The following is a 57,671-nucleotide window of genomic DNA, read 5'->3' as shown; positions in this document are numbered from 1 at the left end:
CCTGGTTCATAGTTCAAAAGGGCTCCTTGTCCGAATGGATCCATACAAAAACAGGGGGATATGATGATAAGTGATGCAGAAGGGGAATTTTTAGTAGCACTGGCCAGAAGATCACTGGAAACCTACATAAAGGAGGGGACAATAATAAAGGTCCCCGATAATGTTAATCCTAAATTGAACGAGGAAATGGGGGCATTTGTAACCCTGACACGTGACGGGGATTTACGGGGATGCATTGGTTACCCTGAACCAGTAAAACCCCTGGCCCAGGCAGTGATAGAAGTGGCCATAAGCGCAGCCACCGGAGACCCCCGTTTTCCCCCGGTCACCGCCGCAGAACTGGAAAGTATTCAGGTGGAAGTTAGTGTACTCACCAGACCGGAATTAATTGAAGTTCAAAAACCCGCAGATTACCGGGATAAGATTGAAGTGGGACATGATGGCCTAATCGTGGAGAGAGGTATTTACCGTGGCCTTCTATTACCCCAGGTACCCCTGGAATGGAACTGGGATATTGAAGACTTTCTGGCCAACACCTGTATGAAAGCAGGGCTAAGTCCTGATTGCTGGTTACAGGAAAGAGTGAAAATATACAGTTTCCATTCCCAGATATTTTCGGAGAGTTAATTGTAAATTTCACCCCCTGGATTTATTTTTTTTTAACATTATTAAAAACAGAAAGTATATCTGTAAGGCCTAGTCATTATTTAACAAGGAATACTTTTTTTAGGAAGATAATCCCAGTACTATAAGTGAATAGTTGTAAGTTATTCCCCACTGATTATTTTTAAGAAAATTTCAGTGAATAATGATTATGTGAATGATAATTATCCATATTCTGAGTTCAAATACTTTAAAAATGATTCAGACTCATAAAATAATTCAAATTCTTTAAAGAATTAATTCAGTATAATAGATGTAATATAAATTGAAAAAAATGTGATTTTAATGTTTTTACCCAACATACCCACCCCGGATGAAGTGCTTGACAAGGGATTCAGCCGGGCTAAGAAAGCCGCGGCCAAGGTTCGCACCTCCAAGATTCACCGGCAGCATAAATCAAAGAGAATAGAGGAAGTAAGAATTCAAACTGCCTGCCAGGTCATCAGAGACACCTTTGAAGAGATACTGGAGAAAACACCCCATGTAGAGGAACTCCCCATGTTCTACCAGGATTACATTGATGTGGCAGTGGGAGTTGATGATCTTAAAAGATGTCTGGGAGCGTTGAACTGGGCCAACGGAGTTTTAGAAAAATTACAAAACCAGTATACTCATAAAGTAAGAAGATCACCCCCTGAAAATGCAGCACAGGTTAGAAAAGCAGCTTTCGGTAGGATCGCCTCAGTGGTTAACCGTATCGGAGATGAACTTGACTTTTTAAACTACGCCAAGCAGAAACTGCGTAACATACCCACCGTGGACACCGAGGCCACCACCGCAGTTATTGCTGGTTTCCCCAATGTGGGTAAGTCCACCCTCATGCGCAGAATAACCAATGCTGAACCCGAAGTTGCAGACTACCCCTTCACTACCAAGGGAATCCAGATCGGACACTTTGAAAGGCGCTGGCAGAACTATCAGATCATTGACACTCCCGGGCTTCTGGACCGCCCGGTGGAGGATATGAACCAGATTGAACTCAATGCCATGGTTGCCCTGGAACACCTGGCAGATCTTATCTTATTTGTATTCGACCCGTCCCAAACTTCGGGATTCCCTGTGGAAAACCAGGTAAACCTTTACTGGGAGATAAGGAAGATATTCAGAAACACTCCGGTTCTCCCGCTTTTCAATAAAATGGATCTGGCCGATGATGAAGAAAAGATTAAGTACATTGAACAACACATTACTACCGAGGATAAACCCCTGATGGTCGCTGCATCTGAAGGCAAAGGAATAGCAGAGATAATCACAAAATTAGAGGAATTTAACCGGGAAGAAATGAGAAATAGGGGAGACTAATCTTCTTTGGAACTTTTTTTCTCTAAATGGGTTAAATCCTTAATAGTGGAATAATCTCCCTGGATTTGGATAATTATTGAAGTTATGTGAGGGATTTCTATGGACGAGAAAAAAACAAGACTGGAATCCAAAGGCCAAGAAAAAGGAGTTAAAGCCAAAGCTGCCGAGGTTAAAGACACTGTTTCAGAAAAAGGAGAAGAAGTTAAAGCTAAAGCTGCTGAGGTTAAAGATACTGTTTCTGATAAGGGGGAAGAAGTTAAAATCAAAGCTACTGAAGCTAAGGATACGGTTTCTGATAAAAGCAAAGAAATCAAAGAAAATGCCACGGTTAAAACTGAAGAATTACGTACCACTGCCGAAAAAGTGGTTAATGATGTACTGAAAACCATTCGTGAGAAACAGGAAGATCTGGGCAAAACCATCAATGACTACACTGCACCCAACACTCCCTATGTGGATCTCGTGGACACTCCCACTGAATTCATTCTCGTAGCTGACCTTCCGGGAGTGGAGAAGGAAGATTTATCCGTGGATGTGACCCAGGAATCAGTGACCATCACTGCTACCTTCCCTGCAGCAATGGAGGGGGAAGATGTAGACTACATAAAAAGGGAAAGGGGTCATGGAGAAGTCACCCGTACCCTGAAATTACCGGAAGAGATCAAAATCAAAGAGGCCCGTGCCAATTTTGAAGAATCAGCCCTTACCATAAAACTTCCCAAAATACTTCCTGAAACCCAAAAATTAGAAATCAACTAAAATCTGGGAATAATCCCAGGTTCATCTATTTTTTTTGAAATTCTTTAAATGTAAGCTTAATCATTATTTTTAGACTCATTTTTCTTTTTAAATGCAGTAAATTCTAAATTCACAAAAAATTAGCTCTTATTTTTATGGAAATCCTGATTAATATATATAAATATAATTATCTAAAAAAAGGGTGGGTATTGATTTAAGGAAAAATTAGAAATGAGGAATTAATACCTAACCTTCCCAATGTGCCGGGTGCTTCCGGGATCTTCCTGGTTGAAATGGGCCATGTAATAAACAAACCATTCCAGAGGCACTACTAATACAAATGGCGCCAGTAATGGGTTTATATCTGCGTAATCCTGCATTCGGTATATTATATTATTCGCCCCAATTTTCTGGGAGAACTCTATTGATTTGCGGGTGAATTCATCACCAGGATAGTTCGCTTCAAGAAATACCACTGGAACATCCTTTTCCACTCGTTCAATAAGTCCGTGGCGGAATTCACCAGAATACAGTGGACAGGCATGCTTTATAGCCCCTTCCATAAACATGGTCATGGCCAGTTTATAGGCCAGTCCATAGTTGGGACCACTGCCCATGCAGTAGAATATATCGTAATCAGCGTATTTCTGGGCCAGAACCTTGTTTTCATCTTCAGTTCTTTTTAACAGGTCCTGGGTAATTGAGGGAATCTTTGCCAGGTCCGTCAGTACTTCCTGGGATTTAGAGGAGGTTTCCATTCCCAGGAGGATCTGATAAAGGCACATGAGTTGGGTCATGTAGGTCTTGGTTCCCAGTATGGCAGTTTCCCGGCCGCCCCTGGTTAAAATAACATCAGTTGATTCCTGGGCCATGGTACTTTTTTCTTCATTGATAATGGACACCGTGTGCATCCCTTCCTTTTTTGCTCTTCGAAGGGCGGCCAGTGTATCCGCTGTTTCTCCAGATTGGGATGTTAAAATTACTCCTGCATTTTTTTCCTGGAGATTTTTATGATAGAAAAACTCATAACCGGTAAAAACTTCCAGGTTCCTGTTTGAAACCATGTTCATAGCATCTTTAGCTGAAAAACATGTTGAAAGGGAGCTTCCACAGCCTACCAGATAAATTTTATCAAATGCATCGAATTTCTCACTCATTTCTTTCATGTGAGATTTTTCTGTCTTCATGGTGTCTTTCAAAGAGCGAGGTTGCTCCATCATCTCTTCATACATTTTATAATGCATTTTAGTCCCTCAATATGTAATAATCATAGTTGAATAGTGTAAATAGGGCACCAGAATATGGTGACGGAATAATTGACTTTTATTACTACTAAATTTGATCTATTTTAATAAATACTTTCTCATGGTATCTAAACTTCTCCATTAAGTGATTGTCTCTTTAAGGTATAAAAGGGCTTATTTTAATAGGAGTTTGAGTTTAAATTGATTACCTTTATTCATAAAATTTAGGATAGCTTTTATACATCAGAAGGTTATGGTTTATAATTTTTACTTTTCTGGGAAATGAATAATTTGGCCAGGCACACTGCCATTTCTGCCAGTTCTTCAACTTCCATTCCCACCATTACGATCATGGGTTCTTTTCCCCAGGCACCCTGGTGGTAGATGATATCTGGAACAGAGCCGTTTAGATTCTCTACAGCTATCTTGACGCCCCAGGAAATACTGCTACCTTCTTTTTTGGCCACTTCTTCTGGTTCATTGCTACGATCATAACTGGAAATCCTTAAACCCAGTTTACGGCATATTTCCACCAAATCAGGGTGATATTTAATGTTAAGGGCACTGCGCCTTTCAGGATCATAGTGCATGACTCCCAAAACAAGTCGGGCCATATGGGATGAAGCACCAAAATCCGGACCTGCCACCGCACGGGGCAGGCCATGGACACTGGTTATACGTCCGGGGATCCCGGCCACATCATCTATGGTTTGGGCATCCCTTTTGGCCATTACCAGGTTACTCCGGACTTCGGGGATTAACTGTGCAAATTCTGGTGACTTCTCTAAAATATGCACGGCCCTTTCCAGCTTCTCTATTATCATGAATATGAGTTTAAAATCAATGGAATATAAGTTTTGGTGTGGGGAGTTGTCACTGAAATTCTTAGTAAATTTGGTTCTATATCTCCCCTTTGCTGTTACATGAATATAACACCACAGCACATAATCTATCGATTGATATAATCAACACTAAAAAATCATTTTAAAGAGATTTAAACTAATTTATAGGCTTAATATTTCTTTAACTCCCCTTTAACATTAATAATTAACATTTTTACTTTTCTAGTCTCTGAATATTGTCTCAAATCTGGCCGGGGAAGGGGAATATTGTTATGGGGCAACAGCAGACTCAGATCTTAAGGCACATCACCCGGTGGCTTAGAGAAGGGGTGGGTGTCCCAAATGGAGGATCATGACTAGGACTCCCCATCACAAATTCCAATTCTAAGGCTTTTAAATCCAAAAAAGCCCCATTTAAGGGTTTCTTTGCCAAAAATAAATGAAAAGATTTATATGCACAAAAGGCCGATCTTATTGTGTCAGGAACCTCTATCTGTGTTCAACTGACACGCAGTACATTGAGGGGGCATAATACTGAAGCAACAATGGTTGCTAGCTGTGCTACTATTACTTGTAGCATCAATGCTAGCCCCTGGTATTAACTATGCCACCCCAAACCAGTCAATTTCAGAAAATTTCACGAACACAACCAATGTCAGTGAAATAGTAGAAAACACCACAAACTCAACCACTATTCAAAATACAACCACTGCGGTGGTTAATGATACATTTATTAGTCAACAAGAAAACCAGACATCAGACACATCCAACAACACCCAAAATAGTTCATCCGATAACAGTAATCAAACAGACACCATTCAGAATAACTCTGCGGCAGCATCAGATGGAACCTATACAAATGTCCACGGAATATGGTTAAATGTGGATGACGTAAACAACGTCAATGTCAACGAATTATTAACAGCCGGAATAACGGATGTATTCGTTAAAGCAAACCGCATATCAAATCCCACATATCAAAGCGTCCTGACGACCATAATAAACAAACTACAAGGTACAGAAATACGGATCCATGCCTGGATAACCTGTTTTGTAGATGCAAACGGGGATTGGGTTGATCCTAAAGACAGTAAAACCACCGATGCACTGGTAAATACAATAACAGATATCACAACTAACTACAACATAGCGGGAATCCACCTGGACTATGTCCGCTATCCCGGAACAGCCTACCAATACTCCGGAGGCACTGAAGCCATAACCGGCTTCGTCCAGAGAGTATACACCACTGTAAAATCCATAAAGGCAAAAGTTGCAGTCTCAGCAGCACTAATGCCTGAAGGAGCAGCCAACGCATATTACTATGGGCAGGATTATGAACAGTTATCAAATTACCTGGACTTCCTGGTCCCCATGGTCTATGAGGGAAACTACAAAGAAGACAATGATTGGATAACTTCCGCCACGGCTTACATCGTAAACCACTCCACCAAACCGGTAGTTGTTGGTTTACAGACTTACAAGAGTGACAGCAACTTAGTAGCTCTATCTGTTGAAGAAATTAACCAAGATATAAAATCTGCACTATCTGGAGGAGCATCAGGATTTGCGCTTTTCAGATATGGTTGGTTAGACAAGGATTTCTTTGATCAGATTAATCCGGGTACAACCTTTACTGTTGATCAGATAAAGGCTAGTGCAAGTGTTGTGAGAAGTTATGTGGAATCTAATGGAAGGCTGCCGGATAGTGTTTTAGTTGGTTCAACTAAAGTGACTATTCATCAGTTTTTGGAGCTTTTGGTAACTGCAACCATACAAATCAATAATGGAGTTACTGATTCCATACCATTGGGGACTTTCAGCGCACCTACTAATCCTATTGAAAACATTAGGGCTGGTAATATTCTCATGGTAGAATATCTCAAGATAGCCCATGATGTTAAAAACTACATGGATAGTAGTGGTAAAACGCCGGACTTCGCATATCAAACCAGTTTAGGAACCTATCTTAGGTTTGAAAACATGGTGTATATGTACAGCATGATCCTTGACTACTACAATACCAGTGGAAACAAGGCTCACTTCGCAATAATGAAACCATGGAACTCCATTGGTACTTCACCAAATACTGGATCAAATACATATACCATTGCGGAAATCGTTGATGCAGCAGGAAGAGTTAAAAGCTTTGTGGAAACTTATCATGTTCTCCCCAATTATGTACAAATAGGATCATTACAAGTTTCCATGCCTCAGTTCCTGTATTTACTCAGCACATGCACATCTCAACTAAATAGTGGCATCACCAGCCTGATATCTTTACCCAGTGTTTCGGTAGCATCAAGTCCTCTAGAACAAATGACCAGTGGAAACTTGGATAAAACTGAGTATGTTGACCTGGCTAACCGTGTAAAATCCTTCATGGATTCCAATGGTATAGCACCCAATTACGGTTCAACATCCCTGGGAAAGTTACGATTCGAATCACTGCTCTACCTTTACAGTAGAGTGGTTGCATTCTACGGACAAAACCAGTACCTACCCAACTATGCCACCATGAAATCATGGAGTAGCGTAGTGGCTACGGAACCCTCTGTACCAGCAGAACTTAAACAGTACCTGCAGGCAACTACCAAATGCGAGGTTAACGATCCCCGTATAATTGCCCTGGCCCAGAGCATAACCTCTGGTGCAACATCCAGCTATCAAAAGGCCACACTCATCTTTAACTGGGTGAGAGACAACATAAACTATTCATATTACTACGACTCCCAGAAAGGAGCGGTGGGAACCCTCACTTCTGGAAGTGCAAATTGCTGTGATCATTCACATCTAGTCGTGGCCCTTTCAAGAGCAGCTGGATTACCGGCAAGATACGTGCATGGATACTGTTATTTCACCAGTAGTGGTAATTGGTATGGTCATGTATTCACTCAAATATATGTGAACGGACAATGGTACAATGCGGATGCTACTAGCTCCAGAAATACGCTAGGAGTAATCAACAACTGGAATACCAACACGTGGACTTATAAAGGCACCTATGCTTCGCTGCCATTTTAAACACATTCTTTTTTTTCTTTTTTTATTCCCCTTAGCGGTAGCTAGGTAAGTTAGATATAAAAATCCTGGCATCCTAAAAATAAAAATCCTAACATTCCTAAAAAAATAAAAAACCTAAATATCCTAAAATATAATCCTGTCAGATCCCTAAAAATTAAAATAGGGGATTTTGTAGTGTGGAGGCCATAATCTTATTATCCCCCTATCCGCATCAGCAAATTCCATTTTCAAAACCTAACCATCTAATTCAGGCGAAAAAAGTAATTAACAGTGTTTAAAACTACCTGGGGGAAAATCAGACTCTTTAATTTTCTTGATGATCTTACAGGAACTATCCAGGGTGGAGCGGTGGTAACCCTTCACCTTAACCACTTCCGCGGCAATACCTCTTTTTTTGAGTTCTTCCCTTAGATGTTCCAGGTCAAAGTTCTGGTCCGGGCCGATGGCAATGATATCTGGTTTAATTTTGAGGACCGTACTGAACATGTCGGTTTCACTACCCAGAACTGCTTCATCAACCATCTTCAGCATCTGAACCACTTCCAGGCGCTGTTTTTCCGGGACAATAGGCACCCTTTTCCGGGCACGAACCGTGGACTCCCGGGCAATCACCACCACCAGGCGAGCACCTTCACCTCCCAGTTTCTTTGCTTCTTCCAGGTAAAATCCATGACCTGGATGTATTAAGTCAAATGTTCCAGTAGCCATTACAGTTTTAATAGTTACACCTCTTGTAAAAATTATTTTAATATGTTATTTGTTAAATTAACTTCTCAAATAGAGTAAATTCGCCCATAGTTAATCTGTCTTTAGTCAATTTATTGATCTTTTTTTCAAGATAAAAATCTATCACTTAAAAAATTTTCCAGCACACAAACAGGGGGGAAGGTAACCACCATAAAAATATCAGTCCATGGTTGGGTTTAATAAACGTTAGTTTTATAAATAAAGAATTAGTGAATTGAATCCTTAAGATAAAAAAAATAATCTCCGGAGTAATAGATAAAATAAGTCCAGGGAACATTTATTGTAAAAATCGCATCTTTGGTAATTATCATGAGTTCAAAAATTGCTAGAGGAAGCCTGATCATGCTGATTGGGTACTTCATCTTCCGTGTTGGGGGCTACCTTTATCGCTTTGCCACTGCATACCTTTTAGGGCCTGCAGGTTTCGGGATACTTAATTTAGCCCTCCCCACACAGAGTATACTAATACAAATAGCGTCGGGGGGAATGCCACCCGCCATTGCCAAACACGTTTCCGAGTATTCTGCCAAAGGCAATGAAGAAATGGTGAAACAGGTAATTCACACTTCCCTAAAAATCGTGATTGTTCTGGGATTGTTCTTCAGTTTGGTGATCTTTTTAATGGCTGATCCACTGGCCAATCTCTATTTCCATAAACCAGAAGCTGCTCTTCCCCTGAAGCTGGTGGCCCTGATCACCCCCTTCAGTGTGATCGTGGGTGTTTTCCGTGGTGCCTTCCAGGGTATTTTCCAGATGGGGAACATTGTCATCACCAAGGCTTTTGAGCAGATATTCATGATCAGCAGTGCCATCATCCTGATTCTGGTGGGATTCTATGTGGCCGGAGCGGTTATCGGTACTGCTATCGGGTTCCTTTTTTCCGCCCTAGCAGGATACTACCTGTACCGCAGGGGACTGGGGAAACGTCTAAAAAATGTGAAACTGTCCTTTACCCTGAAACAGGAATTATCCCTGGCTAAGGTGCTTATTATTTTTGCCTTCCCTGTTCTGATAACCGGGCTGGCGGAAACTGCTTTATTCGATGCCATTGGAAACTTCATTGTCGGGGCCTATCTGGCCAGTGAACAGCTGGGTTTTTACGGCGCAGCCACTCCAGTGGCCCGTTTACCCCTAATAATTTCCATGGCAGTGGCCACTGCCGTGTTACCTGCCACAGCCGAAGCTATGGGATTGGAAAACCGCCACGTACTTAAAAGCTATGTAAACCAGTCCTATCGCTACGTCAGTCTGTTGGTGGTTCCCATGTGTGTGGGGACCTTTATCTTCGCCACCCCCATAATGAAATTACTTTACGTTAATTCTGCTTACATGAATGGGGCCATGGCTTTACAGATATTATCGGTGGGAATGTTATTTTTCACTATCTACACGGTTTCTTCCAGTATAGCTCAGGGATTGGGAAAACCCTACCTCCCCATGGTTATTTTAGTGGCAGGAGTTATATTGGACGTGGCTTTGAGTATGTATTTAGTGCCTATTTACGGAATAACCGGTGCTGCTGCGGCCACAGCAATCACGGCCCTGTTCATAATGATTACCATAGTCTGGAAAACCCTTCAGGTGGCGGATGTAAAACTGGAATATAAAGATCTGGGTAGAATAGTCCTGGCCGCAGGAATAATGGGGGCAGTCTTACTGTTAATACCTCAAAACCTCTTAATCAGTCCGGCAATTTCCGGTGCAGTGCCTTCGAGTTACATTACTTTCTTTTCCAAGTATTTGGCCTTTGCTTTGGTCATGGTACTGGCGGCTCTGGTTTACGTGGTGGCTCTAATACTGGTGGGAGGACTCAAAAAAAGTGATATAAACGCTCTTCGAAAATTAAGTAGCAGAACCGGACCACTAAAAGGTAAATTAGATAGAATTATTTCCTATATAGAAAGGTTCGCCCATTAAACTGGGTTATCCCATTGAACTGGGTTATCATAAAATCAGGAGCGGGTTGATTAAAAATAATCCCCTCACCTATTTTTCTAACTTTTTTTTATTTTGGATAAAACTTATTTTACTCACCTTATATCTTATTAAATTAGCAAATACATTTTTCCACGGTCTTTAATCCTCTAATTTCCCTTTAATACATAAATATCCCAAATTATTTCCCTGATCATTGACAAAATATTATTTATGATCGTGGTGAGGGGCATTGGAACCGGCCCTTACGTGGGTGTGGGGCAGGTTAGAAAGATAGAAAGGGATGAGGACCTCCTGAAACTCGTGGGGGGAGAAATAGTAGTGATATCCCGAGCATCACGGGACATGCTATCCTATCTTCACCGGGCGGGAGGAGTGGTCACGGATTATGGTGGCCTAACCAGCCATGTGGCCATTGTTCTCCGGGAGATGAAGGTACCCTGTGTGGTGGGAACCGGTAACGGAACGGAAAAACTCCAGGAAAACACCATAGTAACGGTAGACGGCAACACCGGCAATATATACCAGGGGTTCATGGAGAGAGAGGGGAAAAAGGATACTTCACAGATTTATCTCCCGGCCACTAACATCAAAGTCAACTTAAATGTCCCGGAAATCGCCTGGAAGGTGGCGCCCCTGGCTGATGGTGTGGGATCCATACGCATTGAAAACAGTATCATCCGCACGGGAAAACACCCCCAAATACTCCTTGAAGAGGGAAAATTAGTCCAAGTTATTGCTGATGCCGTCCGTTTGATAGCTGATGCATTCTGCCTCAAACCAGTATGGTTCCGCACCTTTGACATACCCACTGACGAGTTGAAACGCCTGGAAGGGGGCACCCGGGAACCTGCGGAAAAAAATCCTTTAATGGGCCTGAGGGGTATTCACAAGGACCTGAAAAATCCTGAAATCCTGAAGGCAGAATTTAAAGCCATAATGGAACTCATTGAGGAGGGGTATGATAATCTGGGAGTTAAAATACCCCTGGTGCGTGATGTTTCTGAATACCAGGAGGCTAAAAAAGTCATGAAGGAAGTGGGACTCAAACCCCACCGTGATCTGCCAGTGGGGGCATCAATCGAAACCCCCTCGGCAGTGTTCACCCTGGAAGAGTTTATAAAGGATGGAATGGACTTTGCAACCCTGGGGATGAGTGATATGGCCATGTGTTCTCTGGCGGTTGACCGCAGGGGGGTCAGGGTGGCCAAACACTTCAACTTAACCCACCCTTCAGTTTTGACCATGATAAAAACAGTTATCGAAACCTGCAATCAACAGGGGATTGAAAGCTGTATCTGTGGATATGCGGGTTCAGATCCAGACATTGTAAGTTGGCTGGTGAAGACCGGTATCACTTCCATATCCACCAATCCGGATCAGATTCTTAAAATCCGAAAAGTGGTGGATATCGCTGAAAGGACTTTAATACAAAGGGAACTGGCCTAGGGGATCAGACACCAAAAAGACTTAAAAATTCATTTTCATAATCCTATTTTTTGATAATCAAGTGCCTTTTCAAAATTCAGGGTGCCTTTGTAGAGTGCTGAACCAATTACCACTCCGTAGCAGTCAGTCTGGCTTAAAAGGGCCACATCTTCCAGGGTACTCACACCGCCAGAGTAAACCACGGGAATATTAACTGATTCCAGTAGTTCCAGGAGAGGTTCAACTTTAAACCCTCCCAGAAGCCCTTCGTGGTCCACGTTGGTGAATAGTATTCCTCCTGCACCCTTTTCTTCCATGGTTTTTCCCAGTTCTGGGGCAGTCTGGTTGGTTTTTTCCGTCCATCCCCGTACCACTACCTGGGAGTCCTTGCTATCCAGAGCCACCATGATCCTTTGACTTCCAAATTCCTGGGACAGGGTTTCCACAGCTTCCGGCTCCTGAATGGCCAGGGTTCCAAGGATCACCCGGTCCACGCCCATGTTCAGTAAATGGGTGGCATCTTCAATGCTACGGATTCCTCCACCCATCTGAACCGGTATGGAAACCTTTTTGAGGATATCCTCCACCACTGGAATATTTCCCCCTTCTTCCAGAGCCCCACCGAGGTCAATAACATGCAATACACTGGCGCCCCGGTCTTCCCATCCTTTAGCAACTTTTGCAGGATTTTCCAGCACAATCTGTTCTGTTCCTGGTTTTCCCTGAACCAACTGCACGCATTTACCATTTTTAATATCCACTGCCGGCATAATAAACATGAAAATCACCTTTTTAGTTAGTTATTAATTGTAATCATCCCTCCTCTTTACAGGGTATATACGTTAATGGGATAAATACCGATGTAAACATATAGTGATGGAAGAATAATTATTTATCCTTAAAATTAATTATCCTTAATAATAAACTCTCTTACAAATATTCAAAAGCCTTTAGATAATATTAAAAAAAATTTTCATGTTAGCCCGGGATGATTTCCAACCAGTAATGGGGAGTAAGATGCTATGATTAGGGTGGCCTTAAAAATTGCTTATCTTGGAACGGATTTTTATGGATTCCAGAGACAACCAAACCTGCGCACAGTGGAAGGCGAACTTCTAAGTGCCCTGGAAGAATCAGGAGCCATAAAAAATTTCGGACAATCTAATTACTCCCTTGCCGGGCGCACAGACCGCGGGGTTCATGCCCTGGGGAATGTGGTCTCTTTTAACACGGAAAAGGACCCTATAATAAACCAAATAAATGATATCCTCCCTCAGGACATACGTATTTTAGGATCCAGTTGGGTTCCTCCTGAATTCAAGGCACGATACGCCTATAAACGCCACTACCGCTATGTCCTGTGCCGGGAAGTGAAAGATACTTGGGCTGTGGGAAAAATGCAGGAAGCAGCCCATTTAATGGAAGGAACCCATAATTATGGTAATTTCTCCAGGAGAAGCGAACGAAACCCCCTGCGAACCGTGGACAGCGTTCAGATAACACCCCATGGCCAGGTTTACCTGGTGGATGTGGTGGGTGAGAGTTTCCTGTGGAACATGGTCCGCAAGATGGTGGCTGTCCTCCTGAGTGTGGGAAAAGGAGAACTGGAAGTGGAAGATGTTCAAAGGTTCCTTGATCCCAGTCAACCGGCAGCAATAACACCCCTGGCCCCGGAAAGCCTTATATTAATGGATGTTTCCTACCGGGGGATGGAGTTTAAAGAGGATAACTATGCCCGGTCCCGCTTTATTCAAACCCTGAATAACGAATGTTTTAATCATCAAAAGATGGTTGCCGCCACAAAAGAGATGATACTCGCTTTAGGTAGAGAATGAAAAGTTTCATACATTAATTATAATTTTTTTAAAACCTCAACTAAATTTAACACGCCCCTCCCTAATCTGAGTGAAGGGCAAGGGAAACAATAAATAGTAACAAAAGATATAAACTATATCCATTGGGAGTGAATTTTCCAGACTAATGAATGGAAAGGAGGAAATCTTCTGGTTCACCGATACCCTCATAATTTTAAACAAAAACTTATTTTAGACGCCAATGGCCAGCCCATCAACCCGAAAAGTCAGAGAGGGATCATTGTAGGCCTTGATCCCGGAATGACCGTTGGTGTGGCTATTCTTGATCTGAGGGGACATATATTAGGCGTGGACAGTTTTAAGGAAGTTTCCCGTGCAGAAATAACCAAACACATCATTAGTTTTGGTAGAACAGTTTTAATTGCTACTGATGTTCATCAACCACCTAAAATGGTTAAAAAGATGGCCACAGCTCTTAATTCGAGGATATACGCGCCGTACCGGGATCTGGCGGTTAATGCCAAAAACGAGATGGTGGATGACTATGTTTATGGGGATAGATCACGCCGATCCCGGGACACAGCACCGGTTTTGGCACCTCAAAATGCTCATGAAAGGGATGCACTGGCTGCGGCAATCCAGGGATACAAAAATTACCAGAAAAAACTGGAACAAATAGAAAAAAAGGCAATAGAACTGGAATTACCCTTAGAACTGGTTGATAATGTGAAGGTAATGGTTATAAATGAAGTTCCCATTACCAAAGCCATCAATGCCACCCTGGAAAAATTAAAACCCGGTGAACTGGAGCCCGGAAAAAAATCGACAATATTGGGGATGGAAAATAAAGGGGAGTTTCCAGGAAATTCCAAGGATTCTGGAATAGACCATATTCCTAACCTGGTTATGGAGTTACGAAACAAGATAAAATTTCAAAAAAAACAGATAATGAATTTAAAAAAGAAAAATAACCGGTTAAGTGAGGATATCCACAAGTACCAGCAAGAACTATCCCAGCTGGAAAATAAAATTGAAAGATTACAGTACCAGTACTCCCAGAATATAATGCAACAACGGGAAATCACCACTAAAAACTCTATTATCAAGGGGATCCAGGAGAAATACAACAGGGAAAAAGTGTTGAGAGAGGAATTAGAGGTTCAACTGGGGTCCATAAAGCGTATAAGGGCCATGGAACTTTCCCGGGAAGCAACACCGGTTAAAATCATAAAATCATTCTCCAGGGATTCCATAAGGGAAGCCACCACTTCTTGGAACATCAAAAAGGACGATGTGGTACTTTTAAAAAGTTCAGAAGGGGGAGGTTCTCAAACTGCATCATTACTGGTTGATATAGGGGTAAAGGCAGTTTTAACCACCGATAAAATGTCACATCAGGCCCGGGAGGAATTTGAAAAGAATATGGTTCCCCTAATAGAACGTGATGCAGTGGACCTGGAAATGGCCGAAGATTTTGCCGTGATCCGCTCCCGGGATCTGGAAAGGGAAATTTCCAAGTGGAAAAAGAACCAGGAAGAAGAAAAGAAAAGAGAAGACCGGAATAAACTTTTAAAGATAATGGATGACTACCGTGCCCAGAGAAAACGATCAACCAACAATCTTTAGTAATTTGGCACGATATAAAACTTTTTTTGGAGGGAAATCAAGAATTCAAGAATCATTATTTTATCATTATAATTTTTTTATCTCATTTATTCCTGTTTTTTTCCCGATATTTTTTATAGAATATAACCTGTAAAAACCACAGGACACGCAATTGGCAATGTCAGGGGTTCGTTAAGTTTTGGTAATTCCTGATATTTTTCATGAAATTCGGTGGAATCTTTATTAATGAATTAAATCTCATCTATATTCATTAAACTGATAAAACTGGATAAACTTAATTGAACTGGATAAATATGTTAATTGCCTGATGATTGGTGGATTTAGATGAAGATAGCATTTATAATAGGCACACGGCCTGAAATTATTAAAATGTCCCCTCTAATTGACGAAGTGGATAAAAGGGACTTAGATTATATTCTCATACACACGGGTCAACACTACGACTATGAGATGTCCCAGCAGTTTTTCCTGGACCTGGAACTCCGGGAACCAGATTACAACATTGGAGTTGGTTCAGAATCCCATGGAAAACAGACTGCAGTAATGATGGAGGGCATTGAAGAAGTTTTGGTTAATGAAAAACCGGATATAGTCCTGGTTCAGGGTGATACCAATGCAGTTTTAGCCGGAGCCATGGTGGCAGCCAAATTACACATACCAGTGGGGCATGTTGAAGCAGGTTTACGTTCCTATGATAAAACCATGCCTGAAGAGATAAATCGTATGGTAGCCGATGTCTGCACCAGCCTTTTCTTTGTACCCACCGAAGAAACTGCCCTGAATCTCTTATTCGAGGGAATAAACCGGAAAGACATATTCATCACCGGCAACACTGTGGTGGATGCCTGTTACCGAAACCTCAAAATCGCGGCAAAAAACTCCCGGATCATGTCCCAGCTGGAACTGGAAGGAGACCTCCTTTCCTTAACCTTACACCGTGCGGAGAACGTTGATGACCGGCAAAGGTTGGAGAACATAGTGGAAGCTCTACTCAAGATTCAGGGTCTTACCATTGTTTTCCCCGTACACCCCCGTACAGTGAAAACCTTAAAAAACTTTGGAATGTACTCCTTACTGGAAAAGGCCCCCCACATTAAGATGATCAAGCCTATTGGTTATCTGGACTTCCTGATCCTGGAATCCAATTCCAAATTACTGATGACTGATTCCGGTGGAATTCAAGAGGAAGCCATCACCCTGGATGTGCCCTGTCTCACTCTCAGGTACAACACCGAACGTCCCGAAACTGTGGAAGCCGGGGGTAACATTCTGGTGGGTTCCCATACAGAAAAGATACTGGCAAGTGTGTCTAAAATATTGGAAGATCAAGACCTGTATCGGGGCATGAAAGAAGCACCCAACCCCTATGGAGACGGTACAGCCTCAAAACAGATTGTTGATGCCATCCTAAACGCCTATGCTCAGGGCAAACTGGAAATTAAACCCCCGGAACAAGTTGCCAGCACGCGGGTTAAAGAGTTACTCCAAGTAACGGAAAAGATAACTGTGACCGAGTTTGAAGAACAAAACCCCAATAATGTAATAAATATGGTGTTTGATAAAGATAAACCAGTATTCCCTTCTTCAAACCTCCAGTTAAATGGTAAAACATTGGTGGTCACCCATTTTTCGTCGGATGAGTTTTAATTATCTTTTCCACTTTTTTTAACTATTTCAGGGAAAACAATACATATAATTACCCCGAATATATAAGAAGATCACCATTACCCTAAATAATATAAGAAGATCATCAATGATCTGTAAGGATATTAGAATTTGCATGAATTTTTCAGGGTAAAGTAGTTTTCCATTAATTAAATAAATTTAATTGATTTATTGGGGCTTTTAAGCGAGTCATGAAAGCTCGAAGAATTATAAAACCATTATATCCTTATTAAAGGTTTAAACTGGTCCTGATTCGTTAATTAGTTACTACCTGTGGAAACCATAACGATGGAAGTGAAATACCTAAAATTCCATTAAAAAAAGTAGAGACTGGTAATAACTGGCCAGTAAAATACAACTTATCACTTAATCTAACAAATAAAAAAACCATTTACAGGGGATTAATCAATGATTGAAGAAAAATCACCCATAGCAATATTCGGTTTAGGTCACATGGGACTACCCACCGCCGCATTACTGGCGAAGAGTGGCCTTAAAGTAGTGGGAATCGATATTAACAACAAAACCGTCGAAATGGTTAATTCCGGCCAATCTCCAATTATGGAACCCGGTCTGGAGGAGATGGTAAAGGAAACAGTGGAAAATAACTGTTTGTCTGCCACTACGGACTCTCTGAGTGCAATGAAAGAGGTTCGCACCATAATGATCATCGTTCCCACCCCCGTGGATGAACATAAAGAATCTGACCTCTCGGCAGTCATATCTGCATCCCAATCAATTATGGAAGGTTTAAAGGAAGGAGATCTGGTTATAATTGAAAGCACAGTACCTCCAGGTACTTGTGAGAATATAGTTATTCCTATACTGGAAAAAAGTGGCCTTAAAGCCGGGAAAGATTTTAAAGTAGCTTACACTCCAGAAAGGGCCCTCCCCAACAATACCATATTTGAAATGACCCATAATGCCCGGGTAATAGGGGGCATAGACTCTGAGAGTACCAGAAGGGCAGCTTCACTCTACCAAAGAATCACTGAGGGAGAAATCATAATGGTACAGGACCTGGTGACGGCTGAAATGGTTAAACTTATGGAAAATACCTACCGGGATACCAATATAGCCCTGGCCAATGAATTAGCCTTAATTTGTGATACTTTAGGTGTGGATGTTATTGAAGCCATCCGGGCCGCCAACCACCACCCCCGGGTGAACATACACACCCCGGGACCCGGTGTGGGAGGACACTGCCTATCCATAGATCCCTACTTCCTGGTGGAAATCGCCCGGCAAAGGGGGAGGGAGACACCTCTCATAAAGACTTCCCGGCAGGTTAATGAGGAAATGCCCAGTGAAGTTGTCAGAATCGCCCAGGAAGCCCTTGAAGATGTGGGTAAAACTATTCAGGGATCTAAAATCGGAGTTTTGGGTGTTGCTTACAAGGGAAATGTTGCCGATGCCCGGGAAACGCCGGCCAAACCTTTAATTGAGCAATTATTAAACCGGGGCGCGGAAGTGGTTGTTAACGACCCCTATGTATCTCCCGAAATAATCAAACCATGGGGGGTGCAACCGGTGGATATGGACACGGCCCTGGATACCGATTGTGTGGTCCTGGTAACTGACCATGATCTTTACCGGGATATTAAACCCGAAATGATTAAAAACCGTTTAATAATATGCACCCGGCCCATTCTGGATAAAGAAACCTTCCAGAAGAATGGTGTGATATTTAAAGGAGTGGGAAGATCTTGAACCTCTTAGTATTCGAGTATGCCAGTGCAATGGGGATTAAGGACCCTGCTTTAACTGCAGAAGGCAAGGCAATGCTTCGCGGTCTTACCTGTGACCTGGAATGTATTCCTGCCAGTTATCTGATCTCTAAACACATCGATGCCATTGAAGGCAGCCAATGCCAACCAATAATAATAGGAGAAACTGTTGAGGATTGGATATCGGCTAATGTCTCAAATTTTGATTACTGCCTGCCGGTAGCACCTGAAGAAGATTTTATCCTGTGTGGATTAACCCGGCTAATTGAAAAAAACGGTGTTAGAGTTATAGGGTCAGATTCTGATGCGGTCCGTATTTGTTCGGATAAATATCTTACCTATAACTTCCTTAAAGACAAGGTTCCCACCATACCCACCTATAGAATCCCCTGGGATGAGGTTGAACTTCATGCCCGGAATATTTCCCAGAACAAAGTGGTTAAACCCGCCGACGGAGTTTCCTGTTCAGCAGTGCAAGTAGTGGATTCAGAAACGTCATTTAAGGATGCTGCAACACGGGTAAGGGCAGTAAGCAGTCTCCCTTATTTCCTGATGCAGGATTATGTGGAAGGAACCAGTGCCAGTGTGAGTCTTATCAGCAATGGCAAAGAAGCCCTACCACTCAGCTTAAACCAGCAGAACATCAGTCACCAGGATGGCATAATCGATTATAATGGGGGAAAAGTTCCCCTATCTCACCCTATGGAGAATGAAGCTATAGCTGTTGCTAAAACTACAGTGGAATCGATAAATGGTTTGAAGGGATATGTAGGTGTAGACCTGATCCTGGGTGAAGAGGAAGTGCATCTGGTGGAAGTTAACTCCCGACTAACCACCCCCTATGTTGCCCTGCGCAACATGCTGAACTTCAATCTGGGAGAAGCCATAGTAAATGCCGTAGTCCACGGGGAAATTCCCAGCAAATTCGTACTGGAAAGAGAGATAGAAATTCAGAAAAAAGATAACCGTCTCCATCTAAAGGTGATTAATTGAAGATTGCGGGATTTGATATTGGAGGAGCCAATACTGACTTAGCGGTGGTTGACTTTGATGAAAAGGGCAATATCACCGGTATTGAAACGGATTTTCGCTATCTGCCCATGTGGTCCCGGAAGGATGAACTTTCTCTAACCCTCCTGGAGCTTTTAGGCGATGATATAGGTGATATTGATGCAGTTGGTGTTTCTATGACTGCTGAACTTGCGGATAGCTATCAGAACAAGAGTGAAGGAGTCCGGGACATCAGTAGAATGGTAATGGACACCTTTAACCTTCCAGTTGCCTTTGTGAGTTTGCAGGGTATGGTGAATTATGAAACAGTTTTGAAGGAGCCTTTAGAACTGGCCGCAGCTAACTGGATTGCTACTGCTCCACTGGCGGCATACATGGTGCCAGATTGCATTTTTATCGACACCGGGAGTACAACTACGGACATAATTCCCATTAAAAATGGAACTGAATGTGCTAAGGGGAGAACCGATCTCCAGAGGCTGGCCACCGGGGAATTGGTATATACCGGAACCCTCCGTACCAATGTGGCCACCATTGTGGATAAAGTTCAATTAAAGGATGAATGGGTGCGCACTGCCTCAGAACTATTCGCCGTGACCGCTGATGTGCATCTGGTTCTGGGAAACATCACCCCGGAGGATTACACCTCGGAAACCCCCGATGGGAGTGGTAACTCCCGGGAAGATTCACTGTTAAGGTTATCCCGGGTGGTTTGTGGAGATCTGGATCTTTTGAGTGAGGATGACGTGATCCAGATGGCCAGGTACATCCACCAGAAACAGGTGGAACAGGTGGCGGAAGCACTGGAACAGGTCCACCAAAGAGAAAACCTGGAAATGGTAATTACCACTGGTCTGGGAATGAATGTTATTGGACGCCAAGCTGCGGAACTATTAGGATTACCCGTGCGTACCATGGAGGATATCCTCACCACCGAAGATTGTGTGGTGGCCCCTGCAGTGGGAACCGCCCTTCTCATGCACCAATTTACCGAATCGGGTAAATAATATCCCTATAAGAAGTAAATAGTGTCATTACAGATAATTATTATCAACTGTATTCCATTGGTAATGGATTTGAAATTGCAATTTATGAGGATTATGATTCTATGAAGAAGAGTTCACTACTTGTGGTTGTAATATTGGTATTAGCCGCGGGTTATTTCTTCCTTAATTCTGGCCAACACTCCATCCTGGGGACTGATGAACAGGGATATGTTACTAAAGATGTTTATTCTCATTACGGTAACTCTACGGTGAAAATTGCGGTGATCACTGGTATGCACCCCCGGGAAAACCTTTCCACTAACTTGGTGCCCCAGGTGATTAAGGTCTTCGCCCTGCTAAACAATGTGGAAATAGTAGATTATCACGTGACCGTAACTGACCAACCACAGGATTTCTATGAGGGTCGAAGTAATGGACAGGATCTGGTTGAGCGTTATGCCCTTCCCGATATCAAAAAATCAGATTACCGGCTGGTGGTCATTGGCCATGATCATGAACGGGGTTATGGTGAGGGATATTACATAGCCACCCCTACCCATGATGATAAATCAGTGTCCCTGGCCGAAGCAGTGCACCAGTTACTTCCTGAATTCAACTACTACCCGGGATCAACCAACACCCGGGAGAAAAGCACTTCCATATCCCAGATAGATCGGCCCTTAACCAATGCCGGATATCCGGTGTTTGTCTTAGAAATTCCGGAATGGAACACCCAACTGGAAGCAGGCATAATGACCTATAAACTGTTCAGTACAAGTTCCAAAGTTCTCCAGGCCACAAATTAATATTATCCTAGATTCAAAAATTAAAAATCTCCAAGAGAAAGATTTATATTTTAGAATTCCATATTTTAGAAAATCTTTTAAAAAAAGAAGGGGGGATTTATGGTGGAGTTAGAATTATTTGCAGGTAGATTATTATATTACACTACTATATCCTCATAAAAATGGATTCAATCAATATTAGAATCTCTATCAAACAGTGTGACAGTAATCAATACCAAACATTCTTTAAACCCAGCAAATAAGCAATTATATTAGTTCCTAAATGTAAAAAGACGCTTATCACAAGTATTATGATGATTAAACTTAAGGGAATTATTACTACTAAAGATGCGAATACCAGGGCGCCTACCACAAAATCTAACTGATCCATCAGTGGTACTGGCCTTCCCCGTTCCACTTTAAATCTTCTCTTAATAAAACTACCACAAGCGTCCCCTATAACGGCGCCACTGCCCAATACAAGGCCTAATAATATGCCCTGTACTGCGTTGATGGTTATAGTTCCTTGAACAAGATTAGCTATACCTGGATCTCCTATTATCAGCAGATCATGCACTATATTACCGGAAATAGCACCCTGGACAAGACCTACTGCCATCCCAATTAAAATACCAATAATGGTTCCCTTCCAGGTGACACCATCTCCCAGTATCCTGCGGCCGTCATTCATGGATCGGCCCAGATCCAGAGGTGTTCCTCCCCCAAAGGTAAGGGCGCTGGCGTTGGCTAGATAAGCCGGCAACATAAAATATATAGCATAAGCCGATAAAATCAAAACACTGAAAATACTCGGGTCCATAGTTTACCTCCGATTTAAAACAAGATAATAGTTATGTGCTCAACCATAAATACTATGCTGGTTGGCAAAACCCGATGTTTGTTAGGATAATAGTTAACTATAACCTGAAAATTAATACTAAATAGGTGAGATAATGGTCATAAAGAAAACGAAAAGCCTGTGTCCTGAATGTCTTCGAGTGGTGGATGCAGAAGTCTTTGAAGACCAGGAAAAAATAATGATAAAGAAAACGTGCCCGGAGCACGGTGAATTTGAGAATACTTACTGGCAAGGTTCAGAAGCTTACAGTTTTGCCGCTAACTATGATCACCCGGGAGAAGGAATTTCAAACCCTCGAACCACCATAGAAGGTGAATGCCCTCAAAACTGCGGTCTCTGCGCTGAACATGAAAGTCAAACCATACTAGGCCTTATTGATGTTACTAATCGTTGTAATCTTCGTTGTCCAATTTGTTTTGCTAATGCAGCTGTTTCTAAATCTTTATATGAACCTAGTTATGAAGAAATCAGGCAGATGTTGCGGAATCTCCGTGCCAACCAACCAGTTTCCACTCCAGCCATACAGTATGCTGGTGGAGAGCCCACGGTACGAAAGGATTTAGTGGAACTAGTCAAACTGGCCAAAGAAGAAGGATTCAGCCACACTCAAATAGCCACCAATGGAATCAAACTGGCTAAAGATCCTGAACTGGCTCAAAAACTTAAGGACGCATCCCTAAACACAGTTTATCTCCAGTTTGACGGAGTAACTGAAGAACCATACATTTCTGCCCGGGGGCGTAACCTGTTACCCACCAAATTGGAAGCCATTGAAAACTGCCGTAAAGCAGATCTGGGAATTGTCCTGGTGCCCACCCTGGTTAAGGGAATCAACGATGACCAGGTAGGGGACATAATACAATTCGCCATTGACAACCTGGATATCATCCGCGGAGTGAATTTCCAGCCAGTATCATTTGCCGGCCGAACACCGGCCGATGAAGTGGAAAAACAGAGAATAACCATACCAAAATTCCAGAAACTGGTGGAAGAACAGACTGAGGGTAAAATAGGCTGTAATGATTTCTACCCAGCATCTTCGGTCATACCAGTCACCGACTTTGTGGAAGCCATTGAAGGTGAAGAACAGATAGCCATTACCTGTCACCCCCACTGTGGTGCGGCCACCTATATTTTCATTGATGGGGATGAAGTCATACCCATAACCAGATTTGTGGATGTGGATCGCTTTTTCGATCTTCTCTCCCGCAGCAGTGATGATATAAAAGACGGAGGCATTATTGGCAAAGCCAAGGTTTTAAGCCGAGCGACCATGGAACTTCCCAAAACCATTGACCGGGATAAAAAGCCAGAATCACTGGATTTAACGGGAATATTAACCAAAGTTTTCAAAGAAAGATCATACAGTGCTCTGGGAGATTTCCACCATAAAACCCTACTCATATCATGTATGCACTTCATGGATCCATGGAACTTTGACCAAGACAGGGTTAAAAGGTGTGTGATCCATTATGCAGTCCCTGATGGACGTATAATCCCATTCTGTTCCATGAATGCAATTTATCGCTCAGAGATTGAGAAGAAATTTGCCAAACCACTGAAACAATAACCAAATTAAAACAATCAAAAGCCAAATTCGACAAACAACGGTTAATATATACCCAAAAATTGAATAAAATAAAGTGGTAGCAGAATTGATAATCGAAACTCCCTCCCGGCTGCACTTAACCCTTATTGATCTAAACGGCTCACTGGGCCGGATCGATGGTGGTGTAGGCCTTACACTGGAAAAACCTGGACTAGTTCTGGAAATGAAGGAGAATAGTGGTGAAATCTCCGTAGAATTTAAAAACCCTGAAAACTTATCCGCTAAAGTTAGGGCTGATGATGAGGATAAAATAAAAACTTCAGCCCGGCGGATGATGGATTATTTCCATCTGGAGGGAGGATATGATTTCACGGTACATGAAACCTATCTATCTCATTCGGGATTGGGTTCTGGCACCCAAATATCCCTGGCCGTAGGTAAACTCATCTCTGATTCAGCGGGACAGCAACTGGATGCACCCCAGATCGCCAGTATTGTGGGTAGAGGAGGTACCTCCGGTATAGGTGTGGCATCATTTGCTAAAGGTGGATTCATAGTTGATGCCGGCCACCACCAACGGGAAAAACCAGGCTTTTTACCTTCATCGGCCTCCACCGCATCACCTCCACCCATTGTGGCCAGGTATGATTTTCCTCAGGACTGGAAGGTAGTTCTGGTCATCCCCCATGTGGAAAAAAATGTTTCCGGGCCAACAGAGGTTAACATATTCCAGGAGCACTGCCCGGTACCCTTAGAAGAGGTGCAACAACTTTCACATATTCTTTTGATGAAGATGATGCCCGCAGTGTTAGAAAAAGATCTGGATAGATTTGGGGAGTCCATTAACAGCATACAGAGTATTGGGTTTAAGAAGGTGGAGAATCAACTGCAAAACCCGGTAATTGGGGAAATAATGCAGCTACTCCGAGATGCCGGTGCACCGGGAGTGGGTATGAGCTCCTTTGGACCCACTATTTATGCCATTACTGACAGTCCGCGAGATATAGTGGGTGTTGCTCGGGAGGCCCTAGCGGAGGTGGGTGGCAATATAATTGAAACTAGGGCTCAGAATAGTGGTGCGGTTAAAAGGTATTAATCATTTAATGATATGAATTCCTATGTTTAATCGAAGGTCTAACTTTGTGTAAAACAACAAATTTATTTTGGTACCATGAAAACAGAGATAAAGGGTAAAGTTTGGAAGTTCCGGGACAGTATAGACACTGATGTTATAATACCGGGAAGATATTTGAGAACCTTCAGTCTAGATGAGCTAGCCAGTCATGTAATGGAAGGTGAAAACCCTGAATTTGCCAAAAATGTGCAACAGGGAGATGTAATTGTGGCCGGCTGGAACTTCGGTTGTGGTTCATCACGGGAACAGGCTCCGGTGGCCTTAAAACACGCCGGTGTTGATGCCATTGTTGCCAAATCCTTTGCACGTATATTCTACCGCAATGCTATAAATGTAGGTCTACCAGTAATAGTGGCGGATATGGATGCCGAAGAAGGGGAAGAACTTAATATAAACCTGGCAGAAGGAACAATCCAGAATATAAGCACGGGAAAAAGTTATACTATACAACCCTTCCATGATTTCATGTTAGGAATACTCAAAAATGGGGGGCTGGTGAAACACCACCTGAAGAAGAAAAATATTTAAATAATTCCTGTTTCTAAATTCCACTTTCCGGATAAAATTCCACTTTTCCAAGTTATATTAAAATAAATTAAAAAATTCGCCTTTATTAACGATATTTGCCTCAAATTAGAGATTAAACAATATGTGTCTTAATTAAAGATTAGATTAAAAATATTCGCCCTAATTAAAGATAATTCAGTGTTGAAGTAGTTAATCCATTTAAACCTATTTTAAAATTTTTTAGGTTATTTTTAAAAGGATAATCTTACTAACTATAATCTTAAATTTATATATATAAAGCTCAAAAAACATAAAAATTCTAATAAATCTTACTAGATCTTATTTTTTTAAAAGTGAGGATGAAAAAAATGAAATGTCCAGTTTGTGACTCTGAATCTTATGAAATACTTAAAACTAAGGGTAAAAATACCAAAGAAGTTCTTTTAAAGTGTAATGAATGTGGAAACACCTACCGAGAAACAGTGGTCATTCCCAAGATGGTGGAATGCCGGGTGATCATCAGTAAATTTGAAGAATCCCTTAAAAAAACCATTAAAATCTATCCAGATGAAGTTCTGGAAGTTGGTGAAGTCCTGGTGGTGGATGGTGAGGAAGCGGAGATCACCTCCCTGGAAAACGTCAGGGGAGGCCGAGTTTCCAAAAGCCCGGTCTCAGAACTGGTAACTATCTGGGCCACATCCCTTACTGGACCAGCTAGGGTGGGAATATCCATTGATAACCATGGCTGGATACTATCCAAGAAGGTGGAAGTGGACAGGGATTTCCAGTTTAATGTGGGAGATGTAGTGAAAATGGGAAAGGCGGTTTTCCGTATAAAATCCATGAAAACCATAACCTCCAAGATCCGAAAGGGAAGAGCCACCGCAGACCAAATAAAAAGGATTTACGGAAGACCCGCCGATGGTAAAGATAAATTCAAGTATGATTTAAGTTCCAAAATTGTGGAAGTAGTGGAAGAAGAGTAGTGCCCTAAATTTAGAAAGATAAGCCTCATTAAGAAGTAGAGGACATCATAATTGCCATTATATGACTGTTTCCTGAGTAACTTAAATTAGGGAATGGTGATGTAAATTGAAGGATAAAAGAAAAACACTGGTGGATAAACTCTTTAATCAGGGATATATTAAAAGCCAAAAAGTTAAAAAAGCTATGCTTAAAGTTCCTAGAGAGCAATTCATGCCTCAGGGTAGTGTTTATCAAGCCTACGCTGATCGCCCCTTTCCCATAGGGAAAGGCCAGACCATATCTGCACCCCATATGGTAGCGATCATTGCCGAGAGATTGGATCTGGAGGGGGACATGAACATCCTGGAGATTGGAACGGGATGGGGATACAACGCAGCGGTGGTGGCAGAGGTAGTGGGCAGGAAAGGCCATATCTACACCGTGGAAAGGATCCCGGAACTGGCAGCAAAGGCCCGGGAGAACCTTGAAAAAACAGGCTACTCCGAAGTAGTGACGGTCATTGAAGGGGATGGAACTCGAGGATACCCTGAAAAAGCCCCCTACGATAGGATTTATGGGACTGCCAGTGCACCAAAAATCCCCGAACCCCTTAAAGAACAACTTAAAATTGGGGGAAAACTGATTATACCCATGGGTTCTGACTACTTCCAGGACTTGATATCAATGGTCAGAATTTCAGAGGATGAATACCAGACCCAAAACCTGGGAGGGGTTGTTTTTGTCCCCATGATTGGGGAACATGGCTGGCCTGAAGATTAAAAGACGTGAAAATAGGATATTCTAGAACATTAACGCTTTTACTTTGGTTTTTACTATTTATCTGGAGATAAGTTTGGAATTTCTATAAATTTGGTAATATTATACTGTAAAATTAAATTTAGTTAAAATATAAAAGAATTAAATTTCTGGACATTAAATTTTTGACAGATCACACCACAGATAAAAATTAATCAGGATTAACATGAAAATCTATATGGAAACCTTTGGTTGTACCTTTAACCAGGCAGATTCAGAGATAATGGCTGGTTTACTGGAGGAAAACGGCGGAATAATTGTAAAATCCCCTGAAAATGCGGATGTAATTATTATAAACACCTGTTACGTTAAACAACCCACGGAACAGAAGATAACTAATCATATTAAAAAGATACAGTCTCAGTTCCCTGAAAAGAAACTTCTAATTGCAGGGTGTATGGTGGACATCCATCCCCGGAAGCTGGAAAAACTGGCACCAGAAGCAGGATGGATCGGAGCGCGCCGGATCAATTCAACTCCGGAAATAGTGGAAGCAGCTATGAAGGGGAATGTCTTAAGGGAAAAGGGTCAAGGATGTGATATTAAAACCTGCCTTCCCCGAAAACGGTCTAATCCCCGGGTACACATACTCCAGATCTGTGAGGGATGTCTGGGTAAATGCAGTTACTGCTGCACCAGATTTGCACGGGGTAAACTTCAGAGCTACCCTATATCACTTTTAAAGAAGGAAGCAGAACAGGCCGTAGCTGAAGGTTGTGTGGAAATCCAGATCACTGCCCAGGACACTGCCGCTTTTGGTAAGGATACCGGAGAAACCTTAGCTGATTTAATTAATGAAATAGCCTCTATTGGGGGCGATTTTCGCATTAGAGTGGGAATGATGCATCCCGGGAACATTCAGGAACACTTGGGAGATATTGCCAATGCTTTAAGAAGTGAAAAGGTTTACAAGTTCCTCCACCTTCCAGTACAGAGTGGTAGTAATCAGGTTCTCTCGGATATGAACCGGGGACACACTGTAGAGGAATACCTGGAAATTGTAAGATATTTTAGATCACAAATACCTTCACTGTCCCTGGCAACGGATATCATTGTAGGCTACCCTACTGAGAATGAGGATGATTTTCAGGACACCCTGAACCTCATCCAGGAAATCCGTCCTGACTTCCTGCACATCTCCAAATACCATCATCGGCCGGGTACCAAATCATCCTTACTTCCGGAAATAGACCACCACACTATGAAAAAACGTTCCAGTTCCTTAAATGATCTTAAAACAGAGATCGCCTTAGAAAAAAATAAGAAACTCCTAAAAACCCGGCAAAAAATACTCATAACTGATAAAGGAAGTAAAGGTGGCTACCTGGGACGTTCCAATTCCTATAAAACAGTAGTGGTTGAAGAAGCTCAACTGGGGACTTTCCAGGATGTGGAAATAACCCAGTACAAGAGTACCTACCTGAAGGGGCGAATACTGAACTAAAGGCGCTGTGTTTCCCCATGGTTATTCATCTTAATGCCCATTATTATTTTGGATTATAAATTTAGTCTAACTAAAGGATTATCATTAGCATTGTCCATTATTATCAATTAAATGGTGATTTTATCTGTTAATTACATTTTTGTTCCTTATTTCTTTTTATTTATAATAAACGTGGTTTTTAACCCCAGAACAAATCATTATATGTCATTATAATAAACAGAATTCGATACTTATGAAGTATTTAGTATGTGAAAATTGTGGAGGGTACTACACCCTGGAGGAAGATGAACCCCTCAATGACTCTGAATTATGTCACTGTGGTGGTAAACTCTATTTAATGGAGGAAGAAACATTACTTGAACTCCAGTACCCTAATATAACCTGTAAATACTGTGGTAATGAAAATACCATAAACAGCGCATTTTGTAGTGAATGTGGACAGATATTAACTTCTGCTAAAGATATATCCCGAACTAGTCCCCGTGAAAAATTAAAACCCGTAGGTATATTTGCCGGTGTAACCTTTATTTTAGTTTCAATAGTCCTTTTGGGATTATTTATCTGATGAAAGGGATTTATCGATAGATTTCTGGAGTTGGATTTTTATATATTCACCGCCCTTATGGGGAAATACAGGCCAATACTGGGAAAAACGAACCAAACCCTGTTCTTTGGGAATTTATCCACTTTTTTGAGCTATTAGGGTTTCGCTGATTAATTATTGGCTTAAAAATTAATTATTTTATCAAAATAGTATTGAATATAAATTTATTTATAATTAAAATTAAAAAATTGATATTGTTTTTGAAAAGAGAAATAGATAATTAAAGGGAGTGCCGTGGGCCGGACTTGAACCAGCGACATCCAGATCTTCAGTCTGGCGTTCTCCCAACTGAACTACCACGGCATGATGGGCCCGACGAGATTCGAACTCGTGATCACCTCCGTGTCAGGGAGGTATCATACCCCTAGACCACGGGCCCGCATTCAAACATTTGTCGTGTTACTATTTAACCTTTTCCCCTCTTTGGTTTAAAGTTCTAAAAAAAGTCTACAGCGGAAATTAATATTTTATTACTAAAGAAAAATGTATATGCCTCAGGAGCAATAAATAAGATACACTAATACAAGTAAAATATACTAAAATAGAGTAGGGGTGAAATAATGGATATTCAGGATCCTATAAAAACTACAGTAGAAGAAATTCGAAAAGTTCTAAACATAGAAAATGTCATTGGCGAAGTAATTGAAAGTGAAGACAAAGTAATGATACCTGTTACTCGCATGGGAATGGCCTTTGGAGCGGGGATTGGTGATCAAAAAGGTACTTCCAACGAAGGAGGTTCCCTTGGTGCTGCCGCTGGGGGTGCAGGCATAGAACCAGTGGCCATGGTTGTGGTCTTCAAGGGTCTGAGCGGACCTGAAGGTGTTAAAATGCTCCCTCTGAAAAACCCAGACCCCTTATCCCGGGCAATTGGTGAAGTCAGTTCAGCCATAGTTGATGTCATGGCCGAAGGGAAAAAAATGGGACTAGGCAAGGGTAAAAAAGGAGAGAAAAAAACTGAAGGTGCCACCGCCAAAACTGAAGAAAAAAAACCTTAAAACAAAGTCTATAGTTAGGATTTTAGCATTAACCCCACAAAAAATTTTATTAACTAACCTGAGAGCGGTTAAATTTGATATACACCATAATAAGCATCATAATACTAATTTTGGTGCTTATTTTATTGTCTTTTCTTTTAATTCCCCTTAAACTATCGTTATATCTGAATAAACAGGGAAATGAAACTGAAGGTAAGTTCACTTTAAGATTTTTGGGCATACCCCTTTTTTCCAGGAAAATACCGGAAGATAAAACCGATGAAAAAGAGGAAAAAGAGGAAAAAGAAGAAAAGGCTGAAAAAAAAGACAAATTTTCCTTAGAACGTATTTTAAAGATATTGAAATTATTTAAAGAATCTTTACCTCATATTTACCGTTTAATGACCTCTATTTATAATGCGGTGACAATTGAGAAGTTTTCTCTGGACATGACCATGGGAATGGAAAGTCCCGCAGACACGGCCCTCTTCACCGGGTATATCTGGTCATTCACCTATCCACTAAACGTCCTTACCAGGATTGATCTTAATATAAACCCTGATTTCCAGAGGAGAGTTCTGGATGGCAATTTCCAGATGGATATCAGTCTAAGACTCAGGGGGATAGTGATTGAAGCCATAAGGGCTTACACCAAAAAACCAGTACGGGAATTAATTAAAGAAGTACGCCAGTGATGTTACATGACGCTAAATCAGGAAATAAAGGTTGGGAAATCATTAAAAATAGATGAAAGGGTTTTTTATCCCATCATCAAGATCTTTCACTGGAAACATCAGGATTCAGAGTTCTATTCAGTATTTCCCCTGGCAGTGGTAGTGGTTGAAGGAGAAATGAAGTACATTTTTCCCCTGGAAGAATATGATGATCCCGAAGAATTGGAAACTTATATGGCCATGGTTAAACCATTGTGACTCAAATTTATTTTAAGGGGGTTCTGGAAGTTTAATCCGGACGTCATTTCAACACATAAGGAATAAAATTTTTAGGAAAATTTAATACCTTTTTAGGGAATCATTCCTGCTTTTTTAAGAAAATCATTTATGCTCCTTTTTATAAATAATTAATTAACCAATTGATTCATTTTAGGAGGGCCTGCAATTGAAGTTGAACTTGAATCAACCCAAATCTTACTATGAAACCTTTGTAATTTTAACTTTAATTCTGCTATCCTGCGTTTTAACCTATTATTTCCATTTTGTTTTAAGATCAGGAGTTCTTTTCACCCACTTCTTCTATATCCCCATAATACTGGCGGCAGTCTGGTGGAAAAGGAAGGGATTGTGGGTCACATTTTTCCTGGCAGGGATGCTAATATTCACCAGTTACATCAGTCCACTGCAATTTGATTACTTTTCCGACGACCTTTTTAGATCAGTAATTTTCATCATAGTTAGTATAATAACCGTTATTCTAAGTGAAAGAATAGAAAAATCACAGATCAAGCTAAAGACCAGTGAAGAAAGTTTCCGTTCAGTAGTTGAATCTGCTATTGATGGAATTATCACCACTAACCCGGAGGGGAACGTGGTTTTTGTTAATGAGAGCTTCCAGAAAATGTTCCAGTACTCGGAGGAGGAAGTTATTGGCAAATCAGTCAGGAAGTTCATTCCTCCCCGGTTGAGGGACAGCTATGATCAGAAAATGAAAGAATTCCATAAAACCGGTAAACGCCAGGTAGGAACCTTTGAGTCAGCTGGTCTTAGGAAAGATGGTAAAGAATTCCCCTTTGAAATATCAATCACCAACTGGGAAGGGGAAGGTGAATTATTCACCACTTCCATTATTAGGGATATAAGCTATCGTAAAAATGCGGAAAAAACACGTTCTATCCTCTCTGCAATTGTAGAAGGTTCTGCAGAGTCAATCATTGGCGTTAATCTGGAAGGGAATATTTTAAGCTGGAATAAAGGAGCAGAACAAACCTATGGTTATTCTGCCAAGGAAACTATGGGAAAATCCTATTCCTTACTGTTCCCCAAGGATTCCCACGAATACCAGGAGATACTGGATACCATTGCTAAGGGTGAAATAATTGACCACTACGAAACTAAAAGGGTGACCAAGGCCGGGCAATTAATCGATATCTCCCTAATTATTTCTCCCATAAAGGATAAAACCGGAAATATAATAGGATTATCCGCCATAGCGCGGGACATAACTCGGGAAAAGGCATCTGAAGAAGCCCTTGCCCGGAGTGAAGCTCAACTATCCATGATCACCGCTAACATGGCAGATATCATATGTCAGGCCAGTACTGATGGTGTTTACATCTATGTCAGTCCCTCGGTCAAATCTGTGCTTGGTTACCAACCACCGGATCTACTTGGAAAATCAATGTTAGAAGGGGTTCACCCTGATGATCGTTCCCGGGTCACCTCCTGCATGCAGGATGCCCGGGGTAAATGTATGACACAATCAGTACAGTATCGTTACCTGAGGGCTGACGGTAGTTACGTGTGGCTGGGCACCACAGGAACCCCAGTTTATGAGGATGATGGACAGGTAACTGGATTTATTTGTAACAGTCGGGATATAACCAACCAGAAAAATACCGAAGATGCCCTGCGTGAAAGTGAGACAAAATACCGAACCCTGGTGGAGTCCGCCAGTGATCCCATTTCCCTGTATGATGAAAATGGCATCTTCTTAATGGCCAACAAGGCCGGAGCACATAGCATGGGCGAAGAACCCGCTGATCTCCTGGGGCGTTCATTGAGAGACTTTTTCCCCCCAGAAATTGCTGAAAAACAGATTGGTTTAATAAGAAAAGTAATAAACACCGAAGAAGGGGTGGATATGGAAATGTTTGTCCCCTACGGTGATAAGGATCAATGGTTCAGTACCAGCCTGCAACCCATTTACGGAAGAGATAACCAGATCCACAGTGTACAGGTCATATCCCGGGATATCACCGAAATCAAAGAAACCCAACTTAAACTGGAGCAGGCCCTCCAGGATAAGGAAATGCTAATGAAAGAAATATATCACCGGGTGAAAAACAACCTGATGGTGATTTCCAGTCTCCTTAATCTACAATCACGTTACATAAAGGATGAAGAAGCCAGGGCCATGTTCAAGCAAAGCCAGGAAAGGGCCCAGTCAATGGCCATGATCCACGAAAGACTGTACCGGTCCGCGGATCTGAAACATATCAATTTCGGGGATTACATACGAAAACTGGCTCGGGATCTCTTTAGAACCTACGTGTCAGATCCTTCCCGGATCAAACTGGAAATGGATGTGGAAGATGTGATGATCGACATAAACATCGCCATCCCCCTGGGTTTGATGGTAAATGAGTTAATCTCCAATTCCATGAAACACGGCTTCCCTGAGGGTAATAGTGGTGAAATAAGGGTTAAATTCAAGGAATATGAAGACCAATGTGTGCTGGAAGTCAGTGATACTGGTGTGGGATTCCCTTCAGAATTTGACTTTGAAAAATCAGATTCTCTGGGTTTACAGTTGATTAACAGTCTTACCCAGCAAATAAGTGGTGAACTGGAGTTGGAAACGGATCAGGGAACCACTTTTAAGATAACCTTCCAACAACCTGAAGAAGATGATTAAGAAGAGGAATGGTGAATAGATTTTTACTGATAAGGTATTTCTATTAATAAAAAAAGGAAAATAGTGTGGTTTAACTCTAAAAATTAGTCTACCTTAAAGAAATCAGATTTCTTTGCTCTGCAGACCGGGCACACATCTGGTGCATCATCTTCCACAGTGTTACCACAGTATCTGCAGACATAGTAGTCCACATCTTTATTTTCTCCCAGAGCTTCCAGTGCCTTTTGGTAGAGTCCGGCGTGGATCTCTTCCACCTGGTTAGCCACATCAAAGGTCCAAACTGCTTTTTTATTACCTTTAGATTTGGCTTCTTCAATGAACTCCGGATACATCTCTTCGTATTCTTCCTTTTCACCATTGATGGCATCTTCCAGGTTCTGGGCAGTGCTATCAATCCCTTCCATTACCATTAAATGGTTATGGGCGTGGACAGTTTCAGCTTCAGCAGCTGCTCGGAAGAGTTTGGCCACCTGGGGATACCCTTCTTCATCTGCTTTTTTGGCATAGGCTAAATATTTACGGTTAGCTTGAGATTCACCGGCAAATGCTTCCTTTAGATTATTTATGGTACTCATTTTTTACCTCTAGGTCCTGTAATATATGGTATATATTGGGAGGGATTCTATAAGAAGTAGATGGTTAAATTTTTCAAAGAGTTTAAATTGAATAGAGGTTTCACTTAAAATTAGCAACAGGAAGTTCCATTACAATCATTCTAAATTGTAGATGGTTATGGGGTTAATACTATCTTAAAAAATAAGAAAAATAAGAATTAAAAAAACTTAAGCGGATTTGACGGCCATTTCGATGTCTTCGGCTTTGACAGTCTTCCTTCCAGCGTGTTTTGCAAGTTCTACGGCTTTTTTAGCTAGCTCTTCGCCATTTTCTTCCAGAGCTTTGGCTAAAGCCTCCTTTGCATCATCGCTTATCCTTTGAGCACCAGCGTTTTTTATGATTCTTCCAACTGGAGCAATTGGTAATTCAGCCATATTTTCACCTCCTAATTTAGCTATGACTCTATAATATTTAAATATATCGGTTTTCATGCAATAATCAGCCATGGTACTTAACATGCACACTCCCCAAGTGTGATCATCAATCTACCAAAACTTTAAAGGGTACATACACCCATAGGAATTCCCATGAATAAGACACCGGACATTGAACCCACCATAGAAGAGATACTGGACAGGGCATTAGAAAAGCCTATTTCTCGAGAAGAAGCACTTAAGCTTATTAAAACTACTGGTGATGAATATCAGGCCCTTATTCGCGCAGCGGATCGGCGAAGACAGGAATTAGTTGGTGATGAGGTTACCTATATTAAAAATTGGAACATCAACTTCACCGATATTTGCACGGGTACCTGTGGGTTCTGTGCCTTCCGTAAAGACCCGGGACAGGAAGAGGCTTACTTCCTGGATGTGGATGAAATAGTGCAGCGGACCAGAACTGCCTGGGATGATGGTGCAGTAGAAGTTTGTATCCAGGGGGGACTCCACCCGGATGTGGATGCTTATTTCTATGAAAAAATACTCCTCGGTATTAAGGAAGAGATTCCAGATATGCATATACACGCATTTTCCCCCATGGAAATCTTTTATGGGGCATCACAGGCGGAACTGACTTTGGAAGAAACTTTGAAGATGTTAAAAGACGCAGGATTGGGGTCCATGCCCGGGACAGCCGCGGAAATCCTCAACGATGAAGTACGGAAGGTGATCTGTCCCGGTAAACTCACCACCTCCCAGTGGGTGGAGGTCATTGAAACCGCCCACCAGACGGGTGTGCCCACCACCTGCACCATGATGTACGGACATGTGGAAAGTGCCGAGCACCGGGTGGAACACCTGGAAATCCTCAGAAACATCCAGAAAAAAACAGGGGGCTTCACTGAATTCGTGCCCCTAACCTTCATGCACTACAATGCACCCATATATAAACAGGGAATATCCATCCCCGGAACCACTGGTACTGAAGATTTAAAACTCTATGCCGTAGCCAGATTGATGTTCGGAGATTTACTCAAAAACATCCAGGTTTCCTGGGTGAAACTGGGATTCAAATTTGCCCAGGTATGTTTAACTGCCGGTTGTAATGATCTAGGGGGAACACTGGGTGAGGAAAATATTTCACGTTCTGCCGGAGCACAATACGGGGTTTACACGCCCCCGGAGGAATTGCAGAGAATAATAAGGGATTTAGATCGTATTCCTGCTGAGAGGGATACTCTTTATAAGAATATCCGGCAGTTATAATCTAGTAGATCAGAGACAGTTATAATCTAGTAAAATGCCAAATAAGGGGGATTTGTTAAAATAAACGTTTTATAACTACCCAATCCCCCTCTTCAACACTTTTCATTATCTCTAAACCTTCAACAACTTTTCCAATGTGATTCACATCAGAAGCAGGCTGGGAATCACCGAAGAATATGCAGAAGGCTTGGCCGGGTGGCCAGTAGGACACATCCCCTTTATCTGATGAGGGTGAGGGATTTTCGTATTCGTGTTCCAGGGGTATGGGGAAGAAAATTTCTTCCAACCATAGCTGGGCTGCACCCTCCAGGGGGAGGTTTTCATACAATTTTTGGGCAGTTGAGGGGTTTCGATCATCCAAAACTACTTTTAAAGTTCCTTTTTTCAGTATTTCAATTTCAATTTCATTTTTCATTGAATTCACCTACTATTTGAGTATGTCCCCGTCAGTATGCCAAAATCTATCAAGTTTTCCTTATCAATGGGGGTTTCCCCATCAAAAAGGGGGTTTATCTCATTAAGGAACTTTTATCCATCAAAGAGGGCTTTCCCCATCAAAGAGGACCTAAGAGATCGTCCTCAGTTTCGCCCTGTTTCAGTAGTTCTTCCATGATCTGCACGCCGGTGGAGGTGCCGATTTTACTGGCCCCGGCGTCGATCATGGCCAGGGCAGTTTCCAGGTCCCGGATACCACCAGCAGCTTTAACTCCCATTTCCATACCTACTGCTTCACGCATCAGTTTAACATCTTCTACTGTGGCCCCGCTTACTCCAAATCCAGTGGAAGTTTTCACGTAGTGGGCTCCAGCCTCCCTGGCCAGTTGACAGGCTGTGATCTTTTCATCCCGGGTTAACAGTCCAGTTTCCAGTATTACCTTCACCACGTGTCCCCGGGCAGCTCCCACCACGGCCGCTATATCTGCCTGTACCAGGGGGTACTGTCCTGATTTAAGGGCGCCAATATTAAGGACCATGTCCAGTTCAGAGGCACCATTGGCCACGGCCTCTTCTGCTTCAAAGGCCTTGGCATGGGGTGTTTGAACTCCGAAGGGGAATCCTATAACCACACAAACTCCTGTATCTGACATTTCCAGGAGTTCACTGGCCAGTGCGGCCTGGGTGGGTGTTACACAGGCACAACTGAAATCATAGTAATCCGCTTCATGGCAGAGCAGTTCAATATCCGCCTCGGTGGCATCACGCTGTACATTGGTATGGTCAATCATTCCCGCCAGTTCTTCAATGGATATCATAATCAAATCCCTCCAAATCTTTTATTTTTTTAATAATTCCATTACAAATAATTCAAAAATCTTCAAACATATTAAACCAATCTTTTAGCCATATAAGGGCCTTTCCTTTCATAACCAAATTTGCGGTAGTAGTTACGAACCCCAATCCCGCTGATAATGAGTATTTCCCTTTTATCATACTCTTCCCGGCTGGTCTCTTCTGCTTTTTTAAGTAACTCTTCACCGTAACCCCGGTGCTGCCACAGTTCATCTGCCCTTTCACCCAGTGGTATCATGGGGCCGTAAACATGTAATTCACGCACTAAAGCACTGTCATCATTAATTTCCCGACGATGGGCATGCTCAGAGGGCATGCGCAGTCTTAAAAACCCGAGAAGAACATCGGCCTTGGTGTCTTCCTGGGACAGGAATAGTTCTTCTCCCTGGCTGGCACGGTACTTCTCCACCAGCAGTTTCACGTTTTCTTTCTGGGTGTGGGTTCCCTGGGCTGCCTGGTGCCCCACTTCCCGGCAACGAATGCACTGGCACTGAACCTTTTCCTTTTTAAGTTGGTTGTAAACCAGTTCTCCCAGGTTGGATTTCTGGACCCCGGCTTCTATGAGTTGGGAGGGAATATCCCTCTGGATACGCATGGTACGCACCCACTTGGGCAATATCTTTTTAACCTCTACTATTAGCTGAACTGCTTCTTCACTGGAATAAGGAGTGTATTCTCCTTTTTTCCATAGTTCGTGGAGCTGGGAGCCTTCGGTTACCAGGCAGGGATATATCTTCAGCATATCTGGTTTGAACTGTTCATCGGAAAACAACCTCTTGAACATTCGCAAATCCCTTTCAGGGCCACTGAATAGGCCGGGCATCATGTGCATAGCCACTTTAATACCGGAATCTTTTAAAATCCTTGTGGCTTCTACCGTGTCCTGCACCCGGTGCCCACGACGTACTCGGTGATAAATGAAGTTATAAAGGGTTTGCACCCCTAGCTCCACCCGGGTAACACCCATGTCCAGCATCCGGTCCACATCCTCTCTTTGGGAGTAATCCGGCCGGGTTTCGAAGGTCATGCCCACACAGCGCACACTGGAATTTTCATTGGCTAATTGGGCATCCTTGAGATAGAGGAATCCTCCACTATTACCTCCAGTATACTCATCACTGGAGTTCAGGTTATACTCTTTAACTCCAAAGTCAGTCAGGGCCTGCAGGCACCGGGTAATGAACCATTCCTGGAAGCATAAAAATCTGGAGGGGAAGGTACCTCCCATTATTATAAGCTCCACCTTATCTAAGGGGTGGCCAATACTTTCTAACTGCTGCAAACGATTGTAAACCTGTTTATAGGGGTTGAAATCGTACATTCTGGCCCTTAGGGCAGCAGGTTCTTCACCAGTGTAACTGGGAGGGGCTATGGTGCTCTCTGGGCAGTATAGACACCTTCCATGTGGGCATTTATGTGGAGGGCACATCACAGCCACCACAGCCACACCGGAAATGGTCCGTGTGGGTTTCTTTTTTAAAATAGGGATAACAATCTCTTTTTCATCTTCCCGGGCTGTTTGCAGTATTTCAGAGTTACGGGGGAACCGGTCCAGCTGGTGTTCCCGGCACACCCTGAATTTGGCCTTCTCCAGATCCTTCCGGTTTTTTATTTTCCCTTCCAGTATGTCCTCTATTATGGATCTTCCGGCTTTTTCCATTTCCTTTTCTCCAAATTGCATATGAATATAAATTTTTTAATAGTTATCTGGTATTTATCTTTAATATTCCTGTAATCTCTTTAATAATTATGAAGTTATACTAATCACCGTATATTTTCTGAAGGTATAGTGTATAGATTAATTCCTACCATTCTATTATTTGGTTTTAGAAGTGTTTAAATTGCCGGTGAAGAGGGCAACTAATGGCTTTACTATAGATGGAGGGAACTGGTTTTAATGCTTTAAACCCATCCAGAAATTGGGTGAGCCTTTTAAAGGGGGAATTATTATATACATCAAAAAATAGAGTATAAACTGGTGTTTAAATGAAAGTGAGTGACTTTTTTGGGCGAAGAGTTCTGGATAAAAAGGCCAATGAAATTGGTAAAGTGGTGGATATGGTTATAAAACCGAAGGAAGGTATTATTACCAGTATGATCATATCAACCAGTGATTTTGGCTTGACCCGGAAAGATCTGGAAATAGTAACTGCCGACATTGAAGAAGTGGGGGACTACTTAATTTTAAATGTTGAAAAAGCAGAACTGGAAACGAGGGCACAATCAAACACTGAAAAAGAGAAAGTAAGGCTGGATATTAGGAAGTAAATTAATATATAGTCTAAACTCACGAAATACTTCTAAATTCACGAAAATCAATTATAATCTAAAGATGGGGGTGAAAATATGGGAGCAGCTAACAGTAAAAACGAAGAAATATCCGTGGGGTCTCATGTAAGATACACGGGCACCGGCAGTGCTGGGGAAGTTCTGGGCCTTCGCAGTGATGATGAGGGACTGTGGGTTAAGGTGGACACCACCCAGTTATGGTACAACAGCCGCTATCTGGAACTCATGGATGATGAAGAGTACCATCGCCTTAAATCACGAGAATCCCGGAGAAAGACAAAAAAATCCAGTGAAGATTCTGAAAGGGAAACCGCCCGGAAGAAGGTGGAAAGCATTAAACAGGACCTTAAAGACGTTGATATGAGCTCGGAACTGTGTGATGGTGGAGGTTAGACCCTCCATTTTTTTATTCTTTTTTGGTTTCTATTTTCAAATAATGAGATTTTTTAAATTTTTTGAGAGTATGAATTTTTATAGCAGTATTTTTCATTTTTAGATAATTTTATTCCTTTTAAGGTACTTTACTTCCTTTTAACCGGGTGTTTATCATGAATAGGTTTATATATCATGAAATCCAAAGAAGTTACAAACCGACGGTCGGTTTGTGGAGGTTACCATGGTTCCAAGAAAACCCAGGGAAGAAAGGATAAATGAAATAACCCAGGCCGCTATAGATGTTTTTCTGGAGAAGGGTTATGAGAACACTACAATGGAAACCATTGCCCGCAGGGCAGGGATGAGTAAAGGAGGGCTTTACCATTACTTTTCCAGCAAAGATCTGGTACTGATCTCGGCCAATGACAAAATAAGTGAAAAAGTAGAGGACTTAATGAAGGCAGCCCTGGAATGCGATTCAGTTCGAGAGGGAATTCTGTACTACATTGAAAACTACATACGCTACTGGCTGCAACACCCTCGGGAAACTGCATTTCTATTCCTCTCCATTGCCAAGATACTGGAAAAATCAGAACTACTGACTTACTACCAGGAATACACCGCAGATTACCGGTCATTTCTGGAAGCCCTATTCACCAGGGGAGTGGAGATGGGAGAATTCAAACCGCACCCGGTAAGGGCCAGTGCCCTGACCCTGATGGCAGCCCTGGATGGTATTTTAAGTTACATGATATTCGATGACACCCTAAATCTGGAAGAAGTACTCCAGGATTTTGAAGAAAAATTTATTAAACCCATTGAAAAGTGAAAAGAGTATCTGATTTGGTATGAACTCTTGATTATTGAGCCGTAAATGTGATAATTAATTGTTAAAGAGGAGATGGACTTTATGTTAAATATTAGTGGATTGTTGAAGGGGGCTTGAAAATGGTTGAAGATGTCATTGACTTTTACTACTTCTCGGGAACTGGAAACACTTTACTGGTGGTACAGAAGATGAGGGATGTTTTCACGGAAGAAGGAATCCAGGTGAATTTAAACCCCATGGAAGGATCAAAACCGGATGATATCAACTTGAACCATACCATTGGCTTGGGATTCCCCATTGCCGAGCTTTCCACCTACAATTTTGTGTGGAACTTCATCCGGGGGCTGCCCGAAACAGACCAGAACACGGAAATCTTCATGGTGGACACCCTAGCTGGAATATCCGGAGGTATTGTAGGTCCGGTACATGAAATAGTTACGAAGAAGGGCTACCATCCAATAGGGGCCAGAGAAATAGTCATGCCCCTTAACATATTCTACATTGAGGATGAGGAAACCTCTAAGGAGAAGGTTCAGAGGGGACTTTTACAGGCAGAGCAATACGCCCGTGAACTATGTAGTGACCAATCAAAATGGGATAAGGCCTCTATAACTTCCCATGCTGCTTATTACACCTCCCTGGTCGGTCTTAAAATAACAGAATCCAGTGTGAATCAAAAACTACTGCACCTGAAGACAGATGAAGTAGAATGCAAAAGCTGCGGTATATGTGTAAAACTATGCCCGGTGCATAACATAACCCTGGATGAAGGTAAAACTCCGGAGCACGGTTTCAACTGTGAGTACTGTTTAAGGTGTACCTCCCTGTGCCCCCGTGGTGCAATAAACTGTCCCTTCAACTATCAAGGGAAAACTTATCATGCAGTTAAAGCTAAAGAATTTCTTAAATAACCGGCAGGTTCTTAAGAACTACAGGAATCTACCGGTTTCTTAAATTAATACATGCGGTAAATAATTATACATACTGTAAATAATAATTCGCGGGTGAGGGTTATGGTAAATTTAGATGAAAAAAATATGGATTTTGAGGCACTGGCCAGAAAAGCATTGAATAATGAGGATTTATTCTGTGAACTGAAGGAGGGTGTGTTATCCAAGAATAACAACGTACGACAAAACAGTTTCAAGGCCCTGCAGTTCCTGGCAGAAGAAGATCCTGAATTTTTATACCCCGAATGGGACCTTTTCCAGGAAATGCTTCACAGTTCAAACAATTTCCATAAATATATTGCTATATACATTCTGGCCAGTTTAACCAGTGTGGATAAGGATAAACGGTTTGAAAAAATATTCGATGATTACTACGGAATACTTGTTGGGGATAAAGCCATGACGGCATCCCATGTGGCTTTAAACTCAAGTGTGATCGCCCATAACAAGCCAGAACTACGATCCCGGATCGTTGATACTCTCATGCGAATTGATGAGATTCACCAGGGCAAACAGAAGGAACTCATAAAGGCCTATGCCATCGAAGCCCTGGGTAAGATCTACCCGGAAGCAGAGGATAAAGAACTAATTGAAAATTTCATAAAATCCCAAGTGGATAGTAAAAGTCCCAAGACCCGCAACATGGCCCAGTGTTTTCTGGAGAGGTGTGATTAGATAAATTAATATATTAGGAACCCCCTACAATTATTTAGGGGTTACATGGTGGACATGATCAATGCTCTAGAATTCCCACGGCGGAAGAATGAATTTAAAAAGATGGTGGGTCAGATAGGTTCCCATAATCAATCTGGAAACAGGCTCCCTAAATCTGAAAATCAACCGGGAATGTTGTTAAGTAAACCTGCTATTAGAACCATTCCCCCAGATAAACAAACCTTTGATAACCCTGAGTTATGGAAAAATTTTCAAAAACAATATCAGCAAGAGTTTAATGAAAAGGTAAAACTCATGGATAAAATTCGGCATAAGAAAAATTCCCTGAAGCCCTCAGTGAATTATAGTACAGATTTTTTATAGTTATAACTCTTTTTTCAAGTTGCCCTGAAAACCATTCTTGGATCAGATGATAAAAAAATTTATAAAGAATGTTGACTAAGTTATATGGATGGGATAATGTAGTGAGTAACTTGGGATTCTTTAGTATTATTTTGCACTTAATTTCTCATTACACTTCCTAAGTCTTTTGTAGGTTATTTGTTAAAACTGGGGGTATACAGTGACCAATGAAAGAAAAAACTAGGCTTGAAGATGGTGAATTGGTTAATTCGGATATGGAAGGCATGATTGGCACTTTCGAGACCCTTGCCAACCACCCACTTTCCAGAATACTTCTGGAAAAAACCATGAACTACTGCCAAAAGGACGAAGCAAATTCTATTGAGGTTGGATTGCAGCTCATGCTGGGGCAACGGGAAAATGCCTGCCTAAAATGCACAATATTATCCAAGATCATATCTCACCTGGTAAAAAAAGGAATTGCAAACTTTGGAGTTTCAGAATCAGAATTCAAGCAGACAATGGAAGATCCCTACTGGGTAAAGGGTTTAAGCAGTGTACTTAAGGGCATAGCACTCTTTGGCGTTCAAAAACCCTTTATACCGGGGGCACCCTTTCAGGTGGTGTGGAACATCACCCGACAGTGCAATATGAAATGTGAGCACTGTTACGAAAATGCAGGCAAACCCGGTAAAGATGAACTTAACTCTGGCCAAGTATTAAATGGTTTAGATATTCTTTCAGAAGCAGGAGTAACTTCGGTTGCTTTATCAGGGGGTGAACCCACCCTGCATCCCCATATTCATGATTTCATTAAGCATGCCAAGGATCAGGGATTGTTCGTGGCCATGGCCACCAATGGATATCTGCTCGCCCAGCAGGATGTTACCCGCAAATTTGAAGATACTGGGTTGGAATTTGTACAGATTAGCCTAGATGGTCTTAGCTCCCGAACCCATGATTCATTTAGGGGAGTTAGTGGTGCCGGGGATAAAGCAGTTCAAGCTATTTCCCACTGTGTGGATGCTGGTTTTTTTGTAGAGGTAGCTACCACTGTCACGGAGTACAACTATCGGGAAATACCCCCGATGATGGATTTTGTAAGAGATTTAGGTGTGCAGTGGTTCATGTTGTACAATTTTATACCCACGGGGAATGGCTGCAAAATTGTAAACAGTGATATTTCTCCTGAAAAAAGGCAGGAACTGTTAGAAAATGCTTATATTGAAAATAACAAGGGGGAGATGCAGATTTTATCCACAGCCCCTCAGTATGCCACTATCGCTGAAGCTTGGGCCTCATCTCAAACCAAAGTAATCCCTACCCATTTTTACAACCTGGAATACACCAGTAACACTTTAAAAAAACTTGCTGATTTTATTGGTGGTTGTGGTGCCGGAAGGTTCTATCTAAGCATTGAACCCAATGGAGATATCTTTCCCTGTGTATTCTTCCCTCATGACGAGGAGTTGTGCCTGGGAAACATCCTCTCTGATGATTTCAATGATCTGTGGCAACACCACAAACTTCTGGATAAATTCAGGGATAAAAATATCCTCAAAGGTCATTGTGGTGGGTGCAAATCCAGGAATATCTGTGGAGGGTGCCGGGCCAGGGCCTATAACTATTTTGGTGACTTACTGGCTCCTGATCCAGGTTGTGTTAACAATTTCACCCAGTGGTTGGAGATTAAAAAAGGACTTCCCGAAGGTGCTCAGGAACTAGCTGATGGAAGAATTTTAATTGATCTAAAATATGCGGGCTGATGGTATGGATGTTATCCTAATAAACCCTTATGATGAAAATGCGGTTAAAAATGGACTGGGGTTCATTACCCCTCCTCTAAATTTGATGTACCTGGCATCATCGCTGGAGGGTGCTTCCTTTTCAGTGAAGATAATTGATGATGACCTGCTGCAGATGGGATATCATAAGGTTTCCCAGATAGCAGCCAAACTTAATCCCCAGATAATAGCCCTCACTGCCACCACTTCTACCATAAAAACGGCCATGAAATATATAAAATTAATTAAAAAGGTTTTACCCAATGTATCAGTAATAGGTGGTCCTCACCCTACTTTTATGCCAAATGAAGTTTTAAAAGATCCACTTGTCGATGTGGTGGTATTGGGGGAAGGTGAGGAAACTATGGTTCATCTGGCCCGTAATTACATTGATAAAGGAAACCAGGATATCTCCAATATTCCGGGAATTGCCTACAATGATCCAGAACAGGGAAATATCAAAGTTACACAGCCACGGCCCCTTATCGAAGACCTGGATTCCTTACCCTTACCAGCCCGACATCTGGTTCCCTTTGATTCATATGGGGTCTCCAAAGACCAGTCTGGGGGAATGATCACCAGTAGAGGTTGTGTTTTTTCGTGCGGCTATTGTTCTTCTTCCCTGATTATGGGTAAAAAATTTAGATCCCGCAGTCCCCCGAATGTGGTTGATGAGATTGAGGAACTCTATTACCACTATAAAATCAGAGACATAGCCTTCATGGATGACACTTTCCTCTTAAATAAAAAAAAAAGCCTATGATATAGCCCAGGAAATTGAAGACAGGGGCTTGGATGTGAGTTTTGTTGCATCTTCCCGGGTGGACATGGTTGATTACAATCTGCTCCAGAAACTGAAAGGCAGTGGAATGAGTACTTTGTACTACGGGGTTGAATCTGGATCCCAGAGAATATTAAACCTGATGAGGAAGGGAATCACACTTAAACAGGCAGAAGATGCAGTAAAAAGTGCTAAAAAAGCGGGTCTGAGTGTGCTAACTTCTTTTATCTTAGGCTATCCTGGTGAGACCGAGGAAGATATAAACCGGACCATTGATTTTTCCATAAAATTAAAACCAGACTACAGCCAGTATTCTATCTTAACTCCCTTCCCCGGTACTCCTATTTATCGTGAACTCCATGAAAATGGTTTAATTAGTTCCAAAAACTGGGATAAGTACACGGTTCTGGAACCGGTTTTGGATTATGAAAAAATGGGATTAACCAAGAGTATGGTGAAAAGAAAGTTGGTAGAGGCCTACCTTAAATTCTATGCCCGGCCCAACTATCTCCTGAAACATCGCTACATGATAAAGGAGATATTCCAGATCATCCTCCGCAGCTTCATACTCCCTAAACTGAAGGGAGGCACGGGCAAAGGATGGTACCAGGATATTTAATGAATCATCCTCCCATGATCGTTAGGCCTTGTAACGGCGTAATTAATTTTTAGAGCTTTAATTGATTTTAATGATTATAATTGCTTTTAAAAACATTTAAAAGATTTCAAGGGCTTCCCCAGTTTGGGAATTTAGTACTTACTTTACATAATTCAGTTCTTTTAGGGGGTTACTTGCAATAAAAGTAACCAAATGAGTATTACCCACTAAAAAGTATTACTTTTTACCCAGGCCCTGCATAATTAATCGGCGTATAATATACGATCGGGACCGATCCTCTTTTTTGGCTATTACATCGATTTTATCAATGTACTCTGGCTCCAGGCGGATGTAAACACTTTTCTTTTTTGTCATGTATATGGATACACTTGTTTACATATATATACTTTACTTTCAATTTCTGGATCTTACTTTACTGATTAAAGGGAGTACGTTTCTTGGATAAATGAGTACATCTATTGGATAAAGGGAGTGAGCTCTTGGATCGAATCGATGTTAAACTCCTAAAAATTTAAAAAGCAGGGGTACGTAATCCTAGGATCAATGAGGAAAATTAATTTTTCAGACATCAGTGTAAGAGTGATCCACACTACCTTCAACACCAGGTTCATCCTGGCCCGGGCCTGTCGGAAAATACCTCCACTGGCCTGGTTGGTGGACCGGATGTTATTTGAAGGGGATGATATACAGGTACTCCCTCGGGATGCTGCCCTGAAAACAAACCTTCCAGGAAACATCCAGGAGGTGGAAGTAAATAGCAAGGTACCGGTTTCCAGTGGAAATACAGTACTCCCCAGTCAGGTATTGAAGGAGATGATCCACAAGTCACAGTACCATTTCCTGATGGACTCCTGCATATGCCGCACCTCCAACCAGTGTCAGGATTACCCCCGTGATCTGGGTTGCTTATTTTTAGGAAAAGGTTCCCAGAATATATCTCCCCAATTGGGAAGGTCAGTTTCTGCCAATGAGGCAATACAGCACGTTGAAAAATGCCAGGAAGTTGGATTAGTGCCTATTATAGGTAGAAATAAGATAGACAGTGTTTGGTTAAATACTGGTCCTAAAGAAGAACTGCTTTCCATCTGTCACTGCTGTGAGTGTTGCTGTCTGTGGAAAATGACTCCGGACCTTCCTGAGGAAATGGGTCGCAGTTTCTCCCCCATGGAAGGAGTGGAAATAACCTTCAGTCCGGATCTCTGTAATGGCTGCGGATTATGTGGGAAGGATGTCTGTTTTCTCGATGCAATTTCAATTAGGGATGGAAAAGCCAGAAGAGACAATGATGCTTGCCGAATCTGTGGTCGCTGTGTGGAAATATGTCCCCGGGGAGCCATTAAGATTAAAATGAGTGATGATGCAATAAAAAGTTCCCTGTCCCGAGTAAAACCCCTGGTTGATGTTGAACTGGAATGAATAACGGTAAATTTGAGTAGAGAACTATTTTTTATCCATATCTAATCCTTAAATTTCCTTTTTCAGCATTTTAGTCTCCAGTGTGTTTTGTTTTAGCCCATCTCCTTTCTTTACGGGTTAACATGTGAATGAAGGCTGCAAAGAACAGTGGTATGAGGTAGAGACAGTAAGCCCAGTACTCCACGGCCCGAACCAACGACCTTAAAACACCCACCTTATCCCTTCGGATTCCTAAGAGAACACCAGGGAAGAAGGCCACGGTAGAAATCAATCCAATGATCACTGGAGCTTCCATTGAAAACCGTGCCACTTGTGTAAGGCTTAAAATAGCCACAACATAACCCAACATCACAAAAACAGTGAACAGAAGGAAAACCAGGTATTGTATAGAATCTACTTTCTTGTAAAGGGGTATCTTAGCATCTATTATGGGGGTCAGATACACGAATAAGGTTTCCAGATTACCCGTAGCCCAACGAACCCTTTGCCGGAAAAAAGCCTTCCACTCCGGAACTGCCTCCTGCCAGACCACTGCCTCGGGACAGTAGCGAATTTTATTACCATCTATTATCAGTTTAACGCTCATGTTCAGATCTTCAGTAACCGCAAACCCATCCCAGCCTTCAATATCCTCCACAAACTTCTTCCGGGTTAACTGACCATTACCTCCCAGGAAACCGGATTTACCCATGATATCCCGGGCCCGGAGTATAACGTTACCGAAAATAGAGAACTCAACCTCCTGCATCATGGTCAGCAAGTTCCGGTCAGCATTGTACATGCGCACCCTCGCCTGCACCCCTGCTACATTCTCTTCGTCAAGATAGGGAATGATCTTACCCAGAAAATCAGGGTCTATGCGGGCATCAGCATCGAAAACCGCGATAACCTCCCCCTGACATATACGAACACCATCATTCAAGACATAACCTTTCCCTCGACCGGCACGTGGGGGTTTACGCGTTACAATACGTAAATATTCAAATTCAACCTTTAATCTGGCCAGTACTTCTCCAGTTTTATCTGTGGAACCATCGTTGATCACAATGATCTCGTAGTTACGCTTACCGTCTGCGTAGTAATCCAGCTCAGCCAGGGAACGAATACATCGTTCAATGGTAAATTCCTCATTATGGGCGGGGATGAGAATGCTAACAAATGGTTGATCCTTCCCTTCCGGTGGTGAAGGTTTCTTTAAACTTATCCCTACAATGAACAGGTTGTAGATGGCAGGAATAAATAACAGGTACATGAGCCAGGTCATACTACGCGTGGCCAGGCTGTAAACAATCAGAGAAAGGACAATGGCACTAATAAAGAATACTGCAGTCTTTTCAATCACCATCTCCCCTTCTTTGGTGGTAATTTTTTGGTCGATCTTTTTAATCCTATCAGTCTCGGATCGATGTTGTTGCAGTACAGTTTCCAGGGTACTGTAAAGTTCATCAATCTGGTAAGGTTTGGGTAGATAACCGTAGGGTGATGTTTTAATTGCTCGTTCCACCGTGGTATCATCGGTGTAGGCACTGAGGAAAACCACCGGTATATCCAGGTCATGGATATGTTCGGCCACAGAGATACCATCCAGTTCTCCGCTCAACACAATATCCATGAGAACGAGATCCGGGCGGAATAATTCTGCCTTATGGATAGCTTCCTGGCCATTAGTCACAGTATCCACCACCAGATAACCCTTATCCGATAGTTGGGCCGTAAGATCCATGGCGGTGATGATTTCATCTTCCACAATCAGTATTCGAGGACGTTCCTCCCAGCTAATCTCATCATCCTGGTTGGTTAAGGGCACTCCCTTGCCCAGGCCTTTATAACGGATTAATTCAATCTTATCACGGTATTCTTGGTGTTTGTGGATGGCAGTTTCCAGGGCTAGCTCCAGATCCTTATCTGGGTAAGGTTTTATAATGTAGCCATAGGGACTGGTGGATTTAGCTCTTTGCAAGGTTTTTTCATCAGAATAAGCAGTTAAAAAGACTACAGGGATGTCCAGAGAGCTTATCTTTTTCGCAGCCTGGATACCATCTACTTCTCCCTGCAGCACGATATCCATAAGCACCACATCGGGCCTCAGTTCGGCTGCCATGTCAACTGCTTCTTCTCCACTGTTAACAATGGAGGGAACTGTAAAACCAATATTAACCAGTTTAGCCTTTAGATCCAGGGCAGTTACCATTTCATCTTCTACAATGAGTACTGATGCTGGTTTCATATCCTAATTCTCCCATGTTTAAGCGGTGATAATTATGATGAAAACAGAACAGAGAATATTTCTAACTTTGTCTCTATCACTCTATCTCTTTGTAGTTAAATACTGGAAAGTCTATTTTGTTATTACTCTATGAGTATTTTGTTAAAATAAGAATAAAAACATTTGGATAGATGGAATAGGGCAATCACACACTCTTATCCTGGACTGATACACAGAATCGGCAAAGCGCACTGGGAGTATCAATCTGTTTATCCTTAACTGGACACAGGTAAACACCATCCGCCAGTTTAAGGGTGAAACCACCGGGGAAACGGGTTCCCACAGGATGGATAGATTCTTCCTTTACAAAGGCAGTGTAAGTGGAAACTACACGAGCTATACAGTGAAAACACTTTTCATCATTATTACGGGACTTCTGGGAAAGTTCAGCCTGAACTTTCAGAAATTCAGAAAGTTTCACCGGGTTCACTACTCCTGCATAGTCAGCTTGGTCGTCTTTTATATCTTTAATACGGGTGAAGAAAGCCTTGGTGAAACGGGCAATATAATCATCCCTTTCCTTGGAGGGCATGAAACTGGCATCTTCCCGTAGGAAGTTGGATGCTTTCATAATATCCAGTATATGGATGGCTCTTGCTTCCTTTTTAAGAGTTTTTAAGAGTTCATTTTTACGTATTTCCTGGTTAAAATCCAGTTCGTCTAATTTTTCTGCCATAGGGTGTCACCAGGGTTGTGATTAATCATTTTAAAATTCCAGTAGATTATTTTATGCCGATTATTCTTATAATAAAGATTCTTTAGAATAAAGAGTCCCCAGTTGGAACTACATATCTGGTTCCTGCTGGGCCAGGCAGAAACCACAAACCGCCAGGGGATTATCTTCATTGTTATCCTTAACTGGGCAGTAATAAATGTCCTTATCCTTCCGCACCTTTAAACCACCGGGGAAGGGTGTTCCCACGGGATGAACTGGTTCTTCCAGTATGAAGGTGGTGTAGAGGGACAGGACCAGGTAAGGTTTAAAGGATCGGTCATCACCAAATTCTTTCTTCATCAATTCTTCCTGACTTTCCAGGAGTTGTATGGCTTCACCCAGTTCTTCACTGTTCAAATAGCCCTTGTATGATTTTTTGTCATTTTTAACATCCCGGTAACCTTTTAAATATCCTTCAGTGTACATTTTAATGTACTCTTCCTGGTAATGGGGATGAACATGTTCCATGCTCTTTTTAAGGAAGCTGCAGGTTTTCATAAAGTCATTGATGTGTACTTGGTTGGCTTCATTCTTTAAGGCCTCTAAAAGATCGTTTTTAGAGATTTCCCGGGAAAAATCAAGTTTTTGGAGTGTCATAATACCCTGTTTTATTGGTTTAGTATTTGACTAATAAAAAAGACCATAAATATTTATCCCAGTCAATCCCGGGCATGGTACTTTTTCAGGATGTTTTCTGCTGTTTTAGGACCAATACCCTCAATTCGCAGGAGCTCCTCACGGGATACGTAGCGGAGATCCGTTCCAAAGGCATCAACCAGTGCTCTGGCCCTTCTACGGCCCAGACGTTTGATCCCCACCACCAGGGGGAGTAACTCCTCTTTCACACCGTAATAGAGTCGGGCGGCCAGCACTTCCATGGAATCCAGTCCAGTGTATATTCCCAGAACCTGGCATATCTCCCGGTGGAACTTCACCAGCTGTGATGCCTCGTAGGCTGCCCTGCGGGTGGAGGCAGCGTATACATGGAAGGCATTTTCAATTTCGTACTCACTACGTTCATCCATCCACTCCATAAGAGTGGCAGTAGTGGCTTCATCATTACCCACATCAACCACAAAGAGTCCAGCCTGGTTAAGCCGGTCCCGGACTGGGTCACGACTTTTGCGGCCCTTGAAGGAGATGGGGATGAGATCCGGTGTGCGGCATATCTCGTACACCAGACGGGACATATCCACCTCTCCACCCGAACGGGCAAATTCCTTAAGACGCACTGCAGTCTGCACGGTATAGTTACTCTTGGCAATTAACATTCCAAAGGCTGTGGCTCTTAATCCATCCGGAACTACCTGGATCATGCCGTGTTCAGTGAGAAAATCCAGTGCCTCTTTAACCTGGAACTGTATGGTGTCCGAGGCAAATAAAGATGAATATTCGGAGTGAGTCATCTGGAAACCGGAAAATGTTCCCTGGAAAAATTCCATAAGCTCATCCAGGTTTCGAGCCATCCCGGCGGCCACCTGGGATATGATCTGTCGGTACACTGCATCCCGGTTCTCCAGTAACTTGGAATTGGTGGCTTCGATCTCCCCGTAGACATATTGGTACTGGAGTTGCTCGGCTTCAGACAGGGTTTTACCAATCAGATAGGAGTAACCCTCCTTATCATATCCTGGACGTCCGGCCCGGCCAGACATCTGCAGGTAATCAAACACTGGTATTGGTTGGGGTCCCTGACTTGTCCAACGGGTGTAATCCCGGATAACCACGTTTTTAGAGGGGAGGTTCACTCCGTACATTAAGCTGGGGGTGGCGGTGATCATCAGGAGGTTACCGGCACGGAATTCTTCCTCAATGATCTCCTTCTGTCGGTCAAAAAGTCCGGCATGGTGGAAGGCCATCCCATTTTCCACACACTCTGCCAGTTTAAGGCACACCTCGGTGGGCAGGGATCCCCTCCGGCGGGGCACATCCAGGATCTTTTCTGCCACCCTTTTGAAGGTCTTTTTCTTCTCGGCAGGTAGGTTTCTTTTGATCTTACCGGTCAGGTAGTTGGCCAGGGATTCGGTGAACCGGCGGGTGGAGACAAAGACCAGGGCCTGGCTGGATTCTTCCATGGAATCCTTCAGGATACGGAGAATAACATCGTTCTTATTTTTGGTACCGTATTCTTCAGTGTTAAGCACCTCCTGGTAGAGGGGTACTGGTCGGTAATCGTGTTCCACCACCCGGGCACCCAGCCAGGTGGAGAGCTCCTCCATGTTCTGTAGGGTGGCGGATAGGGCGATCAACCTCATCCCCGGGTTGATTATACGGGAACGGGTGATGGCACATTCAATGGTAGGGCCACGACTGTACTCTCCGATCATGTGAAACTCATCCACAATTACCAGATCCACCTCTGAAAGGGTGTTCCAGTTGAAACGGGTCAGGGCATCGTAGGATTCAAATACCATCACTGCCAGGTCCGAGGAAGAGGGATGTTTACCCACCTTGATACCGTGTTCTTCGAATTTTTTAAATTCCTTAACCTTTTCATTCTGAATGGATAATAAGGGGACAGTGTAAACTACTTTACCCCCCTCAAGGATGGTTCGGAGGGCAGCCATTACTCCCAGAAGGGTTTTTCCACTGGCCGTGGGTATGGCAATGATGAAGTTTTCCTTCTCCTCCAGTAAGCCGGCCTCTACCACAGCCTTCTGGGCAGGGTTTAAATCCTCAATTTGAGGGTAAGAATCCTTGATTATTTTTTTGATGGCAGGATCCAGTGATTCGAGACTCATATTAACTTCCTATTTTTTTGTCCTTATTTTTCCAGAATAATTTAGTCAAGATTTAGCTCTATTTTTTCCTTCTTCAGCACTTCAATATCACTTATACTGGTGGAAGGGTACTGGCCCTTCTCATCCTTCTCCACACTTTTGACCATGTCCCATATGGTCAGAAGACCAACACTAACCCCGGTTATGGCTTCCATTTCCACCCCTGTCTTTCCGGTGCTCTTTACCTCCACGGTGACCTCGATGTAACCATGGTTCACTTTAAATTCCACTTCCACACCGCCGATGGGTATGGGGTGGCACAGGGGTATTAGCTGGGAAGTGGATTTAACTGCCTGGATGGCTGCTATCTGGGCAGTAGTGAGAACGTTCCCTTTTTTAATTTCTCCCTTTTCAATGAGGTTTATGGTTGCTTCCTGCAGGTTTATCTTTCCCCTGGCCAGGGCAGTCCTTTTAATGACGGGTTTATTTCCCACTTCCACCATATGCACCCCACTTGGGGTGAGGTGTGTGAATTCTTTTTCCTCCATATCCATGTCTCCTGTTACCAAATTTGATGAATTCAACCATCTTCCGGTCGTTCCGGTTAGATTCTAGATGTTCCATGTTTTTATCTAATTGATGGGCCCTGCTTATCTGAAATTTGTCCTACTATTATCCAAAAATATTTATCTAAAAATATGGTGAGTTAACTTTCTAGTTATAATGTTGGATAGAGCCGGTGATAAATAATAAGTTAGTAGGGTATCTCCAGAGTACTGTATTTCCGGGAATGTTCCTGGGCAGCCACACCCTTCTCCTGCCTCAAATTTTCATTCTGTAAAATCTCATCCAGAGCTCTGGCCAGTTCCAGTGGTTCGGCAGGTTTAACCATCGATCCCACCTTTTCATTCATTACTTCGCTGATTCCCCCGACACTGGTAGTCACCACTGGCAAGCCACTGGCCATGGCTTCCAGAATGGTGATGGGGAATCCCTCGGATATGCTGGGCAGGACAAAAACACTGGCCGAGGGCATGATATATTCCACATCACGCCGGGCACCGGTGAAGACCACGTCGCTGATTTTATCATCTTCGACCTTTTTTTCCAGTTCCGGGCGCAGGGGACCATCACCCACTATCAACAGCTCAGCATCAGTTTTCATTAACTTTTTGGCTTCCAGGAGATATTTCACTCCCTTCTGATATACCAGGTTACCCACAAAGAGTACGGTGGGCTTATCACTTCCCATTTTTATATCTGGGGGGAGTTCTGTTTTCTGGGGATTGAATTTTTCAGTATCAATGGCGTTGGGCGTTACATAAACCTTTTCAGGATTTATACCCATCTTCAGCACCTTATCTTTCAGGTCATTGTTAATTACCATTACATAATCTGCTTTTTTAAGAACTGACCGGATCAATCTCTGTAAAAGGGGGTTATTAGCCTGGATCATGAGATCTGAGCCGTGGGCAGTTACCGCAGTTTTCTTACCCATCCAAGATCCCAGGTACACTCCAATGAGACCCGGGGGAAGAAGGAAATGGGCGTGGATAAGATCAATTTGGTAATGACGTACCATGCTTCTCAGTTTGAAAAAAGCAGATACAAAGAAGAATAGGCCCCTTAATCCTTTGATATTGGGTGCAGGGGCAGTTTCCACCTTCACCGGGCCCCGATCCTTCACATCCTGGTGGGGGTAGGTTAACACGTAAACTTCATCCCCTCTTTTAACGAGTTCCTGTGATAGAAGATAAGTATGGGATGAAACACCTCCAATATGAGGGGGATATTGTCCTAATATGCACACACGCATGATTTCACCTTAATTTGAATCTATAACAGTAATCTATATTCTACTTTATCATTTTAATACATCTATATAGTTCTGGTAGAATTCCCACTGTAGTTAAAATCTTTTCTAAATATTCTACCCCTTTATCTTTAGAATAATATATCCAGGTTAAGTAACTTCCCAGACAATAAGAATATTTTCTGGGTGGGGAGAATTAGTGAGTTGAACCTTCTATAATGAAATTTAATACTTGGATGAATTAATAAATTCTTTAAGGGCTGAATAAAATTAATTAACGACTTTTTAGCTGGACATTATGATTATGGTTGAGTATGGTTCCATCCATTTTTAAAATAATCACTTCGGGCATAAGGTTGAACCTTTCCTGGCAACGCTCCTGAATGGCCCTGGCAATGGAGTTGAAGACCTTTTCCACCATTTCTTCCCTTTCCAGGATTTCCAGCATATCCTCTGTGGTATTGGAATTATACACTTCTTCCAGGACCTGTTTACTCCCACCCCTGAGGCCAGTATGGGTGGTTATGATCTCCCGGCGGCCATCTGCCAGACGGTGTTCAGTCTGAAAGATACCTCCGGCTATTTTTACCAGTTTACCAGCATGGCCCATTAAAATCAAACGGGTTAACCCACATTTACTGGCTTCTTTTAACATGAAACCCACCAGATTGCCCATCTGGATGATCTGGTCATCTTCCACATCCAGCAACTCCTGGGCCAGCTTTTCCCCAATGTTACCAGGCACAAATACCAGCTCCCGGTACCCCTCAGCCAGGGCCACATCCAGCTGACATTTTTTGGACTTCTGGAAACTGTCAGAATTCATGGAACGGGCCACACCTGTGGTTCCCAGTATGGAGATACCGTCCACAATACCCAGACGGGGATTCATGGTCCTTTTAGCAATATCCCTACCCTGAGGGGTGCTGATTAAGACCAGTGCACCTTTTCCTTTAGGGAGTGCTTTTTCCAGGTTTGATCGGATCATCTTCCGGGGTACTGGATTTATAGCCACTTCACCAATGGGTAGCTGCAGTCCCGGTTTGGTTATTTTACCCACCCCTTCTCCTCCCTGAATCAGGATGCCAGGTTTATCTTGGAGGATGACTTCAGCCTGCACTTCCAGGTTAATGGTTACATCCGGGTCGTGGTAGGGAAATTTCACCACACTAGCCGCCCCGGAGTGATCATCAATCTTCCGGGAACTTTTAACGAATATATCCAGGGATCCCAGTGGTGTTTCAATTGTTACTGATGAAGGTACCTTCCCTTCAATGGATAACAGTGCGGCCAGGGCGGCAGCAGTAGCTGCACTTCCAGTGGTTATGCCGTAATCTTCACTCTCAACAGGAAAAGAAACAGATGAGGGGGTTGTTTTATTCCCCCTGCTATTTTTAGAATTAGATTGAGAGATTTGGTCTTTTTGACCGGAATGATCTTCTTCCATGTTAATTAAAAATAATAGGTTTATTTTATTTTCCTTTTTCTTCTTCTATGGCCTTTGCCAGTTCTTCTTTACTGGGAGCACCGACAAAACGTACCACTCCATTTAGAGCAATGGCCGGGACAGCCATAAGACCATAATCAATTGCTTTTTCACGGTCTACCATTATGTCGATCTTTTCAATTTCCATTACGCCAGGCATGTCCTTTTCAACTTCGTTTACCACTTCAATAGCCATGGGACAGTAGGGGCAAGAGGGGGATGTGAATACTTCTACTTTGACAACCATATTTTTCACCTCATTATTTACTCTGTTAGACATTTTATATATTTTATTTAAGTTCTTTTTTTTGGAAATCTTTATTTTATAATTTGGTTATTTTCTATAAATTTTAGGTAAATTTTACCTTTTTTGGGGAAAATCACCAATATTGAACGTCTTACCTTAACTTTGTTCATCACCTCAGGGAGTAATCCACTGAGTTCTGCACTGAACCCTGATTAATTAGACTTCCAATCCCTTTACCTAAGGCATAGGCGAAGTTGGTGGAGTAACCTTTAAGGATATCAGCTAAAGATTCAGTAGGGGTAAGGGTAACCACGTTATAATCACCAGGTATACCTCCCAGTCGGGCGGCCATTTCAATGGCCTTTTCCCGGTCACCAGTTTCATCCACCAGTTTAAGATCCTTGGCTTGGGTTCCGGTGTAGATTTTACCCTCGGCAATACTACGCACGTACTCTACATCCAGGTTACGGTTTTCGGCCACCTGCTTGATGAAATATTCATAATCCTGATCCACCATTCCCTGTAACATTACAGTCTCTTCGGGAGTTAGATTACGGTAGGATGCACCCATATCCTTGTACTCTCCGGCTTTAATGGCGTACTGGTTCACTCCGATCTTCTGGTAAAGACCAGATAAATCAGTTAAACTGAGTATAACTCCAATACTGCCCACAATTGAGGAGGGGCTGGCCACAATTTTATCGGCAGGTGAAGCCACCAGGTATGCACCGGAAGCACCAATATCACTGATCCAGACCACCACTGGTTTACTGGAATTTTTCACAGCATTCATAATCTCTTCACTGGCCACTGGTGAACCACCGGGGCTGT

Annotated in this window: 55 protein-coding genes and 2 tRNA genes (1 of these 57 running past the window's edge); 35 read left to right on the top strand and 22 right to left on the bottom strand. The window is 42.4% G+C overall.

The genetic code is table 11. The annotated features are described in order from the left end of the window. The first annotated feature begins 63 nt into the window (after positions 1 to 63). The 3 genes from CIT02_RS03480 (at position 64) to CIT02_RS03470 (ending at position 2,724) form a co-directional block, all read left to right on the top strand. Entirely contained in the window at positions 64 to 627 is a 564-nt protein-coding gene (locus tag CIT02_RS03480) for a TIGR00296 family protein (RefSeq protein ID WP_292615011.1), read from the top strand. A gap of 321 nt (positions 628 to 948) precedes the next feature. Beyond that, the gene (locus CIT02_RS03475) at positions 949 to 1,965 is read left to right on the top strand and encodes an NOG1 family protein (RefSeq protein ID WP_292614053.1); all 1,017 of its coding nucleotides are present in this window, start codon (positions 949 to 951) and stop codon (positions 1,963 to 1,965) included. Positions 1,966 to 2,064: 99 nt separating this feature from the next. Next, positions 2,065 to 2,724, top strand: a complete 660-nt coding sequence (locus CIT02_RS03470; RefSeq protein ID WP_292614051.1) for an Hsp20/alpha crystallin family protein — start codon at positions 2,065 to 2,067, stop codon at positions 2,722 to 2,724. Between the two features lie 218 nt (positions 2,725 to 2,942). Here CIT02_RS03470 and CIT02_RS03465 read toward each other — a convergent pair whose 3' ends face one another. Together CIT02_RS03465 and CIT02_RS03460 are read right to left on the bottom strand one after the other, a co-directional pair. After that, positions 2,943 to 3,947 (bottom strand): SIS domain-containing protein, encoded by a 1,005-nt coding sequence (locus CIT02_RS03465; RefSeq protein WP_292614049.1) that lies wholly within the window; start codon positions 3,945 to 3,947, stop codon positions 2,943 to 2,945. Between the two features lie 251 nt (positions 3,948 to 4,198). Further along, positions 4,199 to 4,771, bottom strand: coding sequence for a thiamine-phosphate synthase family protein (locus CIT02_RS03460; RefSeq protein WP_292614047.1), 573 nt, complete (start codon positions 4,769 to 4,771; stop codon positions 4,199 to 4,201). Positions 4,772 to 5,347: 576 nt separating this feature from the next. Between CIT02_RS03460 and CIT02_RS03455 the strand changes: the two genes are divergently transcribed. Next, positions 5,348 to 7,813, top strand: coding sequence for a pseudomurein-binding repeat-containing protein (locus CIT02_RS03455; protein WP_292614045.1), 2,466 nt, complete (start codon positions 5,348 to 5,350; stop codon positions 7,811 to 7,813). Positions 7,814 to 8,077: 264 nt separating this feature from the next. Here the strand turns inward: CIT02_RS03455 and CIT02_RS03450 are convergent, their stop codons facing one another. Further along, a complete protein-coding gene (locus CIT02_RS03450) occupies positions 8,078 to 8,521 on the bottom strand; it encodes an FAD synthase (RefSeq protein WP_292614044.1) in 444 nt (147 codons plus the stop codon). A gap of 348 nt (positions 8,522 to 8,869) precedes the next feature. Between CIT02_RS03450 and CIT02_RS03445 the strand changes: the two genes are divergently transcribed. Further along, positions 8,870 to 10,477, top strand: a complete 1,608-nt coding sequence (locus tag CIT02_RS03445) for an oligosaccharide flippase family protein (RefSeq protein WP_292614041.1) — start codon at positions 8,870 to 8,872, stop codon at positions 10,475 to 10,477. 231 nt (positions 10,478 to 10,708) lie between these two features. Then, entirely contained in the window at positions 10,709 to 11,944 is a 1,236-nt protein-coding gene (locus CIT02_RS03440; RefSeq protein WP_292614039.1) for a putative PEP-binding protein, read from the top strand. Positions 11,945 to 11,979: 35 nt separating this feature from the next. Here the strand turns inward: CIT02_RS03440 and hisA are convergent, their stop codons facing one another. Continuing rightward, complete coding sequence (gene hisA, locus CIT02_RS03435; RefSeq protein WP_292614037.1) at positions 11,980 to 12,702, bottom strand: 1-(5-phosphoribosyl)-5-[(5-phosphoribosylamino)methylideneamino]imidazole-4-carboxamide isomerase; 723 nt, start codon at positions 12,700 to 12,702, stop codon at positions 11,980 to 11,982. A 243-nt stretch (positions 12,703 to 12,945) separates the two neighbouring features. Here hisA and truA point away from each other — a divergent pair, with 243 nt between their 5' ends. The 7 genes from truA (at position 12,946) to CIT02_RS03400 (ending at position 21,558) form a co-directional block, all read left to right on the top strand. Then, positions 12,946 to 13,758: a tRNA pseudouridine(38-40) synthase TruA gene (gene truA / locus CIT02_RS03430; RefSeq protein ID WP_292614035.1), complete on the top strand. Its 813-nt coding sequence runs from the start codon at positions 12,946 to 12,948 to the stop codon at positions 13,756 to 13,758. A gap of 132 nt (positions 13,759 to 13,890) precedes the next feature. Beyond that, positions 13,891 to 15,363, top strand: a complete 1,473-nt coding sequence (locus CIT02_RS03425) for a DUF460 domain-containing protein (RefSeq protein ID WP_363124188.1) — start codon at positions 13,891 to 13,893, stop codon at positions 15,361 to 15,363. Between the two features lie 324 nt (positions 15,364 to 15,687). Next, positions 15,688 to 17,010, top strand: a complete 1,323-nt coding sequence (wecB, locus tag CIT02_RS03420) for a non-hydrolyzing UDP-N-acetylglucosamine 2-epimerase (RefSeq protein ID WP_292614033.1) — start codon at positions 15,688 to 15,690, stop codon at positions 17,008 to 17,010. Positions 17,011 to 17,436: 426 nt separating this feature from the next. Next, the gene (locus CIT02_RS03415; protein ID WP_292614030.1) at positions 17,437 to 18,738 is read left to right on the top strand and encodes a nucleotide sugar dehydrogenase; all 1,302 of its coding nucleotides are present in this window, start codon (positions 17,437 to 17,439) and stop codon (positions 18,736 to 18,738) included. After that, positions 18,735 to 19,748, top strand: a complete 1,014-nt coding sequence (locus tag CIT02_RS03410; RefSeq protein WP_292614028.1) for an ATP-grasp domain-containing protein — start codon at positions 18,735 to 18,737, stop codon at positions 19,746 to 19,748. The genes CIT02_RS03415 and CIT02_RS03410 overlap by 4 nt, the downstream gene beginning before the upstream one ends. Continuing rightward, positions 19,745 to 20,773 (top strand): hydantoinase/oxoprolinase family protein, encoded by a 1,029-nt coding sequence (locus CIT02_RS03405; RefSeq protein WP_292614027.1) that lies wholly within the window; start codon positions 19,745 to 19,747, stop codon positions 20,771 to 20,773. The genes CIT02_RS03410 and CIT02_RS03405 overlap by 4 nt, the downstream gene beginning before the upstream one ends. Positions 20,774 to 20,874: 101 nt before the next feature. Then, positions 20,875 to 21,558 carry a hypothetical protein gene (locus tag CIT02_RS03400; protein WP_292614025.1) on the top strand — a complete coding sequence of 228 codons (684 nt, stop codon included), beginning with the start codon at positions 20,875 to 20,877 and terminating at the stop codon, positions 21,556 to 21,558. 208 nt (positions 21,559 to 21,766) lie between these two features. Here CIT02_RS03400 and CIT02_RS03395 read toward each other — a convergent pair whose 3' ends face one another. Next, on the bottom strand, positions 21,767 to 22,357 hold the full coding sequence (locus CIT02_RS03395; protein WP_292614023.1) for a CDP-2,3-bis-(O-geranylgeranyl)-sn-glycerol synthase: 591 nt from the start codon (positions 22,355 to 22,357) through the stop codon (positions 21,767 to 21,769). Between the two features lie 133 nt (positions 22,358 to 22,490). On the opposite strand from CIT02_RS03395, the gene tes reads away from it, so the two are divergent. From tes to CIT02_RS03360, 7 genes are all read left to right on the top strand, one after another. Continuing rightward, positions 22,491 to 23,966: a tetraether lipid synthase Tes gene (tes, locus tag CIT02_RS03390; protein ID WP_292614021.1), complete on the top strand. Its 1,476-nt coding sequence runs from the start codon at positions 22,491 to 22,493 to the stop codon at positions 23,964 to 23,966. A gap of 85 nt (positions 23,967 to 24,051) precedes the next feature. Further along, positions 24,052 to 25,041 carry a beta-ribofuranosylaminobenzene 5'-phosphate synthase gene (locus CIT02_RS03385; protein WP_292614019.1) on the top strand — a complete coding sequence of 330 codons (990 nt, stop codon included), beginning with the start codon at positions 24,052 to 24,054 and terminating at the stop codon, positions 25,039 to 25,041. A 75-nt stretch (positions 25,042 to 25,116) separates the two neighbouring features. Next, the gene (gene hacB, locus CIT02_RS03380) at positions 25,117 to 25,608 is read left to right on the top strand and encodes a homoaconitase small subunit (RefSeq protein ID WP_292614017.1); all 492 of its coding nucleotides are present in this window, start codon (positions 25,117 to 25,119) and stop codon (positions 25,606 to 25,608) included. A gap of 347 nt (positions 25,609 to 25,955) precedes the next feature. After that, positions 25,956 to 26,573 carry an HVO_0476 family zinc finger protein gene (locus tag CIT02_RS03375; RefSeq protein ID WP_292614015.1) on the top strand — a complete coding sequence of 206 codons (618 nt, stop codon included), beginning with the start codon at positions 25,956 to 25,958 and terminating at the stop codon, positions 26,571 to 26,573. Positions 26,574 to 26,679: 106 nt separating this feature from the next. Then, entirely contained in the window at positions 26,680 to 27,333 is a 654-nt protein-coding gene (locus tag CIT02_RS03370) for a protein-L-isoaspartate O-methyltransferase (protein WP_292614013.1), read from the top strand. Between the two features lie 202 nt (positions 27,334 to 27,535). After that, positions 27,536 to 28,813, top strand: coding sequence for a tRNA (N(6)-L-threonylcarbamoyladenosine(37)-C(2))-methylthiotransferase (locus tag CIT02_RS03365; protein WP_292614011.1), 1,278 nt, complete (start codon positions 27,536 to 27,538; stop codon positions 28,811 to 28,813). A gap of 232 nt (positions 28,814 to 29,045) precedes the next feature. Next, complete coding sequence (locus CIT02_RS03360) at positions 29,046 to 29,378, top strand: hypothetical protein (protein WP_292614009.1); 333 nt, start codon at positions 29,046 to 29,048, stop codon at positions 29,376 to 29,378. A 269-nt stretch (positions 29,379 to 29,647) separates the two neighbouring features. On the opposite strand, the gene CIT02_RS03355 is transcribed toward CIT02_RS03360, so the two are convergent. Continuing rightward, positions 29,648 to 29,720: transfer RNA gene (locus tag CIT02_RS03355), tRNA-Phe, on the bottom strand. Positions 29,721 to 29,724: 4 nt separating this feature from the next. Beyond that, positions 29,725 to 29,796: transfer RNA gene (locus CIT02_RS03350), tRNA-Val, on the bottom strand. A gap of 181 nt (positions 29,797 to 29,977) precedes the next feature. On the opposite strand from CIT02_RS03350, the gene CIT02_RS03345 reads away from it, so the two are divergent. From CIT02_RS03345 to CIT02_RS03330, 4 genes are all read left to right on the top strand, one after another. Continuing rightward, positions 29,978 to 30,415 (top strand): GerW family sporulation protein, encoded by a 438-nt coding sequence (locus CIT02_RS03345; protein WP_292614007.1) that lies wholly within the window; start codon positions 29,978 to 29,980, stop codon positions 30,413 to 30,415. A gap of 125 nt (positions 30,416 to 30,540) precedes the next feature. Next, positions 30,541 to 31,089, top strand: a complete 549-nt coding sequence (locus tag CIT02_RS03340) for a DUF2953 domain-containing protein (protein WP_292614005.1) — start codon at positions 30,541 to 30,543, stop codon at positions 31,087 to 31,089. 6 nt (positions 31,090 to 31,095) lie between these two features. Beyond that, a complete protein-coding gene (locus CIT02_RS03335) occupies positions 31,096 to 31,326 on the top strand; it encodes a hypothetical protein (RefSeq protein ID WP_292614003.1) in 231 nt (76 codons plus the stop codon). Positions 31,327 to 31,513: 187 nt separating this feature from the next. Beyond that, positions 31,514 to 33,985, top strand: coding sequence for a PAS domain S-box protein (locus tag CIT02_RS03330; protein WP_292614001.1), 2,472 nt, complete (start codon positions 31,514 to 31,516; stop codon positions 33,983 to 33,985). An 83-nt stretch (positions 33,986 to 34,068) separates the two neighbouring features. On the opposite strand, the gene CIT02_RS03325 is transcribed toward CIT02_RS03330, so the two are convergent. Both CIT02_RS03325 and hfoA2 read right to left on the bottom strand, forming a co-directional pair. After that, positions 34,069 to 34,560, bottom strand: a complete 492-nt coding sequence (locus tag CIT02_RS03325; RefSeq protein WP_292613999.1) for a rubrerythrin family protein — start codon at positions 34,558 to 34,560, stop codon at positions 34,069 to 34,071. Between the two features lie 207 nt (positions 34,561 to 34,767). Further along, positions 34,768 to 34,974 carry a histone HfoA2 gene (gene hfoA2 / locus CIT02_RS03320; protein WP_004031856.1) on the bottom strand — a complete coding sequence of 69 codons (207 nt, stop codon included), beginning with the start codon at positions 34,972 to 34,974 and terminating at the stop codon, positions 34,768 to 34,770. A 153-nt stretch (positions 34,975 to 35,127) separates the two neighbouring features. Between hfoA2 and cofH the strand changes: the two genes are divergently transcribed. Further along, on the top strand, positions 35,128 to 36,243 hold the full coding sequence (cofH, locus tag CIT02_RS03315; protein WP_292613997.1) for a 5-amino-6-(D-ribitylamino)uracil--L-tyrosine 4-hydroxyphenyl transferase CofH: 1,116 nt from the start codon (positions 35,128 to 35,130) through the stop codon (positions 36,241 to 36,243). A gap of 55 nt (positions 36,244 to 36,298) precedes the next feature. Here cofH and CIT02_RS03310 read toward each other — a convergent pair whose 3' ends face one another. The 3 genes from CIT02_RS03310 to CIT02_RS03300 all read right to left on the bottom strand — a co-directional run bounded on the left by CIT02_RS03310 (position 36,299) and on the right by CIT02_RS03300 (position 39,193). After that, entirely contained in the window at positions 36,299 to 36,658 is a 360-nt protein-coding gene (locus CIT02_RS03310; protein ID WP_292613995.1) for a cyclophilin-like fold protein, read from the bottom strand. 139 nt (positions 36,659 to 36,797) lie between these two features. Continuing rightward, positions 36,798 to 37,496 (bottom strand): deoxyribose-phosphate aldolase, encoded by a 699-nt coding sequence (gene deoC / locus CIT02_RS03305; protein WP_292613993.1) that lies wholly within the window; start codon positions 37,494 to 37,496, stop codon positions 36,798 to 36,800. Between the two features lie 71 nt (positions 37,497 to 37,567). Then, positions 37,568 to 39,193, bottom strand: coding sequence for a tRNA uridine(34) 5-carboxymethylaminomethyl modification radical SAM/GNAT enzyme Elp3 (locus CIT02_RS03300; protein WP_292613991.1), 1,626 nt, complete (start codon positions 39,191 to 39,193; stop codon positions 37,568 to 37,570). Between the two features lie 326 nt (positions 39,194 to 39,519). Between CIT02_RS03300 and CIT02_RS03295 the strand changes: the two genes are divergently transcribed. The 9 genes from CIT02_RS03295 (at position 39,520) to CIT02_RS03255 (ending at position 46,177) form a co-directional block, all read left to right on the top strand. Next, positions 39,520 to 39,801, top strand: coding sequence for a PRC-barrel domain-containing protein (locus CIT02_RS03295; protein WP_048073519.1), 282 nt, complete (start codon positions 39,520 to 39,522; stop codon positions 39,799 to 39,801). 78 nt (positions 39,802 to 39,879) lie between these two features. Beyond that, positions 39,880 to 40,215, top strand: a complete 336-nt coding sequence (locus CIT02_RS03290) for a DUF2098 domain-containing protein (protein ID WP_292613987.1) — start codon at positions 39,880 to 39,882, stop codon at positions 40,213 to 40,215. 223 nt (positions 40,216 to 40,438) lie between these two features. Next, positions 40,439 to 41,026: a TetR/AcrR family transcriptional regulator gene (locus CIT02_RS03285; RefSeq protein ID WP_292613985.1), complete on the top strand. Its 588-nt coding sequence runs from the start codon at positions 40,439 to 40,441 to the stop codon at positions 41,024 to 41,026. A gap of 119 nt (positions 41,027 to 41,145) precedes the next feature. Continuing rightward, on the top strand, positions 41,146 to 41,937 hold the full coding sequence (locus tag CIT02_RS03280; protein ID WP_292613983.1) for an EFR1 family ferrodoxin: 792 nt from the start codon (positions 41,146 to 41,148) through the stop codon (positions 41,935 to 41,937). A 102-nt stretch (positions 41,938 to 42,039) separates the two neighbouring features. Continuing rightward, positions 42,040 to 42,651, top strand: a complete 612-nt coding sequence (locus tag CIT02_RS03275; RefSeq protein ID WP_292613981.1) for a hypothetical protein — start codon at positions 42,040 to 42,042, stop codon at positions 42,649 to 42,651. Between the two features lie 45 nt (positions 42,652 to 42,696). Then, positions 42,697 to 43,014 carry a hypothetical protein gene (locus CIT02_RS03270; protein WP_292613980.1) on the top strand — a complete coding sequence of 106 codons (318 nt, stop codon included), beginning with the start codon at positions 42,697 to 42,699 and terminating at the stop codon, positions 43,012 to 43,014. A 206-nt stretch (positions 43,015 to 43,220) separates the two neighbouring features. Further along, positions 43,221 to 44,759 (top strand): radical SAM/SPASM domain-containing protein, encoded by a 1,539-nt coding sequence (locus CIT02_RS03265; RefSeq protein WP_292613978.1) that lies wholly within the window; start codon positions 43,221 to 43,223, stop codon positions 44,757 to 44,759. A 4-nt stretch (positions 44,760 to 44,763) separates the two neighbouring features. Continuing rightward, a complete protein-coding gene (locus CIT02_RS03260; protein WP_292613976.1) occupies positions 44,764 to 45,540 on the top strand; it encodes a B12-binding domain-containing radical SAM protein in 777 nt (258 codons plus the stop codon). 34 nt (positions 45,541 to 45,574) lie between these two features. Continuing rightward, positions 45,575 to 46,177, top strand: a complete 603-nt coding sequence (locus CIT02_RS03255; RefSeq protein ID WP_292613974.1) for a radical SAM protein — start codon at positions 45,575 to 45,577, stop codon at positions 46,175 to 46,177. 216 nt (positions 46,178 to 46,393) lie between these two features. Here the strand turns inward: CIT02_RS03255 and CIT02_RS03250 are convergent, their stop codons facing one another. Beyond that, positions 46,394 to 46,531 (bottom strand): ribbon-helix-helix protein, CopG family, encoded by a 138-nt coding sequence (locus CIT02_RS03250; RefSeq protein ID WP_292613972.1) that lies wholly within the window; start codon positions 46,529 to 46,531, stop codon positions 46,394 to 46,396. Between the two features lie 189 nt (positions 46,532 to 46,720). Here CIT02_RS03250 and CIT02_RS03245 point away from each other — a divergent pair, with 189 nt between their 5' ends. After that, the gene (locus CIT02_RS03245; protein ID WP_292613970.1) at positions 46,721 to 47,593 is read left to right on the top strand and encodes a 4Fe-4S binding protein; all 873 of its coding nucleotides are present in this window, start codon (positions 46,721 to 46,723) and stop codon (positions 47,591 to 47,593) included. 70 nt (positions 47,594 to 47,663) lie between these two features. On the opposite strand, the gene CIT02_RS03240 is transcribed toward CIT02_RS03245, so the two are convergent. From CIT02_RS03240 to sppA, 9 genes are all read right to left on the bottom strand, one after another. Beyond that, entirely contained in the window at positions 47,664 to 49,820 is a 2,157-nt protein-coding gene (locus CIT02_RS03240; protein ID WP_292613968.1) for a response regulator, read from the bottom strand. Positions 49,821 to 50,004: 184 nt separating this feature from the next. Beyond that, positions 50,005 to 50,535, bottom strand: a complete 531-nt coding sequence (locus CIT02_RS03235; RefSeq protein ID WP_292613966.1) for a DUF2115 domain-containing protein — start codon at positions 50,533 to 50,535, stop codon at positions 50,005 to 50,007. A 108-nt stretch (positions 50,536 to 50,643) separates the two neighbouring features. Then, complete coding sequence (locus CIT02_RS03230; protein WP_292613964.1) at positions 50,644 to 51,171, bottom strand: DUF2115 domain-containing protein; 528 nt, start codon at positions 51,169 to 51,171, stop codon at positions 50,644 to 50,646. Between the two features lie 62 nt (positions 51,172 to 51,233). Beyond that, a complete protein-coding gene (locus tag CIT02_RS03225) occupies positions 51,234 to 53,315 on the bottom strand; it encodes a DEAD/DEAH box helicase (RefSeq protein ID WP_292613962.1) in 2,082 nt (693 codons plus the stop codon). A gap of 41 nt (positions 53,316 to 53,356) precedes the next feature. Next, on the bottom strand, positions 53,357 to 53,842 hold the full coding sequence (moaC, locus tag CIT02_RS03220) for a cyclic pyranopterin monophosphate synthase MoaC (RefSeq protein WP_292613960.1): 486 nt from the start codon (positions 53,840 to 53,842) through the stop codon (positions 53,357 to 53,359). Positions 53,843 to 54,048: 206 nt separating this feature from the next. Beyond that, on the bottom strand, positions 54,049 to 55,110 hold the full coding sequence (locus CIT02_RS03215; RefSeq protein ID WP_292613958.1) for a glycosyltransferase: 1,062 nt from the start codon (positions 55,108 to 55,110) through the stop codon (positions 54,049 to 54,051). 271 nt (positions 55,111 to 55,381) lie between these two features. Further along, positions 55,382 to 56,554, bottom strand: coding sequence for a cobalt-precorrin-5B (C(1))-methyltransferase CbiD (gene cbiD, locus CIT02_RS03210; protein ID WP_292613955.1), 1,173 nt, complete (start codon positions 56,552 to 56,554; stop codon positions 55,382 to 55,384). Between the two features lie 25 nt (positions 56,555 to 56,579). Next, positions 56,580 to 56,873, bottom strand: a complete 294-nt coding sequence (locus CIT02_RS03205; protein ID WP_292613953.1) for an MJ0307 family thioredoxin — start codon at positions 56,871 to 56,873, stop codon at positions 56,580 to 56,582. 136 nt (positions 56,874 to 57,009) lie between these two features. After that, positions 57,010 to 57,671, bottom strand: partial view of a signal peptide peptidase SppA gene (sppA, locus tag CIT02_RS03200; protein WP_292613951.1) — the 3' portion only. It continues 277 nt past the right edge of the window; the window shows 662 of its 939 coding nt (coding positions 278-939); its start codon lies beyond the right edge, outside the window; it ends in the stop codon at positions 57,010 to 57,012.

This window comes from Methanobacterium sp. BAmetb5 (assembly GCF_003491305.1).
In the GTDB taxonomy this organism is placed as follows: domain Archaea; phylum Methanobacteriota; class Methanobacteria; order Methanobacteriales; family Methanobacteriaceae; genus Methanobacterium.
This window is presented reverse-complemented; position numbering and strand designations above follow the sequence as displayed.

Bases quoted from the DNA above. Each gene is read 5' to 3' on its own strand.
- CIT02_RS03400 (WP_292614025.1), top strand. From the start codon at position 20,875: ATGAAGAAGAGTTCACTACTTGTGGTTGTAATATTGGTATTAGCCGCG.
- CIT02_RS03480 (WP_292615011.1), top strand. From the start codon at position 64: ATGATAAGTGATGCAGAAGGGGAATTTTTAGTAGCACTGGCCAGAAGA.
- CIT02_RS03470 (WP_292614051.1), top strand. From the start codon at position 2,065: ATGGACGAGAAAAAAACAAGACTGGAATCCAAAGGCCAAGAAAAAGGA.
- cbiD (WP_292613955.1), bottom strand. From the start codon at position 56,554: ATGGAAGAAGATCATTCCGGTCAAAAAGACCAAATCTCTCAATCTAAT.
- CIT02_RS03415 (WP_292614030.1), top strand. From the start codon at position 17,437: ATGATTGAAGAAAAATCACCCATAGCAATATTCGGTTTAGGTCACATG.
- CIT02_RS03345 (WP_292614007.1), top strand. From the start codon at position 29,978: ATGGATATTCAGGATCCTATAAAAACTACAGTAGAAGAAATTCGAAAA.
- CIT02_RS03475 (WP_292614053.1), top strand. From the start codon at position 949: ATGTTTTTACCCAACATACCCACCCCGGATGAAGTGCTTGACAAGGGA.
- CIT02_RS03245 (WP_292613970.1), top strand. From the start codon at position 46,721: ATGAGGAAAATTAATTTTTCAGACATCAGTGTAAGAGTGATCCACACT.
- CIT02_RS03225 (WP_292613962.1), bottom strand. From the start codon at position 53,315: ATGAGTCTCGAATCACTGGATCCTGCCATCAAAAAAATAATCAAGGAT.
- cofH (WP_292613997.1), top strand. From the start codon at position 35,128: ATGAATAAGACACCGGACATTGAACCCACCATAGAAGAGATACTGGAC.
- CIT02_RS03365 (WP_292614011.1), top strand. From the start codon at position 27,536: ATGAAAATCTATATGGAAACCTTTGGTTGTACCTTTAACCAGGCAGAT.
- CIT02_RS03260 (WP_292613976.1), top strand. From the start codon at position 44,764: ATGGATGTTATCCTAATAAACCCTTATGATGAAAATGCGGTTAAAAAT.
- CIT02_RS03440 (WP_292614039.1), top strand. From the start codon at position 10,709: ATGATCGTGGTGAGGGGCATTGGAACCGGCCCTTACGTGGGTGTGGGG.
- CIT02_RS03450 (WP_292614044.1), bottom strand. From the start codon at position 8,521: ATGGCTACTGGAACATTTGACTTAATACATCCAGGTCATGGATTTTAC.
- CIT02_RS03445 (WP_292614041.1), top strand. From the start codon at position 8,870: ATGAGTTCAAAAATTGCTAGAGGAAGCCTGATCATGCTGATTGGGTAC.
- CIT02_RS03310 (WP_292613995.1), bottom strand. From the start codon at position 36,658: ATGAAAAATGAAATTGAAATTGAAATACTGAAAAAAGGAACTTTAAAA.
- CIT02_RS03465 (WP_292614049.1), bottom strand. From the start codon at position 3,947: ATGCATTATAAAATGTATGAAGAGATGATGGAGCAACCTCGCTCTTTG.
- CIT02_RS03205 (WP_292613953.1), bottom strand. From the start codon at position 56,873: ATGTCTAACAGAGTAAATAATGAGGTGAAAAATATGGTTGTCAAAGTA.
- CIT02_RS03250 (WP_292613972.1), bottom strand. From the start codon at position 46,531: ATGACAAAAAAGAAAAGTGTTTACATCCGCCTGGAGCCAGAGTACATT.
- CIT02_RS03295 (WP_048073519.1), top strand. From the start codon at position 39,520: ATGAAAGTGAGTGACTTTTTTGGGCGAAGAGTTCTGGATAAAAAGGCC.
- tes (WP_292614021.1), top strand. From the start codon at position 22,491: ATGGTCATAAAGAAAACGAAAAGCCTGTGTCCTGAATGTCTTCGAGTG.
- wecB (WP_292614033.1), top strand. From the start codon at position 15,688: ATGAAGATAGCATTTATAATAGGCACACGGCCTGAAATTATTAAAATG.
- hisA (WP_292614037.1), bottom strand. From the start codon at position 12,702: ATGTTTATTATGCCGGCAGTGGATATTAAAAATGGTAAATGCGTGCAG.
- CIT02_RS03325 (WP_292613999.1), bottom strand. From the start codon at position 34,560: ATGAGTACCATAAATAATCTAAAGGAAGCATTTGCCGGTGAATCTCAA.
- CIT02_RS03460 (WP_292614047.1), bottom strand. From the start codon at position 4,771: ATGATAATAGAGAAGCTGGAAAGGGCCGTGCATATTTTAGAGAAGTCA.
- CIT02_RS03285 (WP_292613985.1), top strand. From the start codon at position 40,439: ATGGTTCCAAGAAAACCCAGGGAAGAAAGGATAAATGAAATAACCCAG.
- CIT02_RS03280 (WP_292613983.1), top strand. From the start codon at position 41,146: ATGGTTGAAGATGTCATTGACTTTTACTACTTCTCGGGAACTGGAAAC.
- deoC (WP_292613993.1), bottom strand. From the start codon at position 37,496: ATGATATCCATTGAAGAACTGGCGGGAATGATTGACCATACCAATGTA.
- CIT02_RS03300 (WP_292613991.1), bottom strand. From the start codon at position 39,193: ATGGAAAAAGCCGGAAGATCCATAATAGAGGACATACTGGAAGGGAAA.
- CIT02_RS03240 (WP_292613968.1), bottom strand. From the start codon at position 49,820: ATGAAACCAGCATCAGTACTCATTGTAGAAGATGAAATGGTAACTGCC.
- CIT02_RS03360 (WP_292614009.1), top strand. From the start codon at position 29,046: ATGAAGTATTTAGTATGTGAAAATTGTGGAGGGTACTACACCCTGGAG.
- hacB (WP_292614017.1), top strand. From the start codon at position 25,117: ATGAAAACAGAGATAAAGGGTAAAGTTTGGAAGTTCCGGGACAGTATA.
- CIT02_RS03270 (WP_292613980.1), top strand. From the start codon at position 42,697: ATGGTGGACATGATCAATGCTCTAGAATTCCCACGGCGGAAGAATGAA.
- moaC (WP_292613960.1), bottom strand. From the start codon at position 53,842: ATGGAGGAAAAAGAATTCACACACCTCACCCCAAGTGGGGTGCATATG.
- CIT02_RS03395 (WP_292614023.1), bottom strand. From the start codon at position 22,357: ATGGACCCGAGTATTTTCAGTGTTTTGATTTTATCGGCTTATGCTATA.
- CIT02_RS03235 (WP_292613966.1), bottom strand. From the start codon at position 50,535: ATGGCAGAAAAATTAGACGAACTGGATTTTAACCAGGAAATACGTAAA.
- CIT02_RS03265 (WP_292613978.1), top strand. From the start codon at position 43,221: ATGAAAGAAAAAACTAGGCTTGAAGATGGTGAATTGGTTAATTCGGAT.
- hfoA2 (WP_004031856.1), bottom strand. From the start codon at position 34,974: ATGGCTGAATTACCAATTGCTCCAGTTGGAAGAATCATAAAAAACGCT.
- CIT02_RS03375 (WP_292614015.1), top strand. From the start codon at position 25,956: ATGAAATGTCCAGTTTGTGACTCTGAATCTTATGAAATACTTAAAACT.
- CIT02_RS03290 (WP_292613987.1), top strand. From the start codon at position 39,880: ATGGGAGCAGCTAACAGTAAAAACGAAGAAATATCCGTGGGGTCTCAT.
- CIT02_RS03230 (WP_292613964.1), bottom strand. From the start codon at position 51,171: ATGACACTCCAAAAACTTGATTTTTCCCGGGAAATCTCTAAAAACGAT.
- CIT02_RS03335 (WP_292614003.1), top strand. From the start codon at position 31,096: ATGACGCTAAATCAGGAAATAAAGGTTGGGAAATCATTAAAAATAGAT.
- CIT02_RS03275 (WP_292613981.1), top strand. From the start codon at position 42,040: ATGGTAAATTTAGATGAAAAAAATATGGATTTTGAGGCACTGGCCAGA.
- truA (WP_292614035.1), top strand. From the start codon at position 12,946: ATGATTAGGGTGGCCTTAAAAATTGCTTATCTTGGAACGGATTTTTAT.
- CIT02_RS03215 (WP_292613958.1), bottom strand. From the start codon at position 55,110: ATGCGTGTGTGCATATTAGGACAATATCCCCCTCATATTGGAGGTGTT.